Origin of the sequence: Arthrobacter cupressi, assembly GCF_900099975.1 — a bacterium.
In the GTDB taxonomy this organism is placed as follows: domain Bacteria; phylum Actinomycetota; class Actinomycetes; order Actinomycetales; family Micrococcaceae; genus Arthrobacter; species Arthrobacter cupressi.
The window spans coordinates 111,233-168,033 of record NZ_FNEI01000007.1 but is presented as its reverse complement, the minus strand read 5'-3'; the positions used below and the strand labels follow the sequence as shown (position 1 = coordinate 168,033).

The 56,801-nt window shown below is 66.6% G+C and carries 51 protein-coding genes and 3 pseudogenes (2 of these 54 running past the window's edge); 26 read left to right on the top strand and 28 right to left on the bottom strand.

Annotated elements, in window-relative coordinates; all coding sequences use genetic code 11:
- A protein-coding gene (locus tag BLP88_RS10465) for an SDR family NAD(P)-dependent oxidoreductase (protein WP_074588992.1) crosses the window boundary here: on the bottom strand, nt 1–515 show its 5' portion. The gene continues 292 nt to the left of window position 1, outside the view; 515 of the gene's 807 nt are visible here — the first part of the coding sequence; it begins with the start codon at nt 513–515; the stop codon falls past the left edge of the window.
- 289 nt (nt 516–804) lie between these two features.
- On the opposite strand from BLP88_RS10465, the gene BLP88_RS10460 reads away from it, so the two are divergent.
- The 3 genes and pseudogenes from BLP88_RS10460 to BLP88_RS19160 all read left to right on the top strand — a co-directional run.
- The gene (locus BLP88_RS10460) at nt 805–1,644 is read left to right on the top strand and encodes a MoaF C-terminal domain-containing protein (RefSeq protein WP_074588989.1); all 840 of its coding nucleotides are present in this window, start codon (nt 805–807) and stop codon (nt 1,642–1,644) included.
- Between the two features lie 102 nt (nt 1,645–1,746).
- Entirely contained in the window at nt 1,747–2,211 is a 465-nt protein-coding gene (locus BLP88_RS10455) for a phage tail protein (protein WP_074588987.1), read from the top strand.
- Between the two features lies 1 nt (nt 2,212).
- Nucleotides 2,213–2,333: pseudogene (locus BLP88_RS19160) on the top strand (phosphoribosyltransferase family protein); the annotation flags it as partial.
- Between the two features lie 80 nt (nt 2,334–2,413).
- On the opposite strand, the gene BLP88_RS10445 reads toward BLP88_RS19160, so the two are convergent.
- The 8 genes from BLP88_RS10445 to BLP88_RS10410 all read right to left on the bottom strand — a co-directional run bounded on the left by BLP88_RS10445 (nt 2,414) and on the right by BLP88_RS10410 (nt 14,701).
- Nucleotides 2,414–6,115: a glycoside hydrolase family 32 protein gene (locus BLP88_RS10445; protein ID WP_074588984.1), complete on the bottom strand. Its 3,702-nt coding sequence runs from the start codon at nt 6,113–6,115 to the stop codon at nt 2,414–2,416.
- A 94-nt stretch (nt 6,116–6,209) separates the two neighbouring features.
- The gene (locus tag BLP88_RS10440) at nt 6,210–7,766 is read right to left on the bottom strand and encodes a glycoside hydrolase family 32 protein (protein WP_074588983.1); all 1,557 of its coding nucleotides are present in this window, start codon (nt 7,764–7,766) and stop codon (nt 6,210–6,212) included.
- Nucleotides 7,767–8,819 carry an ATP-binding cassette domain-containing protein gene (locus BLP88_RS10435; protein ID WP_074588982.1) on the bottom strand — a complete coding sequence of 351 codons (1,053 nt, stop codon included), beginning with the start codon at nt 8,817–8,819 and terminating at the stop codon, nt 7,767–7,769.
- On the bottom strand, nt 8,816–9,796 hold the full coding sequence (locus tag BLP88_RS10430; RefSeq protein WP_074588980.1) for an ABC transporter ATP-binding protein: 981 nt from the start codon (nt 9,794–9,796) through the stop codon (nt 8,816–8,818). The genes BLP88_RS10435 and BLP88_RS10430 overlap by 4 nt, the downstream gene beginning before the upstream one ends.
- Nucleotides 9,793–10,827, bottom strand: coding sequence for an ABC transporter permease (locus tag BLP88_RS10425; RefSeq protein ID WP_245679836.1), 1,035 nt, complete (start codon nt 10,825–10,827; stop codon nt 9,793–9,795). Before BLP88_RS10425 ends, BLP88_RS10430 begins: the two co-directional genes overlap by 4 nt.
- A gap of 9 nt (nt 10,828–10,836) precedes the next feature.
- Nucleotides 10,837–11,814, bottom strand: a complete 978-nt coding sequence (locus BLP88_RS10420) for an ABC transporter permease (protein ID WP_074588979.1) — start codon at nt 11,812–11,814, stop codon at nt 10,837–10,839.
- 123 nt (nt 11,815–11,937) lie between these two features.
- Entirely contained in the window at nt 11,938–13,617 is a 1,680-nt protein-coding gene (locus BLP88_RS10415; RefSeq protein ID WP_074588977.1) for an ABC transporter substrate-binding protein, read from the bottom strand.
- A 67-nt stretch (nt 13,618–13,684) separates the two neighbouring features.
- Nucleotides 13,685–14,701, bottom strand: coding sequence for a LacI family DNA-binding transcriptional regulator (locus tag BLP88_RS10410; protein ID WP_074589039.1), 1,017 nt, complete (start codon nt 14,699–14,701; stop codon nt 13,685–13,687).
- A gap of 423 nt (nt 14,702–15,124) precedes the next feature.
- Here BLP88_RS10410 and BLP88_RS10405 point away from each other — a divergent pair, with 423 nt between their 5' ends.
- Entirely contained in the window at nt 15,125–15,547 is a 423-nt protein-coding gene (locus BLP88_RS10405) for a helix-turn-helix domain-containing protein (protein WP_074588976.1), read from the top strand.
- A gap of 95 nt (nt 15,548–15,642) precedes the next feature.
- Entirely contained in the window at nt 15,643–15,864 is a 222-nt protein-coding gene (locus tag BLP88_RS10400) for a hypothetical protein (RefSeq protein WP_074588974.1), read from the top strand.
- A 26-nt stretch (nt 15,865–15,890) separates the two neighbouring features.
- On the opposite strand, the gene BLP88_RS10395 is transcribed toward BLP88_RS10400, so the two are convergent.
- Both BLP88_RS10395 and BLP88_RS10390 read right to left on the bottom strand, forming a co-directional pair.
- Nucleotides 15,891–17,105, bottom strand: a complete 1,215-nt coding sequence (locus tag BLP88_RS10395) for a helix-turn-helix domain-containing protein (RefSeq protein WP_074588973.1) — start codon at nt 17,103–17,105, stop codon at nt 15,891–15,893.
- Nucleotides 17,106–17,114: 9 nt separating this feature from the next.
- Nucleotides 17,115–18,491 carry a cation:dicarboxylate symporter family transporter gene (locus BLP88_RS10390; RefSeq protein ID WP_084111072.1) on the bottom strand — a complete coding sequence of 459 codons (1,377 nt, stop codon included), beginning with the start codon at nt 18,489–18,491 and terminating at the stop codon, nt 17,115–17,117.
- Between the two features lie 159 nt (nt 18,492–18,650).
- Between BLP88_RS10390 and BLP88_RS19300 the strand changes: the two are divergent.
- A pseudogene (locus tag BLP88_RS19300) lies at nt 18,651–18,785 on the top strand (LysR family transcriptional regulator); the annotation flags it as partial.
- 475 nt (nt 18,786–19,260) lie between these two features.
- On the opposite strand, the gene BLP88_RS10380 reads toward BLP88_RS19300, so the two are convergent.
- Together BLP88_RS10380 and solA are read right to left on the bottom strand one after the other, a co-directional pair.
- The gene (locus tag BLP88_RS10380) at nt 19,261–19,932 is read right to left on the bottom strand and encodes a haloacid dehalogenase type II (protein ID WP_074588971.1); all 672 of its coding nucleotides are present in this window, start codon (nt 19,930–19,932) and stop codon (nt 19,261–19,263) included.
- Nucleotides 19,933–20,025: 93 nt separating this feature from the next.
- Nucleotides 20,026–21,210, bottom strand: coding sequence for an N-methyl-L-tryptophan oxidase (solA, locus tag BLP88_RS10375; RefSeq protein ID WP_074588969.1), 1,185 nt, complete (start codon nt 21,208–21,210; stop codon nt 20,026–20,028).
- A 173-nt stretch (nt 21,211–21,383) separates the two neighbouring features.
- Here solA and BLP88_RS10370 point away from each other — a divergent pair, with 173 nt between their 5' ends.
- Nucleotides 21,384–22,289, top strand: coding sequence for a LysR family transcriptional regulator (locus BLP88_RS10370; RefSeq protein ID WP_074588968.1), 906 nt, complete (start codon nt 21,384–21,386; stop codon nt 22,287–22,289).
- A gap of 62 nt (nt 22,290–22,351) precedes the next feature.
- Here the strand turns inward: BLP88_RS10370 and BLP88_RS10365 are convergent, their stop codons facing one another.
- A complete protein-coding gene (locus tag BLP88_RS10365) occupies nt 22,352–22,711 on the bottom strand; it encodes a cupin domain-containing protein (protein WP_074588967.1) in 360 nt (119 codons plus the stop codon).
- 339 nt (nt 22,712–23,050) lie between these two features.
- On the opposite strand from BLP88_RS10365, the gene BLP88_RS10360 reads away from it, so the two are divergent.
- From BLP88_RS10360 to BLP88_RS10330, 7 genes are all read left to right on the top strand, one after another.
- Nucleotides 23,051–23,782 carry an aspartate/glutamate racemase family protein gene (locus tag BLP88_RS10360; RefSeq protein WP_139163357.1) on the top strand — a complete coding sequence of 244 codons (732 nt, stop codon included), beginning with the start codon at nt 23,051–23,053 and terminating at the stop codon, nt 23,780–23,782.
- 31 nt (nt 23,783–23,813) lie between these two features.
- Entirely contained in the window at nt 23,814–25,100 is a 1,287-nt protein-coding gene (otnK, locus tag BLP88_RS10355) for a 3-oxo-tetronate kinase (RefSeq protein WP_074588964.1), read from the top strand.
- Nucleotides 25,082–25,726: a 3-oxo-tetronate 4-phosphate decarboxylase gene (gene otnC, locus BLP88_RS10350; RefSeq protein WP_074588963.1), complete on the top strand. Its 645-nt coding sequence runs from the start codon at nt 25,082–25,084 to the stop codon at nt 25,724–25,726. The genes otnK and otnC overlap by 19 nt, the downstream gene beginning before the upstream one ends.
- A 16-nt stretch (nt 25,727–25,742) precedes the next feature.
- The gene (locus tag BLP88_RS10345) at nt 25,743–27,059 is read left to right on the top strand and encodes an MFS transporter (protein WP_245679833.1); all 1,317 of its coding nucleotides are present in this window, start codon (nt 25,743–25,745) and stop codon (nt 27,057–27,059) included.
- A gap of 931 nt (nt 27,060–27,990) precedes the next feature.
- Complete coding sequence (gene ald / locus BLP88_RS10340) at nt 27,991–29,109, top strand: alanine dehydrogenase (protein ID WP_074588960.1); 1,119 nt, start codon at nt 27,991–27,993, stop codon at nt 29,107–29,109.
- Between the two features lie 114 nt (nt 29,110–29,223).
- A complete protein-coding gene (locus BLP88_RS10335) occupies nt 29,224–29,592 on the top strand; it encodes a MerR family transcriptional regulator (protein WP_074588959.1) in 369 nt (122 codons plus the stop codon).
- Nucleotides 29,593–29,631: 39 nt separating this feature from the next.
- The gene (locus BLP88_RS10330; RefSeq protein ID WP_217635146.1) at nt 29,632–30,621 is read left to right on the top strand and encodes an aldo/keto reductase; all 990 of its coding nucleotides are present in this window, start codon (nt 29,632–29,634) and stop codon (nt 30,619–30,621) included.
- A gap of 40 nt (nt 30,622–30,661) precedes the next feature.
- On the opposite strand, the gene BLP88_RS10325 is transcribed toward BLP88_RS10330, so the two are convergent.
- The 6 genes from BLP88_RS10325 to BLP88_RS10300 form a co-directional block, all read right to left on the bottom strand.
- A complete protein-coding gene (locus tag BLP88_RS10325; protein ID WP_074588956.1) occupies nt 30,662–31,726 on the bottom strand; it encodes a Gfo/Idh/MocA family protein in 1,065 nt (354 codons plus the stop codon).
- Nucleotides 31,727–31,831: 105 nt separating this feature from the next.
- Entirely contained in the window at nt 31,832–33,538 is a 1,707-nt protein-coding gene (locus BLP88_RS10320) for an ABC transporter family substrate-binding protein (protein WP_074588955.1), read from the bottom strand.
- Nucleotides 33,539–33,580: 42 nt separating this feature from the next.
- Nucleotides 33,581–35,761 (bottom strand): dipeptide ABC transporter ATP-binding protein, encoded by a 2,181-nt coding sequence (locus BLP88_RS10315; RefSeq protein ID WP_074588954.1) that lies wholly within the window; start codon nt 35,759–35,761, stop codon nt 33,581–33,583.
- A complete protein-coding gene (locus tag BLP88_RS10310) occupies nt 35,758–36,708 on the bottom strand; it encodes an ABC transporter permease (protein WP_074588952.1) in 951 nt (316 codons plus the stop codon). The genes BLP88_RS10315 and BLP88_RS10310 overlap by 4 nt, the downstream gene beginning before the upstream one ends.
- Nucleotides 36,708–37,691, bottom strand: a complete 984-nt coding sequence (locus BLP88_RS10305; protein ID WP_074589036.1) for an ABC transporter permease — start codon at nt 37,689–37,691, stop codon at nt 36,708–36,710. The genes BLP88_RS10310 and BLP88_RS10305 overlap by 1 nt, the downstream gene beginning before the upstream one ends.
- A gap of 306 nt (nt 37,692–37,997) precedes the next feature.
- Nucleotides 37,998–38,618, bottom strand: coding sequence for a TetR/AcrR family transcriptional regulator (locus tag BLP88_RS10300; RefSeq protein ID WP_074588951.1), 621 nt, complete (start codon nt 38,616–38,618; stop codon nt 37,998–38,000).
- Nucleotides 38,619–38,744: 126 nt separating this feature from the next.
- Between BLP88_RS10300 and BLP88_RS10295 the strand changes: the two are divergent.
- A pseudogene (locus BLP88_RS10295) lies at nt 38,745–39,307 on the top strand (NAD(P)H-dependent oxidoreductase).
- Between the two features lie 221 nt (nt 39,308–39,528).
- Nucleotides 39,529–40,485 carry a hypothetical protein gene (locus BLP88_RS19145; RefSeq protein ID WP_245679832.1) on the top strand — a complete coding sequence of 319 codons (957 nt, stop codon included), beginning with the start codon at nt 39,529–39,531 and terminating at the stop codon, nt 40,483–40,485.
- Nucleotides 40,486–40,584: 99 nt separating this feature from the next.
- Here the strand turns inward: BLP88_RS19145 and BLP88_RS10285 are convergent, their stop codons facing one another.
- Both BLP88_RS10285 and BLP88_RS10280 read right to left on the bottom strand, forming a co-directional pair.
- On the bottom strand, nt 40,585–41,121 hold the full coding sequence (locus BLP88_RS10285) for a hypothetical protein (RefSeq protein WP_074588949.1): 537 nt from the start codon (nt 41,119–41,121) through the stop codon (nt 40,585–40,587).
- Nucleotides 41,118–42,095: a hypothetical protein gene (locus tag BLP88_RS10280; protein WP_245679831.1), complete on the bottom strand. Its 978-nt coding sequence runs from the start codon at nt 42,093–42,095 to the stop codon at nt 41,118–41,120. The genes BLP88_RS10285 and BLP88_RS10280 overlap by 4 nt, the downstream gene beginning before the upstream one ends.
- 247 nt (nt 42,096–42,342) lie before the next feature.
- On the opposite strand from BLP88_RS10280, the gene BLP88_RS10275 reads away from it, so the two are divergent.
- From BLP88_RS10275 to BLP88_RS10265, 3 genes are all read left to right on the top strand, one after another.
- On the top strand, nt 42,343–43,653 hold the full coding sequence (locus BLP88_RS10275) for an aminotransferase-like domain-containing protein (RefSeq protein WP_074588945.1): 1,311 nt from the start codon (nt 42,343–42,345) through the stop codon (nt 43,651–43,653).
- On the top strand, nt 43,650–44,081 hold the full coding sequence (locus tag BLP88_RS10270) for a universal stress protein (protein ID WP_074588943.1): 432 nt from the start codon (nt 43,650–43,652) through the stop codon (nt 44,079–44,081). Before BLP88_RS10275 ends, BLP88_RS10270 begins: the two co-directional genes overlap by 4 nt.
- A 275-nt stretch (nt 44,082–44,356) precedes the next feature.
- Nucleotides 44,357–44,695: a hypothetical protein gene (locus BLP88_RS10265; protein ID WP_084111068.1), complete on the top strand. Its 339-nt coding sequence runs from the start codon at nt 44,357–44,359 to the stop codon at nt 44,693–44,695.
- A gap of 94 nt (nt 44,696–44,789) precedes the next feature.
- Here the strand turns inward: BLP88_RS10265 and BLP88_RS10260 are convergent, their stop codons facing one another.
- From BLP88_RS10260 to BLP88_RS10245, 4 genes are all read right to left on the bottom strand, one after another.
- Nucleotides 44,790–46,331 carry a dihydrolipoamide acetyltransferase family protein gene (locus BLP88_RS10260; RefSeq protein WP_074588941.1) on the bottom strand — a complete coding sequence of 514 codons (1,542 nt, stop codon included), beginning with the start codon at nt 46,329–46,331 and terminating at the stop codon, nt 44,790–44,792.
- Between the two features lie 56 nt (nt 46,332–46,387).
- On the bottom strand, nt 46,388–47,368 hold the full coding sequence (locus BLP88_RS10255) for an alpha-ketoacid dehydrogenase subunit beta (RefSeq protein ID WP_074588939.1): 981 nt from the start codon (nt 47,366–47,368) through the stop codon (nt 46,388–46,390).
- Nucleotides 47,368–48,564, bottom strand: coding sequence for a pyruvate dehydrogenase (acetyl-transferring) E1 component subunit alpha (pdhA, locus tag BLP88_RS10250; protein ID WP_074588938.1), 1,197 nt, complete (start codon nt 48,562–48,564; stop codon nt 47,368–47,370). The genes BLP88_RS10255 and pdhA overlap by 1 nt, the downstream gene beginning before the upstream one ends.
- Before the next feature lie 143 nt (nt 48,565–48,707).
- Nucleotides 48,708–49,826, bottom strand: a complete 1,119-nt coding sequence (locus BLP88_RS10245; RefSeq protein ID WP_084111065.1) for a histidinol-phosphate transaminase — start codon at nt 49,824–49,826, stop codon at nt 48,708–48,710.
- Between the two features lie 76 nt (nt 49,827–49,902).
- Here BLP88_RS10245 and BLP88_RS10240 point away from each other — a divergent pair, with 76 nt between their 5' ends.
- Complete coding sequence (locus BLP88_RS10240) at nt 49,903–50,331, top strand: phage holin family protein (RefSeq protein WP_074588934.1); 429 nt, start codon at nt 49,903–49,905, stop codon at nt 50,329–50,331.
- A gap of 38 nt (nt 50,332–50,369) precedes the next feature.
- Here BLP88_RS10240 and BLP88_RS10235 read toward each other — a convergent pair whose 3' ends face one another.
- Entirely contained in the window at nt 50,370–51,857 is a 1,488-nt protein-coding gene (locus tag BLP88_RS10235) for an alpha/beta hydrolase family protein (protein WP_074588933.1), read from the bottom strand.
- A complete protein-coding gene (locus BLP88_RS10230; protein WP_074588931.1) occupies nt 51,857–52,156 on the bottom strand; it encodes a hypothetical protein in 300 nt (99 codons plus the stop codon). Before BLP88_RS10230 ends, BLP88_RS10235 begins: the two co-directional genes overlap by 1 nt.
- 202 nt (nt 52,157–52,358) lie before the next feature.
- On the opposite strand from BLP88_RS10230, the gene purB reads away from it, so the two are divergent.
- From purB to BLP88_RS10200, 6 genes are all read left to right on the top strand, one after another.
- A complete protein-coding gene (gene purB / locus BLP88_RS10225; RefSeq protein WP_074588929.1) occupies nt 52,359–53,798 on the top strand; it encodes an adenylosuccinate lyase in 1,440 nt (479 codons plus the stop codon).
- Between the two features lie 187 nt (nt 53,799–53,985).
- A complete protein-coding gene (locus BLP88_RS10220) occupies nt 53,986–54,642 on the top strand; it encodes a histidine phosphatase family protein (protein WP_074588927.1) in 657 nt (218 codons plus the stop codon).
- A 128-nt stretch (nt 54,643–54,770) separates the two neighbouring features.
- On the top strand, nt 54,771–55,274 hold the full coding sequence (locus BLP88_RS10215; RefSeq protein ID WP_074588925.1) for a GNAT family N-acetyltransferase: 504 nt from the start codon (nt 54,771–54,773) through the stop codon (nt 55,272–55,274).
- Nucleotides 55,275–55,343: 69 nt separating this feature from the next.
- Complete coding sequence (locus BLP88_RS10210) at nt 55,344–55,778, top strand: acyl-CoA thioesterase (protein WP_074588923.1); 435 nt, start codon at nt 55,344–55,346, stop codon at nt 55,776–55,778.
- Nucleotides 55,779–55,828: 50 nt separating this feature from the next.
- Nucleotides 55,829–56,710, top strand: coding sequence for a hypothetical protein (locus BLP88_RS10205; RefSeq protein ID WP_074588921.1), 882 nt, complete (start codon nt 55,829–55,831; stop codon nt 56,708–56,710).
- A gap of 39 nt (nt 56,711–56,749) precedes the next feature.
- Nucleotides 56,750–56,801, top strand: the 5' end (the start) of a protein-coding gene (locus BLP88_RS10200; RefSeq protein ID WP_074588920.1) for a nuclear transport factor 2 family protein. It continues 362 nt past the right edge of the window; the window shows 52 of its 414 coding nt (coding positions 1–52); its start codon is at nt 56,750–56,752; its stop codon lies off the right edge, out of view.

Genomic DNA, 56,801 nt, shown 5'->3' with positions numbered 1-56,801 from the left:
CGGCCGTAGTCACGGGCCAGGGACCTGGTGAGGCCGATCAGCGCGTGCTTGCCCACGGTGTAACCCGCCACGTTCGGGCCCGCGAACAGCCCGGCCAGGGAGGACACCACCACGGCGCGGCCGCCGTTCTGCTTCAGCTGCGGCAGGGCCTCGCGCAGCGTAGTGAAGGCTGTGGTCAGGTTGGCGGTCAGGCTCGCCTGCCACGCGGCGTCGTCGGTGTCCTCCACTGAGGCGAACCCGTGCCCGCCGGCGTTGGCCACCACCATGTCCAGGCGGCCGAATTCCGTCATCACGGCGTCGACCGCGGCCCGCGCCTGCGCGGCATCGGCCACGTCCGCGACCACCGGGAAGGCCCCGTGCTTCTGCGCGACGGCGTCCAGCGGCTCGCGGCGCCGGCCGACGACGGCGACTGCCGCACCTTCCTGCAGCAGCCGGGCGGCGATGGCCTCGCCGATGCCCGTGCCGCCTCCAGTCACGAGGGCCACCTGTCCGTCGAGGGGTTTGGTATTGGTCACTGTTGCTCCTTGGCTAAGAGTCCGAGGCTTTCCCTCATGCTGCCAGCGGGCACCGCCTGCCATCTTGATCTGCGGCGATGGGAACTTGTCCGTGGGCGCACACGCGGGAGGGAGCGGCCTTGCCAGTTTCGACAAGCAGACTTCGCTGGCGGACAAGGAACCCTTCCGGATCCCTCCCTACGCTGGGAGCCAAGCCCGCCGCGCAACGTGACCCGGCACACAGCGGGCCAGATGCCGCCACCGCCGACGGCCGGTCCTTGAGGCCGCCGGCTGCACAGAAGGACGCACCATGAGCAACAACCTCCTCGACACCTCCACCTGGCTCCCCCTCGACGGCCTGGCTCCCGGCTTCGACGCCAACAAGGCCACCCCGGTCCAGGACCTGGCCGGCAGCAAGCTGACCGTGCAGCTCGACAGCGTGCCGGGCGGAAGCCTGCCGGGCGGCGGCGGAAAGCACGACGGCGGCAGCTTCGTTTTCGAGTTCGGCGGCAGCACCGTTGCATGGAACGCCGCGGGACGGTCCGGGGATGACCACTACGAGGCCTTCGCCGTGGCCGAGGGCCTGTACTACGCGCAGTGGCAGTCCGGTGCGGACCCGGAGTTCTCGGTGTCGCTGTTCCTGGACCTCGACTTCGGCCGGGCGTTGTTCATCGGCGCCGTCCTCGGGCACGCTGAACCGGGCCAAACCGCGGTCCGCCACGAGTTCCTGCCCGGCGTAATCGCCGGCTCCGAGGCCACCGGAAAGCCGATTGCGGAGACCACGGCGTTGCTCGGCCGCCGGGTGGAGTGGGTTTACAGCGACATCCACGCGTACGAGCACGTCTACCTGAGCCCGCAGTGGTACACATGGCAGTGCCTGGCCGGACCCGAGCGCGGCCTCGCCGACACCGATACGAACACCACCTTCCAGATCCGCCCCGGCATCTACGTCTTCACCTGGCGCGAAAAGGTGATCCCCTGCGGTTCCGTGACCATTGCCGACCACCGTGACGTCACGGCCATCCGTTCGCACGGCTATCTCTTTGGCTGGGACGAGGCGGGCACCGAGCCCGTGCATTTCACCTTCGGAGCACATGGCCGGCTGATCAGCATGACCACGCACACCCCGGGGCTTGACCCGGCCCGATAGGAACCGGCCCGGTAGGAACCGCGCAGCGCAGCCCGGCGCGGACAACACGGCAACGCCCCGCTCGTTATGGTTGTCCTGACAGGACGGATTTCGGGAGGGTGCATGCCGTACGTTGTTGATTTTGAGAAGGTCTCCACCACGGGCCTGGAATCGTCCCCGGTGGCGGAGGCCCTCGCCGGGCTGCGCGCCAACGAGGCCCGCTACTACAAGAACAAGTACGGCCATGTCTTCACGGTCACCCCCGCGGCGGAGGCCCCGGAGATCCTGGAGCGGATCCACCGCATCCTGGCCGAGGAACGCGGGATCACCATCGCCTCCACCCCGCTGGAGGTGTCCTCCTTCGAGGTCGACGGGCTGCGCATGGACTACGTCTTCTATGAATCCGGGCTGTCCATCAACGTGATGTACAGCCTGGCGGAGGGCGGCAAGCGGGCCGTTGGATTCAAGCTGTCGCAGGGCATGGAGGTGCCCGGGGAGCTTGCGGAAAAGTTCAAGTTCGCCCGCCAGAAGTCCAAGCTGGCCGGTGAGATCCGGGGCTCGTTCTTCGTGATCAAGGGCGAGTACTAGGCCGCCCATGCTGGACGAAGGCGCCCTGCATGGCAAGAAGGTCCTCTTGGTGGACGATGTCTCCGACTCCGGCCGCACCATGGCCAAAGGTGGTTGAACTGATCGCCGACTTGGGCGCAGACGCCCTCGTTTCCATCCGTTGCTCCGTAACTGTCGTCATGAGGGTCCATAACGACAGTTACGGAGCAGTCGATGCCGGACCTCAGAGCGCGGTGACCACCAGGTCCTGGTAGGCGGCGCGGCCGTCGAAGACGTTCACACCCACCTTCCCCGAACTGAACTGGGCATCCGTGAGGTCGATCAGCTGGGCGCCGTCCACGGAGACGGTGATCCGGTTCCCCTGGACCGCCGCGTCCAGCTGGTAGCTCACGCCCTGGGACAGCGCCAGCGGGACTTTCGCCAGGATGCCGGTGGAGGGGTTGAACACGCCGTTGACCAGCACAAACACCCGGACTTCGCGCAGGTTCGGGTCCAGGTTCACGTAGTACGCGCTGGATCCATCAGCGGACGAGCGCAGCAGCACCGAGCCGGCCCCGCCGTAGCCATGTTCCGGGGCGAGGTTCCGGTTGCGCATGGCGCCGGCAAAGGGCTCACCGCTGAAGCGCACCGTGGCCTGCACCCGCACATCCGTGAACGATCCCGGGCTCATGGCCGTGGAGTCCTTGTCGAAGGTTCCGGCCAGCCCGGCGCCCGTGCTCTCCCAGCGCCCGCCGGGCACCACGGAATACGCGCCGAGGTTGTGCCGGGCGGTACCGCTCGCCGTGGGCAGCGGGGCCGACGGCGGTGCGGACGTCAGGCGGGCCGTGTCCGAGAGCTGGTGGACCTTGACCGAGACCAGCCGGGCAGTGCCGCCCGTTGCGGTGAAGGAAAGCCCTGTGGAGGAGGGATCCGGGAACACGAGGGAGGAGATCGACGCCGTCCCGTCGCCGCCGAAGGCCTCCACCGACGACGCATCCACCAGCACCCGCAGCTTCACCCGTCGCTCGGAACCCACCACGGTGGAACTCCACGGCGCCGAGGAGTTATCAGCGGCGGTCCCGGCGAAGTAGCGCGTAAAGTCCTCCCGGCCGGAGATGCCGCGGTCCAGAGTAAGAGTGCCCGCGCCGGCGTCGAACCTCACGGAAGTCTCCTGCGCACCCGTGGAGCCGCTCCCCTTTCGCAGCCCGAAGGCGAAGGACGAGGCGCCGCCGGTGGAGGGCAGGCCCACCTCGGCCTCGAGCTCGAAGGACCTCCCGGAGGCCGCGGCGAGCGGATTGGCCGACAACGGCGTGACGGTGATGTCCGAGGCCTGCCAGGTGGAAGACCGCAATGACTCTTCCTCCACAACGGGAGCCTGCGTCAGCCGCAGCCCGCTCCCGGCAATGTCCACCAGTTTCAGTTCGCGCGGGATGCTGAGCTGGCCGTTCCAGCGGCCCGTGGGCGGGCTGAAGGCGTAGTCCCAGTTGCTCATCCAGCCGATCATGATCCGGCGGCCGTCCGGTGCGCCGAAGAAGCTCATGGCGGCGTAGTAGTCGCGGCCGTGGTCGGCCTCAAGCACCTGGGTTGCCGGAGTATCCGGGGTGAAGCTGCTGCCGTTCCAGGTTCCCGTGACGTACTGCGCCGCGGAGCCGTTGGTGGCGCGCACCGCACCGGTGCTCCAGTACAGCACCCAGCGCGAGGTCCCGGGCTGTCCCTCCACAGGCATGGAGAAGAAGTCAGGGCATTCGAAGACGCCGCCGCGCACCCAGTCGCCGTAGCCGAAGGAACTGGCGAAGGTCCAGGAGACCATGTTGGTGGAGGTGTAGAAGCGGATGTGGTCGCCGGCGGCCACCACCATCACCCACTTGCCCGCAACAGCGTCCCAGCTGACCTTGGGGTCGCGGAAGTCCCAGCCGCCGTTGGCGCCGCCCGGGTTCTGCACCACGGGCGCTTCCTGGACCAGTCGCCAGGAGCGGCCCTTGTCCGAGCTGTAGGCGGCCCGGACGGACTGGTTGCCGTTGGGGGCGTCGTGGTTGAAGGAGGTGAAGAAGGCCACGAGTCCGCCCCCGGGCAAGCCGTTGAAGAGACCGCTCGAGTTCGAAGCGTCCACCACGGCAGAACCGGACCAGGACTCCCCCGAGGCCAGGCGCGGCAGGGCTATGGGCAGTTGCTTCCAGTGGATGAGGTCGGTGCTGACGGCATGCGCCCAGCGCCCGCGGTCCTGGTGGAAGAGGTGGTACTCCCCGGCGAAGTACACCAGGCCGTTGGGGTCCGAACTGCTGCCCGAGTTCTGCGAATAGTGGTAGCCGGGCTGGTAGAGCCCGTTCATGTACTCCTCCACAGGGTCCACCCGGACATTCTGGAACGTCCCGGACCCTCCGGCCACCAACAGGGCCGCACCCGTCCCGGAGGCCGTGCCCGCGTTGCCATTTAGCACAGCTGTACCATTTACCAGAACCGTAGAGGTGCTGCCCTGCAGTGTGAGCTGGACCCGGTTGAACGGGGACAAGGACGTCTGCTGTGCCGCGGTGAAGCTTCCCCCGGGCAGCGTTCCGGAGAGCAGGAGCGCGCCGGTGGCGCGGTTGTACAGCTTCGCGGTCCCGGCCCCGGGATCGATCCGCAGTTCCGTGCCGCCGCTGCCATCGGCGTTGCTCCGGACCACCAGCGAGGCGGTCGCCGGGGAGGTGACGTTCAGGTCCAGGGAGGCGACGACGTCGGACGCCACCGCCGGGACAAAACGCACCGCAGCCCCGGACGAGGCAGTCCCCCGCAGCCCGCGCGCGTCCGGCTCCCATGAGCCCGATCCAACACGCCAGCCCTGCAGCGGGGTCTCGAACCCTCGCAGCGTCATGCCTTGGAACACCGCGGTGCCGTTGTAGGACAGCAGGCCCACATTTCCGGAGCCCACGCTGGAGTCGGTGGCCGTGATGGACGGCATGGCCCCGTTGGGGTCCAGGAAATCGGTCTGCCAGTACACGGCCAGCTGCGTTCCGGTGGCGGTGACGCGCAGTCGGTAGACCTTGTTCAGGGTAATCGCCGTGGCGAAGGTCCCCAGGGTGGCGTTGTCCGAAACGCGGTAAAGCCGCAGCCGCCCCGCGTTCGGGTCCACCTCGGCGGCGTAACCGGAGGTGCCGGCGGCGTTGCTGCGGAACAGGACCGCCCCCACCCCGTAGGTGGAGGTGAGCTGGATGTCGGTGGTGAAGTCGACGTCGGCGGGCGACTGCCCGGTGGCGACAGCGCGGACGTTGGTGTCCGCCGGAGCCGCGCCCCGGAATCCGTTGGCCGTGGCCTGCCAGGCGGAGGCGGAGGACACGGACCAGCCGTCCACGTTGGCGTCGATGTTCCGCACGCCCGGGGTGCCGAAAGCGACCGTGCCGTTGTAGGCGTGCAGGCCCACGTGGCCGGAGTTGTAACGGTGGTCCGTGGCGTCGATGCGTTCCACGCCGTCCACGGACACGTAGATCCGCGGCCCGTCCACGTGCACGTCCACGGTGTAATTCTGTCCGGTGTTCAAGGGCACCGAGGCCGGGGTTGTGATGTCCTGCCCAGTGGCCAGGTCGAAGAGCCGCACCCGGTCCAGGTTCGGGTCGATCGTGGCCGCGTACCCGGCCGCGGCGTCGGGGGTGGCGCGGAAGACGAGCGCTCCGACACCAAAGGGCGTTCCGGCGTCGACCTTTACTCCCGCGGTATAGCGCGCGGTGCCGGCCACGAGCTGCTCGCTGATGGCCGCCGCGTTCTGGCCGGACTGCGCGACGGCGGTGTACCCGCCCTGCGCGGTCCGGGTCCAACTGCCGCTGACGCCCACTGCGTCCGGCATGGCACTGGTGGTGCTGTTAAGGGTGACCGGGCCTGGGCCGAGGGCCACCGCGGGAACGGCGGCCCCCGTTCCCGCGAAACCCACACCAAGGACTGCGGCCGTGAGGCCGGCAACTATTCTCTTGTGCATTCAGATCGCCTTTGATCACGTTGTCATGGAATCGACTGCTGAGTAGTTGTCGTTCTGAGGGCTCAAAACGACAACTACTCAGCAATCGATGGAGTTAAGGGAAAAGGGTGCGCTCACCTCCGAAGATCTCCCCCATGGTCCAGGCATCGAAGGACAGCAGCCGCGCGGTTCCCGCCGCGGCCGTGAGGGTGACGGCCTCCCCGCCCAGCGTCGGGTAGGCGCGGGCGGTGAGCGGCTTGCCGTTCGCGAAGATCTCGACGGCGGAGCGGTCCACGAGGACGCGCAGGGACACCCGGCCACCGGGCATCGGCACGGGGCCTTCCCGCGGCTCGGCGTCCAGGCCTTCCTCCTCTGCGGAAAGGCTGCTGCGGCTGCGGTCCAGCCGCAGCGTTCCGGTGCTGCCGTCCGGGTCCAGGGCCAGTTCGACGGCGGTTTCCTCGCGTCCGTCGGCCGAGCCCAGGACACCGAGCCGCACCACGGAACCGGCGGACAGCTGGAGCTCGAGTTCCAGATCCAGCTGCTTGCCGGAGATCCCGGTCTCCACCGGTGTGCCCGCACCCACCAGCACCCGCCCCGGCAGTTGGACATGTCCGGTCCGAAAGCGTTCCAGCTCGGGCACCGGAGCGAAGGACAGCGTGCCGTCCGCGGCCAGGGTGGTGACGCGCGGCAGGCTCATCACGCCGGACCAGCCGGCCTCAACGGACGCCTCCTCGGGGCGGCCTTCCTGCAGCCAGCCGAACATGATCCGGCGGCCTGACTCATCGAGGAAGGACTGCGGGGCGTAGAAGAACCGGCCACCGTAGTCGAGCCGGTGCAGGGCGGCGGGTTCGAAGGTGTCGCCGGAGTACCGGCCGCTCCAGTACAGCGGGTGGCGGGTGTCGCCGTCGTTCCAGGCGGAGAAGACCAGCGCATCCGGCGCCGCATCCTCCGAGGCACCGCCCAAAACACCTGCACCCGCGCGGAACAGGTCCACGCATTCCCACATGGTGCCGGTCCAGTCAGTGGCTTCCTCGGCCTGAGCCGAGGCGTCGCCGATGAACAGCGGGCCCACGTAGTCCCAGGAGCGCAGGTCCGCCGACTCATAGAGGAACGCCGTGCCGCCGCGGCCGCGGATGCCCGAACCCACCAGCTGCCGCCACACGGAACCCTCGCGCCACACGCAGTGGTCCCGGTAGGCGGTGATGTCGACTCCGGCGGGCGGGGCCGCGATGACCGGGTTTTCGGGGGCCTTGGTCCAGGACAGCAGGTCCGGCGAACCAACCGCCACGCAGGGCAGTTCGCGCTCGCCGTGCCGGCCGGAGTACACCAGGGTGGGCACACCGCCGTCGTTGACGAGGACGCCGGACCAGCAGCCGTCCCGGTCCGGGTCAGCGGAACCGGGCCCCGGCTCCAGCGCCACCGGCGCGTCTTCCCAGTTCACCAGGTCCGTGGAGACCGCGTGGCCCCACAGGATCCGGTGGTGGAAGGCCCCTTCCGGGTTGTACTGGTAGAAGAGGTGGTACGTGCCGTTCCACTGGCTGACGCCGTTGGGGTCGTTGAGCCAGCCGGCCGGGGACACGAAATGGAAGCGGGGCCGGTGCGGGTCGGCTTCCGCGCGGGCCACGAGTTCGCCGCGGGGGACGGTGGCCAGCGGGTGGGTCAGTTCAGTCATTCAGGAGACCTTGGATTCTACGAGGGCGTGGCCGGCCGAGCCGGCGGCGGGACGGTACAGGTGGCAGCGCACCCAGTGGCGGTTGTCGGGGCTGCCCACCCGGTGGCGGACGGGCTGCTCGGCGGAGCAGGGCTGTTCCGGGTCGCCGTCGAACGCGCACGACGCCGGACTCATCACCGCGGCGCGCAGCTCCGCCCTGCGGACGGGGTCATAGGAGCCCGAACGCGCCGGATCCGGCACCGCGGAGACCAGCAGCTGGGTGTACGGATGGGCGGGGTTGGCCAGCAGGTCCAGGGACTCGCCTTCCTCCACTAGTTCCCCGGCGAACATCACGGCCGTGCGGTCCGCGAGGTAGCGGGCGGAGGCGAGGTCGTGGGTGATGTAGAGCATGGAGATGCCCTGCTCGTCGCGGAGCTTGCGCATCAGGTTCAGGATCCCGATCCGCACCGAAACGTCCAGCATGGACGTGGGCTCGTCGGCGAGGATCACCTGCGGTTCCACGGCGAGCGCCCGGGCGATGGCCACGCGCTGGCGCTGCCCGCCGGAAAGTTCGTGCGGGTAGGAGTTGAGCATGTCCGGCTGCAGGCCCACGGTGGCCATGAGTTCCTCGAGGCGGCGCTGCGTTGCGGCGGCGGAGCCTGCCTTGCCGTGGATGGCCAGGGAGCGGCGCAGGAAGTGCTCGATCCGGTGCGCCGGGTTGAGCGAGCCGAAGGGATCCTGGAAAACCATCTGGAGTTGCGAGCGGTACGCCCGCGAGGCCTGGAAGCGGTCGCGCTTGAGGACGTCGACGCCGTCCAGCAGGATCTCCCCTGAGCTCGGCTTTTCGAGGCGGGCCACGCAGCGGGCCAGGGTGCTCTTGCCGGAGCCGGATTCGCCCACCAGGGCCACGATTTCGCCGCGGCCCAGGCTCAGGTCCACCTGGTGCAGGGCGCGGACGGACTTGCGGGAGAGCAGCCCGCCGATAGGGAAGGTCTTGCTGAGGCCGCGGATTTCCAGGGCTGGTTGCCCGGTTCCGGCGGTGGGCGCCGCGGCGCCCAAAACGGTGCTGCTCATCGGGTGGCTCCTTCCAGGGTGCCGGCTTCCAGGGCGCCGGATCCGCCCGCCGCGACGGCGGTCGCACCGAACGGTGCCACGAAATGGCCGGGCGACGCCTCGGCGAGGTCGGGGATGTTGCGGAACTTCACGCCGTCGGCCAATCCGGTGAGCGGAACCCGCGGCCCGGTGAGCGGCGGGAAGGCGCCCATGAGGGCCTGCGTGTAGGGGTGCTGGGGGGCGGTGTGGATGTCCGCGGCCTTGGCGGTTTCCACGATCCGGCCGCCGTACATCACGGCCATGCGGTGCGAGAGTTCCACCATGAGGGACATGTCGTGCGTGATGAACAGGACGGAGAAGCCCAGTTCGTGCTGTAGTTCCTTGATCTGGGCCATGATTTCCTGCTGCACCACCACGTCCAGCGCAGTGGTGGGTTCGTCCAGGATCAGCAGGGACGGCTTGAGGGCCACCGCCATGGCGATCACGGCCCGCTGGCGCATGCCGCCGGAGAGCTGGTGCGGGTAGGACTTCAGCCGCACCGGATCGATCCGGACCAGTTCCAGCAACTCCGCGGCCCGGCGCAGGGATTCCTTGCGCGAATACCCGGCGTGGGTGGTGTAGATATCCGTGATCTGTTCGCCGACGGTCAGCACCGGGTTGAGCGAGTTCATGGCCGACTGGAACACCATGGCCACGTCCTGCCAGCGGAAGCGCCGCAGCTCCTCCGGGCCCATGCCCAGCACGTCCTTGCCGCCGAAGCGGATGCTGCCGCCGGCGATCTTGGCCGGGTCCTTGAGCAGTCGCATGATCGAGTTGGCGATGGTGGACTTGCCGCAGCCGGATTCGCCGGCCAGGCCGAAGATCTCGCCGGTGCCGATGCTGAAGGAAACCCGGTCGACGGCGGTGGTGGAGCGGGTGTCGCCCACGTACTTGACGGTGAGGTCCTTGACCTCCAGGACCGGCTCGTGCGAGCCGAAGGAGACTTGGGAGATGGTCATTTCGCTGTGTTCCCTTCCGAAGCAGTGCTCCTTCGGGCGGTTGTTCCGACGACGGCGGCCGGCTTGGCTGCCTTGATCTTGCGCAGGCGGGGGTTGGTGACCTCGTCCACGGCGTAGTTGATGAGGGCCAGCGCGAAGGCGACGAGCGCGATGCACAGGCCCGAGGGCACGAACACCCACCAACTGCCGGTGAGCAGGGCGCCTTCGTTGCCGGCCCAGAAGAGGTTGTTGCCCCAGGAGACGGTGCTGACGTCGCCCAGGCCCAGGAATTCCAGGCCCGCCTGCGCGCCGATGCCGTAGATGACGCAGGCCAGCAGGGTGCCCATCACGATCGAGGCCATGTTGGGCAGGATCTCGCGGAACATGATCCGCCCGGCCCGTTCGCCGGACACCACGGCCGCGGCCACGAAGTCCTTGGAGCGGATGGACAGGGCCTGAGAGCGCAGCACCCGGGCCGAGCCTGCCCAGCCGGTAACGATCAGCACCAGGATCACGGTGCCCAGGCCGGGGGGCAGGAAGGCGGCCAGGATGACCAGCAGGGGCAGGCCCGGCAGGAGCAGGAACACGTTGGTGACCAGGGACAAAGCCTCGTCAATGAACTTGCCGAAGTACGCGGAGGCCAGGCCCACCAGGATGCCGACCAAGGTGGAAGCGAAGCCCACCGTGAGGCCCACCAGCAGGGAGCTGCGGGCGCCGTGGATGGTCAGGGCCATGACGTCCTGGCCCTTGGCGGTGGTGCCCAGCCAGTGCTCGGCCGACGGTTCCAGGCTGGCCATGTCCGTGATGCGGGAGGGATCGCCCGGGAAGAGCACCGGCGCCAGGAGTGCCAGAGCGATGAACACGAGCAGGATCGCGGCGCCCACCATGGCCTTGGGGTTGGTCAGGAGTCCGTGGATGAGGCCCTGCCGCGGCCTGCGGGGCGCGGGTGCGGAAGCGGCGCCGGGTGCCGGAGCCCCGGTGGCGGGGGCCGCCGTCGGGCGCTCCACTGCGGCGTCCGCCGCGGAAGGTGACGGATGGATGTAGGTAGTCATCGGTTGCCCCTAGCTGGCGCGCACGCGCGGGTCGAGGCGGACGTAGAAGATGTCCACCAGGAAGTTGGCCAGCAGCACGGCGGCCGTGATGGTCAGGAAGAGGCCCTGCATGAGCGGGTAGTCCAGGCCCTGCACCGCGTTCAGCAGTTGGTAGCCGACGCCCGGGTAGGCGAACACCACCTCGGTCAGCAGCGCACCGCCCACCACGAAGCCCAGGCTCATGCCGAAGCTCGTCACCGAGGGCAGCATGGCGTTGCGGGCGGCGTAGCGGAACATGATCCGGCCCGGCTTGAGCCCTTTCGCCTCGGCCATGGTGATGTAGTCCTCGGCGTTGGTGGCGATCATCGTGTTGCGCATGCCCAGCATCCAGCCGCCGATCGAGACCAGCACGATCGTCAGGGCCGGTAGCACCAGGTGGGCGCCGGCGTCGGAGATGAACTCCCAGGTGAACGCAGGCTCCAAGCCGTCGCTGAACGCGTGGCGGAGCGGGGACCAGCCCAGGATCACGCCGAACAGGTACAGCGCCCCCATCGCGAGCCAGAAGTACGGGAAGGAGCCGACGAAGACCAGCAGCGGCGGCAGGGCCGAGTCGATCGCGCCGCCGCGCCGCCAGGCGGCCAGGATGCCCAGCAGGTTGCCCACGACGGCGGCAATCACCAAGGCGGTCCCGCCAAGCAGGAGGGTCCAGCCGATCTGGGAGGCGATGACCTCGGTGACGGGCGTGGGGAAGCGGGTGATGGACACGCCCATGTTGCCGGTGACGATGTTGTGCAGGTAGTCGGCGTACTGCTCCCAGATGGGGCGGCTGTCCACGCCGAGGAGCTTGCGCAGTGCCTCGATCTGTTCGGGCTGCATCTGGCCGGCGGAGCGGGCGAACATGCGGGAGACGGGGTCGCCGGGCATGAAGCGCGGGAGCAGGAAGTTCAGTGTGATGGATACCCAGAAGGCGATCAGGTAGAAACCTAAACGGCGCAGGATGAAGCGCACGGTTTCCCTCCATTCGGGAATTGCGGGTGGCCGGAACCGTGGAGGTCACGGCCGGAAAAGAGAAGTGGTGCCCTGGGCTGCGGACGGCTTGGGGAGCGCCCGCAGCCCAGGTATGGGAAGGCGTTACTTGCGCGGTTCCAGGGTGGTCAGGACCAGGACCGTGGTGGGTGCGCGCACCGAAAGGGTGGCGTAGGGGTTGTCCTGCGTGGGCCAGCCGGTGAAGCGGGTGTCGTTGTAGGCGCCCCATTCCGGCCCGGAGAACAGCGGCACCAGCGGCGCGGCGTCGTTGTACTCTTCCTGGAGCTTGTAGGCGATGTCCTTCTGCTTGGCTTCGTCGCCGGCGGCGACGAACTCCTTCAAGAGGGCGTCGGCCTTCGGGTCACCGAAGCGGTGGTAGTTGTCGAAGGTCTTGGTGCCCACCGGCTTGACCGTGGCGGAGCCCATGGAGGTGTTGAAGTACTTGTACGGGCTGGGGTCGTTGGCGCTCCAGACGATGCCGGAGTCGAAGGTGCCCTGCTCGTATCCGGCCACCACTGCGGCCCAGTCCGGGGAGTCCACCTTGGCGGTGACGCCCACGGCCTGCAGGTTCTGGGAGATCACGTTGGCCACGGACAGCCAGTCGGAGGAGGAGGCGCCCACGGAGATCTTGAACTCGAAGGGCTTGCCGTCCTTCAGGGTGCGCTTGCCGTCGGCGCCCTTGGCGTAGCCGGCCTCGTCCAGGAGCTTGTTGGCTTCCTCGACGTTGAGCTTGGTCCAGCTGCAGTTGTCCTTGACGGCGGGGTTCTTCCAGCTGTCGTAATTGCCCGAGAGGCCCGTGCAGTCGGCGGGCTGGGCGTAGCCGCTCATGCCGATCTTGGTGACCTGGTCACGGTCGACGGCCATGCTGAGGGCCTTGCGGACCGCGGGGTCGTGGAACGGGGCCTTGGTGGTGTTGAGCTGCCAGTTGATCATGGCGCCCGTGGGCGGGAACCAGTAGTTGCGGTGTTCCTTGTCCTTGGCGACGAACGTCTTCTCGATGTTCGGGATGAACTGCGGGGCCCAGTCCACGTCGCCGTTCGCGGCGGCGAGGTTGGCGCCGTCGTTGCCGGCGAAGGCGAGCATCTTGATGCCGGCGATCTTCTGCTTCTCCGGCTGCCAGTAGTTGGGGTTCTTCTTCAGCACGAAGGACTGGGCCTGGAAGCTCTCCACCTCGGTGTAGGGACCGGTGCCGACCGGCTTGGCGTTGGTGTCCTTTTCCGGGTCCTTGAGCGCGGACCAGATGTGCTTGGGCAGGATGGTGAGCTGACCGACGTCGTACAGGGCCGGCGACCAGGGCGTGTTGAAGGTGAAGGTGACCTTATTGGTGCCTTCGGGGGTGACCGCCTTGAGGTACTCGAAGCCGCCCTTGATCTTCTTCTGCAGCTGGAAGGTGTAGGCGACGTCCTCGGCAACGAGGGGCTTGCCGTCGGACCACTTCACGCCGTCGCGCAGGGTGAAGGTGATGGATTTGCCGTCCTTGGCAACGTCCCATTCGGTGGCGAGCCACGGGGTGGTGTCGCCCTTGGCCGGGTTGAAGATCAGCAGGGATTCGTAGATGGATTGCTGCACCATCGGGTTCACCGTGGGAGCGAACGGGTTGAAATTGCGGATGAACGTACCCATGTCTTCACGCGGAATAGTGAGCAGGGCGTTCTGGTTCGCGGAGGATGAGGAAGAATCAGCCGGCTTGTTTGCCGTGGCTGAACAACCGGTGAGGAGCAACGCCCCCACTGCCAGGCCGGCGGCGGTGATGCGCGCAGACCTCAGAAACCGGGACTGTGTCATGATGGTTATCTCATTCCTATCTTGCTGAAAGGTGGGTTGGGGCAGATCTTCAGTGGTGATTTCGCGGTCAGACTGAAGAACGTTCAAGCAGCGGACAGTCGACCAGCTGCTGGTCGGCAGCGATCGGCTGTCCTGCTGTGAGGGCTGCGAGCGTCCGGACTCCCAGGGCCCCCATTTCTTCGAAGGGCAGCGCAACCGTGGTGAGCTTGGGCCTGAGGTAGGCCGCAATCAATTCCTGGTTGTCGAAGCCGATCACGGCGATGTCTCCGGGGATGGTCAGTCCCCGTTCCTTGATGGCGTCGTAGGCGCCCATCGCCATCCGGTCGTTGAGGCAGAACAGGGCCGTCGGCCGGCCCTCCCCTTCCGGATACCGGTCAAGAATCGTGCAGGCGGCCGCATAGCCGCCGTCCGCCGTCGCGTGTCCCGAGACGACGAGTTCCGGGTCCAGTTCCAGCCCGGCCGCGGCGAGTGCTTCGCGTGCACCCTCCAAGCGGCCGATCGCGGCGGGAATGTCCGGGTCCAGGTTGATCACGCCGATCCGGGTGTGCCCCGCCTGGAGCAAGCGTTGGACGGCGACCCGTCCGCCGGCGCGTTCGTCCGGGACGATCGAGGGCAGTTTGCCGTCGGCGTCGAAGCAGTTGATCAGCACGGTGGGCACCTCGCCGGCGCTGGCCGGGACGTGCACGCCGCGGTGGTAGGTGGCCGCGTACAGCAGCCCTTCCACGCGCTGTTCGAGCAGCTTTTCGATGGCGGCGTCTTCCAGGCCCTGGTTGGGTCCGTGCGCATCGGCCTGATCGGAGGGCGCGATGAGTAGGAAGCGGCGGTCCAGCCAGGCCTGGTCCTGGGCGCCCTTGATGATGTCGACTGCGAACGGTGCCGTGACGATCTCCGTGACGATCCCGTACCAGTCGCTGCGCTGGGAGGCCAGGGCGCGGGCGCCGGCATTGGGCCGGTAGCCGAGTTCCTGGACAGCCTCGGCAATGCGGATCTTGGTTTCCTCGGAAATGCCCGCATCCGCACGGTTGCTCAGCACGAAGGAGACAGTGGTGCGGGAAACGCCGGCGCGCCGGGCGACGTCGGTCATGGTGACCCCGCGCTGCCTGGCCTTGGCGGCCTTTGCGGCGCCGGTGCCGCTCGCGTTCGCGGCCTCGCCTGCGGCTTTGGAGGCCGTGGCGGCCTTGCCCTCGGCGGTGCTTCTCGCCATTGAATGCTCCACTTGCTCTTCGTCGAACAATGCCTGCTGCTTGCTCTGGGTGCTTGGGCTTCCGGGCTGCGCTGGTAACGCGCGTTACCTGGAAGGTGTGATTCAGGTTACGCGCGTTAGTCAGACGTGTCAACGAAGAATTTCGGCCACGTTTCCCGTGGCCCGCGCCCGCATGACCGAACCAGCCCACTTTTCGCAAAGCCTCCGCGTCCGCCCGGCAGTCCCGCGGGCCGAAAAGCGCAAGACATGGGCTGGTTGAGTCGCCAACGCAACGCGGACCGGCCGTGGCGCTAGGCTTCTGCCATGGCATTGAGAGCCCCCCGCGTCACCCCCGGCTTGGCCGCCGGGGACGTCCAGAGCCTGGCCCGTTCCCTTGAGGACAGCAACGACATCACGGTGTTCGTGGACGGCACCGTCCACCGCCTGCCGGCGGAGGCGCGGGACGCCGTGGTCGACCTGCTGCAGAGGCTCAGCCGCGGCGAAGCGGTGAGCGTCAGCAGCGTCGAGGAAATGCTCACCACTTCCCAGGCCGCGGAGCTGGCGGGCATCTCGCACACGTACCTGCGGAATATGACCGACCGCGGCGAAATCCCGGTGGAGTACCGGGGCTCGCACCGGCGCATCCGGCTCAGCGACATCATGGCCTGGCTCGCAACCCAGAAAGCCCAGAAAAAGAGCGCCGATCCAGATAGCTCCGCAGCGGAGGAGCCTGCCGGGCAAGAATGACGCCGGCCCCGCCGCACATGACGGCGTGATAAGGATCAAGCAACAATCCCGCCGAAGCGGCCGTCGGATTACACCCCCGGCGATACCCTTAATCCGTGCGAAATTTCAAGGGATGGCATATCTTGGCGGGCCTGGCCGCGATGGCCGTTGCCGCACCCTTGGGCTCCCTCATGGGGCTGAATTTCGTCGCCACTTTCATGTTCGCGGGCGTGGCCTTCGTCGCGGTCGCCTTCTGGGTGGACAACAGGCTTGCCCGGCGCCGCACCGCCCGGCCCGACGCCGGCGACCTCCCACTCCGCGACCCTGCTGATAGCTGAACCCCGCGGACAGCTAGGCGCACCCTTCAGATCCGCGGCCTGACAGCCCATCTCCTGGCCTTGAGCGCCGCGTGCAGTTCCAGCCGGACGGCCCCGTTGAGCGGGTCGACGCCGATCAGCTGCCGGATCCGCGCCAGCCGGTTGTAGATGCTGCTGCGGTGCAGGTGCAGTTCCTTCGCCACTTCCTGCACCGAGCCGTCGCTGTCGTAGAGCAGCTCAAGCACCGGCAGGAGTTCCCCGTTGCGGTCCGCGGCCTCGAGGGCTGCGAAATGCACGGAACCGTGGTCGTCCCAACCGCCGGGCGCGGTCAGCCGGTCGAACAACTGGTAGAGGCCGGTGGAGCGGCTGTCCACCAGCTCGCCCAGCCGGGGGTCGACGGCGGCGGCCTGGGCTGCGAGCTTGGCCTGCCGGTAGGCGGGGCCGAGACGGCGGATCACGGGCAGCGGTTCGCTGATGCCCAGGATCACCCGCTCCACTTTCCGCCCCGCGCGCTTGGCGAGCTCCAGCTGGTAGTGCACCAGCACCTGGGCGTGGACCGCCCGGCCCCCGGTCTCCCGGAACAGCATCACGGCGTGGGTTTCGGTTCCGGCGCTGAACAGCACGGAGTCGACCCCGATGGTGGACTGCAGCGCGGCGGAGCGGTGGATGAGGGTCGCCGCGAGGGGATCGCCGACGCCGTCGCCCCCTCCAGCGTCGAGCACCACCACCAGCTGCCAGGGGGCTTTGCCCTGGATTTCCTTCCAGCCGGCCACCGCCGCGAGCGCGTTTGACTCGCCCTCGCAGGCTGCCAGGAACTCCCGTTCGCGGCGGCGCCGGAATTCGGACTCGGCGGTGTTGGATTCCAGCAGCAGCCCGGCCAACAGGTCCAGCTCGTTCCGCACGCCGGGCAGCTGGGCGAGGATCGCCGTCGCGCTTTGCTCTTCAACGTCCTGCTGCACCCAGAGGTACCCCACCCGGAATCCGCGCACCAACAGCGGAACGCATACGCGGCCCAGCATGCCGAGCTCGTCGTTGGCCGGGACCACCACGGGGCGTACCGCCGTCGCGATCCCGTGCGAGAGTTGCCAGGCGCTGACGTCCGCGGGGACTTTCTTGCTGAGCAGGAAGTTCACCCGGACGCGGTCGGCGTGGGACTGGTTGGAGCTGTAGGAGAGCAGCACGCCGTCGAGGTCTTCCAGGGACAGGCCGCGGCCGAGCTTGAGCGCCACTTCCTCCACAAGCTGTTCGACGTCCTGCTGCATGCTGCAAGACTACTGCCGGGAAAGCTCCGGTTCCTCTCCACGGAAAGCCCGCAGCATCGCCTCACGGTCGAAGCGGCCCTCCCACTTTGCCACCACGAAGGTGGCCACGCAGTTGCCCAGCAGGTTGACCACCACGCGCATGGAGTCCATTAGGCGGTCCGCCCCGAGCAGGAGCGCGACGCCGGCCACCGGGAAGATGCCGAGCGCACCGGCGGTGGCGGACAGGGCGAGGAAGGCGGACCCGGGGACGCCGGCCATGCCCTTGGAGGTGAGCATGAGGATTCCGAGGGCGACGAGTTGCTGGCCGAGGTCGAGGTGGTGGCCGAAGGCTTGGGCCAGGAACAGCAGCGAAATCGAGAGGTAGATCGCGGCGCCGTCCAGGTTGAAGGAATAGCCGGTGGGGATGACCAGGCCGGTGGTGCTGCGCGGGCAGCCGGCGTTGGCCAGCTTGCCCATGATGCGCGGCATGACGGATTCGGTGGAGGCGGTTCCCAGCGCGAGCAGGAACTCTTCGCGGGTGTATTTCATGAACTGCCACAGCGGTACGCGCGCCACGCCCCAGGCGACCAGGAACAGCAGCGCGATGAAGACGACGGCGGCCCCGTAGCAGGCGGCGATCAGCACGGCGTAGGTGCCCAGGGAGTCGAGCCCGTACTGGCCGATGATGAAGGCCATGGCGCCAAAGGCTCCCACCGGGGCCACCTTCATGACCCAGGCCATGATCTTGAAGAAGATCTCGAGCACGGTCTCCATCAAGGTGAGCACCGGGGCGCAGCGTTCCCTGCCGATCACCACGACGGCCGAACCAAAGAAGATCGCGAAGCACAGCACCTGGAGCAGGCTGTTGTTGGCGAACGCGCCGATCACGCTGGTGGGAATGATGCCGAGCAGGAACTGGCCGGCATCCTTGGGCGGGGCGGTGCCGGTCTTGGCGTTCAGCGCGTCCTGGCTGAGCGAGTTCGGATCGATGTTGAGCCCGGCGCCGGGCTGCACCAGGTTGCCCACCACCAGCCCGAAGGCCAGTGCGAACAGTGTGGCCGCGGTGAAGTAGATGAGCGCTTTGACGCCCACGCGTCCCACGGCTTTGACGTCGCCCACCGCGGCGATTCCGGTAACGATCACGAGGAAGATCAGCGGAGCGATGATCATCTTGATGAGCTGGATGAAGCCGTCGCCGAGGGGCCGCAGCGCCGCGCCGAGGTCCGGCCAGAAGTGGCCGATCAGCACGCCCGCCACGACGGCGATCAGGATCTGCAGGAAGAGCGACTTGTAGAACGGTTTCGACAGCGGGGCCTGGGGCCCGCGGGCTGGGCCGGTGGTTTGGGCTGCGGCTGGGCCGGCAGTGCGGCCTGCGGTTTGCGCGGTCAGGGAGGCATTGGGGTCCATGGAAGACGACGATAGGGATGCCTGGTTTCAGCAATGTGGCACAAACATCACATGACGAAGCATTCTTGAAACATTCGTTCCGCCGACTGATCGGCTGATTCGCTGCAGAATACGATAGTCAAGGACGTGAATTCACAGCTGATGGGATGTTTCTGCGCAATGCTGGATCTTCGCCGCCTCACCCTGCTGAGGGAAGTCAAGCTTCATGGCAGCATGAGCGCCGCAGCACGGGAACTCGCGTACAGCCACTCGGCCATCTCCCAACAACTGGCACTCCTCGAGAAGGAAACCGGGGAGCAGTGGGTGGACGGCGGTTGGGCGCCCCCGGCCATGCCGTCCGCGGTAACCGTGCAGACGCATTGCCATGAGTATTCAACCTTCGGAACCACAGTGCAGAGGAAGGCTCTGGCGGCCCTCGGAGTAGCCGATGTCACTGAAGCAACAGGCTGCTGCGGCGTAGCGGGAAACTTCGGATTCGAAGCCAACCACTACGGGATTTCCATGAAGGTGGCGCAACAGGCACTTGCTCCCGCCCTTGAAGGCACTGCGCCGGACACCCCGGTCCTTGCCGATGGCTTCAGCTGCGCAATGCAGGTCAAGCAGTTGGAACCGCAGCGCAAGAGCCTCCACCTTGCCGAACTCCTGGATCCGGGAAACACTGCCTCCTAGCCTCAGGGCGGGTTCGGACATGCAAGAAGCCTGCCAGCAATTTGCTGGCAGGCTTCTTGCACTGTGAATGGCTACTCCGCTCGCGGCCGGTACCTTGAAGTTAGAGGCCGAGGAGCTTGTTCAGCTCGTCCAGTGACTTAACGGTGTGGATGTTGTAGCCCGGAGTGAAGGGTTCAGCCCCACGCTCCAGCATGACGAGATCCCGGAAGCCCATGTTGTACATCGGGATGTGGTCGTACAGCGGGTGACAGGAGACGTGCAGGAAGTCCTCAGGCCTGGCGTTCAGGGTGTCCAGCATGTACTCGAATGCCTGGAGGCGTGGCTTGTAGGCTTGGGCCTGCTCAGCGGTAAAGACAGCGTGCCACTCTGCACCGAGCTTGGGGATGCTGATGTCCAGGAAGCTGTTGTCCGCGTTGGACAGGGCAACCAGCTTGTAGTTGTCGCCCTGCAGCTTCAGGGCAGCCGGCACGTCCTCGTGCGCCACGGCGTCGCGCACTGCCTGAGCGAGCTCTGCGCCGGCGCCGGGGGTCGGTCCAATGCCAAACCGCTTGCAGGCACGGTCAAAGGCGTTCTGAAGGATCTGCTCGTAGGGCTTGTAGTCACCCTGAACCTCGTCGAACCGGTAGGCGCGGAACAACCTCTTGAACTCCAGCCACTGCTCGTCAGGGATACGGCCATCGAGAAGGCGCTGGGTTGTGGGATAGATGGTGAAGTTGACCAGTGTGCCGTAGACATCGTAAGAGATGTACTTCGGCCGGAAGTTGGCTGGCATGTTTATTCCGTTCTAGTTGTTGGTATTTTTTGCGGTTCAAGATTTCAACAATCGCCGACGGGTGGTGGCTTTGTTGAAGGATCGGTGCTGCTCTTAGCTCAGAGCCAGCGACGTGAGTCGCGTGTCAGGTCCGAGGAACCGTGCTGGGTTCATGAAGCTGACGTCGGTGGCCGTTGTTCCCTCCAACAGGAGGTCGGCGGCAATTGCGCCCATGGCAGAGGCCATCTTGAAGCCGTGGCCGGAGAAGCCGGCCGCCACGATGACCCCTTCCATTCCGGGTACCCTACCGAACAGAGCGGTCTGGTCTGGCAGATGGCCGTCGGCGCACGTGGCAACCCGCACCGGGTCGGGGATCAGTCCCGGTATGAATTCCCGGACCCATGCCCGGATAGGTTCCAAGAACTCGGGGGCCCAGGTGGGAGGCTTTTCCATGGACTGAACGTCGTCCATATAGACGCTGCCAACGACTTTCATGGTCCAACCGTCAGCGCTCGGGAACCCGTAGAACTGAGCCTTGTCCGACCTTCCTTCTTCCTCCGCCCTCCTGACGAAGACCGGCATATCTTCCCTCAAGAAAGAGCTTGGATCCACAGCGGGGAACCAGGTGAGGACCTGGGGACGGATTGCAAGATGAACGCCGAGTTCCTTGCATACCGCGCCGGCACCGTTACCCTGCGATACGACCACCCGGGAAGCAATGATTTCTTCTTGATCTGTCCGGACGATGTACCGGTCACCGTACTTCTCCACGCTCTGCGCTTTACGGTTGCCCAGGAACGTCGCCCCCAGCCGTTTGGCTTCAGCAAGGGCAGCGGTCACGGCCTTCTCGGACTTCAGATAGCCGCCCTCAGGATCGAAGATCGTGACGTCGGTGTCCCTGATCGAGTGTTCGGGATACTTGGCCCTTGCCTCCTCGCCACGCAAGAGGTCGTAGTCGAGGCCATTGTCCCGCCCGGCTGCAAGGAGCGATGCCAATCGCGCATTGTGCTCGTCGTAAATCGTGACAGCGCCGGTCGCGTTGAGCAGTTGAGTTCCGCTGATCTTCTCCAGTTCACGCCAGAGATCCTGCGACCTCTGCAGGACAGGTGTGTAATGCCCGCCTTCGGCATACACCTTACGGAAAATACGTGATTCACCGGCGTAGGCGGAAAAGGGGCCCGGGATCGAAAACCGGTCTATTCCGATGACCCGCAGGCCACGGGACGCAAGCTGCCAACTCGCCAGGCTTCCTACAGAGCCGACTCCGACGATTACAACGTCCGCTTCAAGTGCAGTCATGCTTCCACCTTGTTTTCCCTCATTGAAAGCCTCTGTCTCGATTCCGCGTTCGCCTCTAAGGGCAATACCTTTGGCTGCGGTTGCTTTCAGTCAAACCAGCGTACGACACAAGAAGAATCGGATTAACGACTCATGAGACAATGCATTGTTGCCGAAAACGAAAGAAGCAAGAGATGGAACTCACATCGATCGACGATTTGGAGTTTTTTGAACAGATCTCCCGTTCCCAGAGCCTCACTGAAGCTGCCAGGAACTGGGGAAAGTCCGTATCCGCGGTAAGCAAACGCCTTGCTGCTCTTGAGTCTCGGCTGGGGGTACCGTTGGTCCGGCGAAGCACACGCCGGCTGACCCTCACCGAAGAGGGGCAGCGCTATGCGGCAGGGGCCGTGGCCATCCTGCAGCAGAAAACCGACCTCGAAGAAGCCCTGTCCGAGCAGCACGGTGAGCTAAAGGGGCGGATCAGGGTGCATTCGTCTCTGGGCATCGGCCGCAAGCACATTGCGCCACTTTTGGGCGAATTCGTCCGCGAGCACCCGCTGATCCAGATAGATCTGCAGCTTTCACCGCTGCCTCTGAACATCTCCGGTACGAATTTCGACATCGCCATCCGCGTCGGAGGGCTGTCGGACTCCAGGCTCAAGGCCAAGCTTCTGGCGCGGAACCGCAGGATTGTGTGTGCCGCCCCCGGCTACTTTGATGGCGCCCCGCCGGTGCGCACCATCAGGGACTTGGAACGGCACAACTGCATCGTGCTGCGTGAAAACAATGCCGACTACTCGTTATGGCGCTTTGGCGAGAATGAGCAGGAGTACATCGACGTCGGAGGCAGCATGATCAGCGACGACGGCGACGTGGTGACTGACTGGTGCGTCCAGGGCCTGGGACTAATCATGCGCTCCACTTGGCACGTCAACCCGATGATCCAGCAGGGACTGCTCCAGCAGGTCCTCCCGGACGTCCCGACGCCCGACGCCGACATTTACGCCCTCTACCCGGCCACGACCAGAACGCCCCGACGAATCACCGCGGCCATTGAGCATCTGAGGCAGGGCCTCGCGGCGAGGATAGGTCCCCGGTGAGAGAAGAGCCCCGGGACAGCAACAGCTGTCCCGGGGCTCTCTTACCGTCACCGTGATACCGGCTACTCGGTCGTCGCCGGGGCATCCTTGACAACCCACACCTTCCGGACGGTTTCGTGGATAGTCCACGTGCCCTCCCAGCCGACCGGCATCACGAACAGAGTACCCGGGCCAATGTCAAAGCTAGTGCCATCCACTTCAGTGATGGTGGCGGACCCACTCAGAATGTAGCAGATCTCGTCGTTCTGACGGACGGATTTGGATACTCCCGGAGTTGCCTCCCAAATACCCGTTTTGAAGTCGCCCCTGGCCCAAAGGCGGAAGTCCGCGTCCGTCTGGCCGGGCGAAACCGAATTCACTTTCGGAGTGTGCTCCCCCGGATCTGCGGTGGTTGCATCGCTCATAACGGTGGCCTTGACCATAGCTGGCTCCTTCTCAATCTTTCCCTTGTTGAACGCCGTTGTCCCGATTCCCGGGTCTGCCCCCTGACGGGCACTGCCATCGGCCTTGCTAGCGTATGTGAGAAGAAGATGCTGATTATGGGCGCATCAGGCAATGCATTGTTTCCTCGAGCGACAAAAGTTGCAGGGCCACTTCAAGCCTGACCGCTCCCACTCCTTTCGACTCAAGAAATAATGCTTTGTCTCATCCGGCCCTAATCAGCGGCTTCTCGTCTCGTACGCTGGACTGGCTGGAAGCAGAACGCATGCTATCCACGGCAGAAGTCACCAACCGCGTTTAACAAAGCGAAAGACTCAACCATGACTAACACTGCGCCCCAGCCCCGGGGCTGCGCTCCTTTGGAAGGCCTGAACGTGAACCAGACTCCGTTGCTTGCAATGCTGCACACAGTCCCGGGCCTGGTCCCGGACATGGAAGCCCGGGCTTCGGACGCCCTTCCTGGCATTCGCGTCCTGCATTACGTGGACGAGTCACTGCTCCGGGACACCATAGTCGAAGGATTGACGCCAGGGCATGTTCGTCGCCGGTTGATCAGCTATGCCCGCTATGCCGAGGAATCAGGTGCCGAAGCGCTGTTGGTGAGTTGCTCCTCCATCGGTGAAGCGGCCACCGCCGCCCAGGACTTTGTGTCCATCCCCGTCCTGCGCATCGACACCCCCATGGCGGACCTCGCTGTAGCATCCGGCCAGAGGATCGGCGTACTCGCGACCGTTTCTGCGACCCTTGGGCCCACTACCCGGCTTGTCCAAGCCGCAGCCACGAGGCAGAACAAGACGCCCGACATCACCGCCAGAAAGGTGGACGGCGCATTCGACGCCCTCCGCGCAGGTGACCGGGAAAAGCATGACACGCTGGTCCTCGCCGCATTCCTGAAACTGGCAGCCGAGTGCGACGTCGTCGTTCTCGCCCAAGCGTCCATGGCCCGGGTCGTCAAGCACACCCAAGAACAGCCCGGAGGACCGATCGTCCTTACTTCCCCTGACTCGGGCATGACCCAGCTCAGCGCGATCTTCCCCTCCAAAGACTCATAAGAATTACTTCTACCCGGGAAGGATTCCGGCCATGTCAAAATCACCAACAAAAGCGGTTGTCCCGTGGCTGGGAGTTATCGCCGATGACTACACGGGTGCCTCCGACGTGGCCGGCGCACTTGTGCGCGCCGGGATGCGCGTGGTCCAGACCTTCGGCATCCCTGAGCCGTCGTTGCACCTGCACGACGTCGACTGCATCGTCGTTTCCCTGAAGACACGGAGCGTGCCCGCCGCCGAGGCTGTGGAGCAGTCTCTCGCGGCTGCGCGCGCCCTCAAGTCGCGGGGAGTTCAGCAGCTCTACTTCAAATACTGCTCGACGTTCGACTCGACCCCCGAAGGCAACATCGGCCCCGTCGCAGACGCCCTGCGCAACGAGTTCGTCCCGGACGGCCATGTCACGGTGGTGGCTCCGGGTAATCCGGCTTTGCAGCGGACCGTGTACAACGGTGTGCTGTTCGCGGGCAAGGACCTCCTGCAGGAGTCTTCCATGCGGAACCACCCTCTGACCCCGATGTCCGACTCGAACGTTCCGCGGCTACTTCAGGCGCAGACCCGGACCCTCGTCGGCCACATTGGCTACAGCGCAATCGAAGCTGGTGCAGCTGCAGTCCAAGCGCAATTCGAGGCGCTGCGTGCCTCGGCTACCGGATACGCCGTCGTTGACACTCTCGATGACCGCCATCTGGCAGTGCTGGGTGCTGCACTACTCGGTCATCCCCTTGTTACGGGAGGATCAGGGCTGGTTGTCGGGCTTGCGCTGGCCCGCAAGTCCGGCGTCCAAGCAGAGTCAGAGCGGGTGATCCGGCCAACGGGTCCCGCCGCGATCGTCGCCGGCAGTTGCTCGGAGATGACGAGAGCGCAGATTGAGACGTTCCGCCAGTCACGCCCCTGCTTCCTCGTTGACCCTGTCGCCATCGCTGAAGGACAGGATGTGGTCGCCGAGGCGCTGGACTTCGCACGGCAGAACATTGTTGATGGCCCGGTCCTGATCCATTCCACCGCATCGCCGGAGGAAGTGGCGAGGGCGCAAAGGCAGCTTGGGAGGGCCCGGGCCGCCGAGATAACAGAGGAGAGCCTCTCCACGATCGCAGGAGGACTCATCGGCCTGGGGTGCCGGCAACTGATCGTCGCCGGCGGAGAAACGTCGGGCGCTGTCGTTCGGCGCCTTGGCATCACCACCGCCCGGGTCGGCAGGGAAGTCGCCCCCGGCGTGCCGTGGTTGACTACGGAAACCGGCGACGAGTTCGCCATCCTGCTCAAGTCCGGCAACTTTGGGAACCCGAGACTCTTCCTTGACGCATGGGACCACGACCGGTGACCGGCATGGACAGCCGCCATGAACTCGTGCGACTGGCCAGGTCCTTGCACCAAAGAGGCCTCACCAGGGGAACATCCGGAAACTTGAGTCTGCGCGTGGAGGGCGGGATGCTGGTCACCCCCACCAACGCCTCCCTCGGAGAACTCAGAACAGACGACCTCTCAATGGTTTCCGACGCCGGCGAACATCTGTTCGGGGCCCAGCCGTCCAAGGAAGCATTCCTGCACTTGGCGATGTACCGGGCACGGCCGCAGGACCATGCCGTCGCCCACTTGCACTCCACGTATGCGACAGCGCTTTCGTGCTTGGATGACGTGGACGACGATGACGTTCTGCCACCATTGACAGCCTATTTCGTGATGAGGGTTGGACGGCTGATCCGGTTGCCCTATTCTGCACCCGGAGACCAGGGGCTGGGCGAGACTGCCGAAAAGGCGGCAGCATCGAGCCGTGCCCTGCTGCTGGCGAACCACGGACCGATCGTATCCGCACCTTCCCTGGCGCAGGCCGTGGACGCTGTTGAGGAAGTGGAAGAGACGGCCCGCCTGTTCTTCCTCCTACAAGGCCGCCCGATTCGTCTCCTCCAAGCCGCACAGGTTGCACATCTCTGCGCAGGGCATGCTTAGGAGCAGGGCCACTCCCGTGGCACGTAAAGGTCTTGTCGGGACTGGACCCGCCCCACAGCTGCTGCTGGCCAGCCAGTTGATATTCAACATCGGCTTCTACTCCGTGGTGCCCTTTCTCGCAGGCGTCATGCGGGACGACTTTGGCATGGGAACGTTGGCGGTCGGGATCGTCCTTGGCGCGCGCACCTTTGCACAGCAGGGCTTGTTTCTTTTCGGCGGCGCGCTTGCCGACCGATGGGGAGCACGGCAGTCATTGATTGCGGGTTGCCTGGTACGGGTTGCGGGCTTTCTGCTTTTGGCGTTGGCAGCTGACTTCCCGCTATTCCTGTTCGGCGCCGTGGTGACGGGCATTGGCGGGGCGCTGTTCTCCCCTGCGATGCAAAGTCTCGTGGCCTCCGCCGCCGAGCACCGCATTGCCCGGAAAGGCACCGGACCGGAAGGCGACGAACACAGCGCCGTCTCACGGAAAAACCAGGGATCCACGCTCTTTTCCTTGCTCGTAGTCTGCAGCGAGGTAGGTACTGTTGTCGGTCCGCTTTTGGCCACACTTCTACTCAGAATGGGCTTTGATACCGGACTGCTGCTTGGGGCAGCGGTTTTTGCCGTGATGGCTGCCGTCTTCCTGTTCTTCCTGCCAAAACCAGAGCGTGCCGCCCCCAAAACAACAGGCGGCAAGACCGCCCGCGCGCCGGCGTCGGGCCTCTGGTCCTGCCTTAAGGAGAAAAGGTTCGTCAGGTTCACGGCCTTCTATAGCGTCAATCTCCTGGCGACCAACCAGCTGTATTTCGGGCTTCCGGTGGAACTGGAACGCAGCGGGGCCGGTGCAAGCGCGTTGGCTTTGGTCTTTGCCTACGCATCCATCCTGACTATTACACTTCAATGGCCTTTAGCCCGGCTCATGCGCAAAATCGGACCGGAAATCGCATTTCCTGCCGGCTTTGCCCTGCAGTCACTCGGCTTCGCTTCCATGGCAGCTCTGGCGGTCATTCCTCCGCCAAGCGGCATTCCCATATTTCCGGCACTCGTGCTCGTAACATGCCTTGCCCTGGGAAACATGTGCGTGATGCCCATGGCCATGGGACTGGTCATGGAGTTCGCAGCCGGGCGTCCCACAGGAGCCTTTTACGGATTGCTCGCAACCGCGGGAGGACTCGCCGTCGTCATCGGCAATACGGCACTGGCCCCGCTCTACGAACCCGCCTACAAGCCGTCAATCGCCGCACTGCCGCCGTGGCTCCTCCTGTCTCTCTTCGCAGCGATAGCAGCAACATTCATTGGCCGCTTCGTCCCCGATAGTGCCGGCAGAGACCGCCACCAATCGGACCCCGGCTAGCAGCCTCGTCGCCCTGTGGATCGCGGGCCGGGCCTGCTGCCGGCCACCCGCCCCAGGACCGCACGCAGCGGGCAACAGGCACTGGCTCCTGCCCTTGAAGGCACTGCAACAGAACTCATGGACCCGGATACTGCCTGGAAACTCACCGACCTGAGAGGCCGTCACTCGGGATTCCGGCTGGCCGGGCTGCCGTACGTCAGATCCCTCAGGGCTGGGCGTACACGTAGGGCGTGATGGCGGAGAAGTAGTTGTAGCCGATTACCCGTCGACTCAAGTCGTCACAGCCCGCGGATCTGTGACGGCTCCATCCGACGCCTTGCGGGCGCGCCAAGCACGGGTCCGGCAAGCCCCCGAACAATATCGACGGTCAGTCCTCGGAACCCTCCCTCCGTGATCAGGCCTGAGCGGCCGGCCACACCCGGGGCAGCGCGGCATGGCGGCTCCGCTCTCGAGCGCGAGCAGCCATTCCAGATCGGCCAGAATCGCCGAGGCCTCTTGGAGCCGGCGCCGATATACCCGGTCGCGGCAACCGGGGGAGCAGTAGACAGCATCCTTACGTTTCCGGCGGGCCATAAACCGACCGCAACACTTGCATCGCCGTCTGGGCATCAGGCCATAAGCCCCGGTATTCGCCGCTCCCACTACTCAAGAGTCCTCCCGCCAAAGAGAGTGCACAAGCACGGAGACCGCTCTTCCCGCCGCCCCTTGGGCTACATTGCTCCCGCTCCCAACTACCCAACATCAGGCGACATCTGCCGCTCAGCACCTCGACATCTGTCGAGTCGAAAATCGCAAAAACCGCGGAATCACGCGGAAGTCGCTCGCCGTCGTCGGGCGCTTTTCTGTCTGCTGGCTCACAGCGGACCTATTCTGGAATCACAGTCCCCCACCGCCCAAAGGCCGAATAAGCCTTTCGACAATGGAGCCCAAGATGATCATCGGTGTCCCCAAAGAGATCAAGAACAACGAATTCCGTGTAGCCATCACTGCGGCCGGAGTTCATGAGTTCCGCACCCACGGCCACACCGTGCTGGTGGAGCGCGGCGCGGGCCTGGGCTCGGGCATCACCGACGAGGAATACTCGATCGCCGGCGCAGAAATCGTGGCCGAAGCCGATGACGTGTGGGCCCGCGCCGACATGGTCATGAAGGTCAAGGAACCCATTGCCGCCGAATACCACCGCTTCCGCAAGGGCCTGGTCCTCTTCACCTACCTGCACCTGGCCGCCGAGCCCGAGCTGACCCAGGAGCTCATCAACTCCGGCGTCACCGCCATCGCCTACGAAACCGTGCAGGACGGCCGCGCGCTGCCGCTGCTGGCACCGATGTCCGAGGTTGCCGGCCGCCTGTCCGTGCAGGTGGGCGCCAACTCGCTCATGGCTCCGGCCGGCGGCAAGGGCGTGCTGCTGGGCGGCGTCCCGGGCGTGCGCCCGGCCAAGGTCGTGGTGCTGGGTGCGGGCGTGGCCGGCACCAACGCCGCCGCGATGGCCCTGGGCCTCGGCGCCGACGTGACCATCATGGACATCAACATCAACCGCCTGCGCGAACTGGACGCCCAGTACCAGGGCCGCCTGAAGACCGTGGCCTCCAACGCCTACGAGATCGAAAAGGCCGTGGTGGACGCCGACCTGGTGATCGGCTCCGTGCTGATCCCGGGCGCCAAGGCTCCGAAGCTGGTCTCCAACGAGCTGGTCTCCCGCATGAAGCCGGGCTCCGTGCTGGTGGACATCGCCGTGGACCAGGGCGGCTGCTTCGCCGACACCCACCCCACCACGCACCAGGAACCCACCTACAAGGTGCACAACTCCATCTTCTACTGCGTGGCCAACATGCCTGGCGCGGTGCCGAACACCTCCACGTATGCGCTGACCAACGTCACCCTGCGCTACGCGGTGGCCCTGGCCAACCTGGGCGTCAAGGCCGCGTTCGACCGCGACCCCGCCCTGGCCGCCGGCCTCAACATCGCCAACGGCCACGTGGCGCACCACTCGGTGTCCGAGGCCCACGGCCTGCCCCTCGTGGCCGACTGGCACGAACTGGTTTCCGCCTAGCCGCCACGCGGTAGCGATCACGACGGCGGGTTCCCGGCTTGCAGAAGCCGGGAACCCGCCGTCGTGGTTTCCAGGCCCAAGCCCACTTGGCGCACGAAGGTGCAGACTGGAGACATGAGCTTCACGATCGCGCAGGTGGCAGAACAGACCGGATTGAGCGCCCACACACTCCGGTACTACGAACGCGACGGGCTGCTGCCGGGTGAAGTGGGGCGGGCGTCGTCGGGCCGCCGGGCGTACAGCGAACGCGACGTGGGCGGCATCATCATGGTGGCTCGGTTGCGGGCCACGGGCATGCCCGTGGCCGAAATCCGCCGCTACGCGCAACTGGTGCGCGACGGCGACGCCTCCGTTCCGAAGCGGCTGAACCTCCTGCTGGAACACCGGGAGAAGGTGCGGGACCAGTTGCGCCAGGCCCAGGCGCACCTGGCCGCGATCGAAACGAAAATCGAGCTGTACCGAGGGTTCGTAGAGGGTTCTTGACTTAGAGCGCGCTCGAAGAGGTTGGCTGGTGCCATGATGATTTCCACGAGAACACTTGGCATTGCTTCCCCGCTCACCGTCTCCGCCCTGGGCCTCGGCTGCATGGGCATGTCCGAGTTCTACGGCACGCCGGATCCGGACGCGGGCCTCGCCACTATCCGCCGCGCCCTGGACCTGGGCGTGACGTTCCTCGACACTGCGGACATGTATGGGCCGTTCACCAATGAGGAATTGGTAGGACGCGCGATCGCCGGCCGCCGGGACGAAGTGCAGTTGGCCACGAAGTTCGGGATCATGCGCGGACAGAACGGTGAGCGCCTGGGCGTGAATGGACGGCCGGAGTACATTCAGGCCGCCTGCGATGCGTCACTGCAGCGGCTGGGCGTTGACCACATCGACCTGTACTACCAGCATCGGGTGGACCCGAACGTCCCCATCGAGGAGACGGTGGGTACGATGAAAGAGTTGGTGGCGGCAGGGAAGGTGCGGCACCTGGGTCTGTCCGAAGCGTCAGCCGAAACCATCCGCCGGGCGCACTCCGTCCACCCGATCACGGCCGTGGAAACGGAATATTCGCTGTTTACCCGCGACGTGGAGGATGAGGTGCTGCCGGCGCTGCGGGAACTGGGCATCGGGCTGGTGCCCTACTCGCCTTTGGGCCGGGGGATCCTGACGGGGACCATGACAGCGGAGTCGGTGTCCGGGACCGGCGATGCCCGGTCCACCAAGTACTTCCCGCGTTTCCAAGGCCAAGCGCTGGAGGCGAACCTGGCGCTGGCCGCGAAGGTGACGGAGCTCGCGACGGCGCGCGGCTGCACGCCCGGGCAGCTCGCGCTGGCATGGCTGCTGGCCCAGGGCGACGACATCGTGCCCATCCCCGGAACCCGGCGCGTGAAGTACCTGGAGGAGAACAGCGCCGCGGTGAGGCTGGAGCTCAGCGGGGATGAGGTGGAAGCCCTGGCCGCGGCGGTGCCGCGCGATGCCGTCGCCGGTTCCCGCTATGGCGACATGAGCTCAGTGAACGGATAGCGGCGCAGGCATGCGGGCCTGCGGGTAACGTCACGTCCGGTCACCGTGTGGAAGCGAGCTCCCGCGCCTGTTCGATCAGCTCCAGCACCGCGGCCGGGTCCTCCGGATCCACCGGCAGGGGCAGGGCGGAGGAGGCTCCGCCGTCGGCGATCTTGTCCGCGAGGATCCGGTAGAACTCCTGGTAGGCGCCGCGTTCGGTGGGGACCGGGGTTTGGACGCCGTCGCGCTCGAGGATGCCGTAATGTTCCTGGGCATCCAGACCGTAGGCCGGGTCCGTGGGCAGGCCGCCGGCCAGGATGAAAGGTTCCTGCGGGTCGACGCCGTATTTCACGAAGCCGCCGTCGCTGCCCAGGATCCGGAAACGCGGGCCGTGCAGGCGGCTGCTCAGGTTCAGGGCATGGTGGCTGATGACCCCGGACTCATGCCGGAGGACCAGGAAGACGTCGTCGTCGGCGCGTTCCTGCGGCCGCCGCGCGGTGATTTCCGCGTGGCTGACCGTCGCCGGTCCGAGCAGCTGCACGGCCAGGTCCAGCACGTGGGTGCCGAGGTCGAACAGGACGCCGCCGCCGTCGTCCACGCCCGCGCCGGCCTTCCACGCCTTGCTGATCTCCGGCGCCCAGCGCTCCATGGAGCTTTCGAACCGCAGCACCCGGCCCAGCACGCCGGCGTCGAGCAGCTTCTTCACGGTGAGCGCGTCCCCATCCCAGCGGCGGTTCTGGTACACGGTGAGCACCCTGCCGAGCCGCCCCGCCAGTTCGATCAGTTCCCGCGCCTGCGCGCTGTGCACGGCGAACGGTTTGTCCACGACGACGTCGAGCCCGGCTTCCAGCGCGGCTTTCGCGAGCGGGTAATGGCTGGCCGGCGGCGTGCCGAGGACTATCAGGTCCAGCTCGCCGGCGAGCGCGAGGATGTCCTCGGGGCGGTCCACGAGCTTCACACCTGGATAGCGCTCGGTTGCCGCCTTGCGGCGGCCGGCGTCGGAAGTGGCGATCACGTCCAGCGAGTACGCCGGGTCCGCCGCGAGGAACGGGGCGTGGAAGACGCTGCCGGAGAGGCCGTAACCGGCGACGGCGGCGCGGATGGTGGTGCTGGGAGCTGGCGTCATGCTGCCAAGGCTACTCGGGGGCTGGCCGGTAGGGGAGGAAACAGAAAAAGGCCGGTGCCCGCGGGATCTTCCGCGGGCACCGGCCCCTTCAGTCAGCGGTGGGTGTTACTTCTTTTCCCAGCCGATGGTGGTCCAGTCCGGAACGTTGGACAGGCTCTTGAACAGGGACGGGCCGTAGTTAGCCAGGCCCTTGCGGACGAACTGGATCTCCGGTCCGTTCATCACGACGCCCATGGAGTAGTACTTCGCCATGTGCTTCTTCTCGACCTCCATGGCGGCCTTGTTGCGCTCGGCGTTGTCCTCGATGCTGGACAGCTTGGCGATCTCGGCGTCCAGCTCGGCATCGCCCAGGCCGTTCTCGTTGGTCTTGGAGTCGTAGTACTGCTTCACGGCATCGGTGGCGTCGGAGCCCACCGTGTAGCCGGAGATGGTCATGTCGAACTCACGGGAGCCGATGATCTTGCCGAATTCGGCGTCGCCCTTCTGGTCGATTCCCACGTCCATGCCGGCGGCCTGGAGCTGCTTCTGCAGGGTCTGGGTGGTGGCCAGCGAGGTGGGGTCGTCACCGAAGTTGGTGATCTTGAAGGCCACCGGCTTGCCGTCCTTCTCCATTATGCCCGTGCTGTTCGGCGCGTAGCCGGCCTCGGTGAGGATCTTGCTGGCAGCTTCCGGACCGCTTTCCTTCACCGGGTAGTTGTCCTGGTAGTTCTTGGAGAACGGCATCAGCATCATCGATCCCGAGCTCTCCTCTTCCCAGTTCAGGCCGTTAAAGCGCACCTTGCGGATGGCTTCGCGGTCGACGGCTGCGAACACCGCCTTGCGGACGGCGACGTCGGTGAGGGAGGCCCGCTTGGCGTTCAGGTTCAGGCCGCCGGCGAAGAGCCGCTGGCCTCGGCGGATGTCGGTGTCCTTGGTACCTTCGAGCTGCTTGTAGCGGGTGAGGGTGCGGCCGCCCGTAGCATCGATTTCGCCGTTCTTAAAGGCCGCGATGGTGGCGCTGGGCTCCATCTGGCGGAAAACCACCTTGGAGAGGACCGGCTTGGCGCCCCACCACTTGTCGTTCGGGACCATGGTGACGGTCTTCGCGGCGGCGTCGTAGGCGTCCACCTTGAAGGGGCCGGCCATCCATTCGGGGTGCATGTTGCCGCTGAAGCCGGTGTTGAAGATCTCCGGGGTGTTCACCTTCGGGTGGATCAGGCCGGTGAACAGGGCGTCCAGCGGGTAGACGGGCTGGGTGGTAGTGACAATGACTTCCTTGTCATTGGCGCCGGCCTTGACCGAGTCCACGAATTCGTAGGCGCCGGAGGACACGATGTCGATGTCCTTGTTCTTGCCCTGGAGCATCTTCCAGGTGTTTTCGAAGGTTTTGACGTCGATCGGAGTGCCGTCGTTGAAGGCGGCTTTCTCGTTGACCTTGATAGTGACGGTCTGCTTGCCGTTCTTGATCTCGCTCTTGACGTCCTCGCAGAAGTCCTTGTTCGGCGTCGCGGTTCCGTCGTAGTCGAAGTTCCAGCAGCCCCAGGTGCCGGCGCCGTCGATCGGGCGGTGCAGGGCGGTGTTGTCCGAGCTGTTGCCGACGTTGGAGAAGCCGTTGAAGTCGGGGCCGATGTTGCCCAGGGCCAGGGTCAGCGTGCCGCCCTGTTCGAGATCCTTGGGGTCCTTCTCGTTGATGCTGATGAGCTTGCTGATGTCGCCGCCGGCCGACTGCGCCTTTTGGGCTTCCGGGCCGGACGACGGCGTACCGCCGCCGCATGCGGTCAGCATCAGCGCCGAGGCGATCGCCACGCCGCTGATGGTCAGGTACTTCTTCATAGTGTTCCCTTCAGTACTTGCTTGTTTGCAGAGGATGAAGCTTCAGGCGTGGACCACGAGCATGTCGGCGTCGATTTCGCCGTCCGGGAAGAAGCAGGCGAACTGCTGCGCTTCCTCCGAAACGAGCGGCGGTTCCAGCGTCAGGCACTTGTCCTTCTTCGCCTGCGGGAGGGCGGCGAAGACGGGGCAGCGGGTGGCAAAGTTGCAGCCCTGCGGGGCGTCCAGCGGGCTGGGCAGGTCCCCCTGCAGGATGATCCGTTCGCGGGTCCGCTCCAGTTCCGGGTCCGGGACCGGAATGGCGGAGAGCAGCGCCCGGGTGTACGGGTGGCGCGGGTTGTCGAAGACCTGGTCCACGTCGCCCATTTCCACGATCCTGCCCAGGTACATCACGGCCACGCGGTTGGAGATGTGCCGGACCACGGAGAGGTCGTGCGCCACCATGAGGTAGCTGAGGCCAAGTTCCGCGCGGAGCTGGTCCAGCAGGTTGATGACGCCGGCCTGCACGGAGACGTCCAAGGCGGACACCGGCTCGTCCAGGACCACCAGCTTGGGGTTCACCGCGAGCGCGCGGGCAATGCCGATGCGCTGGCGCTGGCCGCCGGAGAACTGGTTGGGGAAGCGGTTCACATGGTCAGGCTGCAGGCCCACCAGCTTCATCAGTTCCATGATGCGCTTGCGGATGGCGTCCTTGGGGTAGCCCAGGTTTTCCAGCGGCTCGGCCAGGACTTCGTAGACCGTGAAGCGCGGGTCCAGGGCGCCCGTGGGGTCCTGGAAGACCATCTGCATTTCCTTGCGCATGGCCTGCTTGGTCTTCCCGTCCGTGGCGGCCTTGTTGCTGACGCCGCCGATCACCACTTCGCCCACCTGGTCCGGGTGAAACTCCATGATTTCCAGCAGCGTGGTGGTCTTGCCGCAGCCGGATTCGCCCACGATGGAGAGGCATTCGCCCTCGCGGATGTCGAAGCTGAGCCCGTCCACTGCCTTGACCGTGCCGATGCGCCGCTTGAAAAGGGAACCCTTCAACAACGGGAAGTGCTTCTTCACGTCCTTGAGCTCAAGGACCGTTGCGCGCTCGTCCCGGGGGACGCCGTCGAACTTTGACACCGGAACCGGCGGCGCGTGGAAGATGCGGTGCGCGTCCACGTCCACCAGCGCACCGCTCTTGATGCAGGCGGCCCGGTGGGCGCCACCGCCCGCGGTGACGCCGTCGACGACGGGCAGCAGCGCGGGCTCAGCGGTGCGGCATTCGTCCGTCACCAGCGGGCAGCGGTCGGCGAAGGTGCAGCCGGTCACCGGCTTGATCAGGTTGGGCGGGGTGCCCTCGATCGGCACCAGCGAGCTTTTCTGGGAGGTGTCCACGCGGGGCACGGCGCCCAGCAGGCCCAGGGTGTACGGCATGCGCGGCCGGTAGTAGATGTCCTCCACGGTGCCGGTTTCCACCGGCTTGCCGGCGTACATGACCATGATGTCGTCCGCCATGCCCGCCACCACGCCGAGGTCGTGGGTGATCATCACGACGGCGGCCCCGGTCTCCTCCTGGGCGGCGTGCAGCACCTCCAGGACCTGGGCCTGGATGGTGACGTCCAGCGCCGTCGTGGGCTCGTCCGCGATAAGCACCCGCGGATCGTTGGCGATCGCGATGGCGATCATCACGCGCTGGCGCATGCCGCCGGAGAACTCGTGCGGGAAGGACTTCAGGCGGGCCTGCGGGCTGGGGATGCCCACCATGGCCAGGAGTTCGACGGCGCGGGCCTCTTTCGCGCGGCTGCTCATGCCCGGGTTGTGGACGGTGAGTGCCTCGATGATCTGGTGGCCCACGGTGTAGACCGGAGTGAGGGAAGACAGCGGGTCCTGGAAGACCATGGCGATGTCGCTGCCGCGGTGCTTGCACATGGCCTTGTCGCCCAGGCCCAGCAGTTCCTGGCCCTTGAAACGCACGGAGCCGCTGATGTCTGCGGTTTCCGGCAGCAGGCCCATGATCGCCATGGAGGTGACGGATTTGCCGGAGCCGGACTCGCCCACGATGCCCAGGGTCTTGCCGGCCATGAGGTCGAAATCGACGCTGCGGACCGCATGGACCACGCCGTTCTCGGAGTTGAAGCGCACGTTCAGGTCGCGGACGCTTAGGACCGCGTCGCCGGGGCCGTACAGGCCGGCGTCGCGGAGTCGTTCAACAGCCTGGCGCGCGACGGCGGACGGCTGGGTGGTGATGTCGCTGCTCATTTGCTCTTCTTCTTCGTTTTCGCGCGGCCGATCGAGGTGGAAGTGGGGTCGAACGCGTCCCGGAGGCCGTCGTTCATCATGGCCAGCGAGCCGGTCAGCAGGAACATGACAGTCAGGGGAACCCAGAACATCCAGGGGAAGGAGGACACCTGCCACGTGGCGCCACCGATCAGGACGCCGAGGCTGACGTCCGGCAGCTTGATGCCGATGCCGATGTAGGAGAACGCCACTTCGGCGAGGATGGCGCCGGTGATGCCACGGGTGAAGTCCAGCACCAGCAGTGAGCCGATGTTCGGGACGAGGTGGCGGCGCACGATCCGCATGGACGGCACGCCCATGTACTTGGCGGCCTTCACGTAGTCCCGCTGCATGAGGGACATGGCCAGCGAGCGGACCAGGCGTGCGGTTCCCATCCAGCTGAAGAACAGCAGGACCGCGATCAGCAGCAGCCAGCTGGGCAGTTCCTTCAGGCTCTGCCCGCCGCCGCTCGTGGCCACCGCGACCACCAGGATGGCGGGCATCATGATGAGCGCTTCGAGGATGAAGAGCATCACCGAGTCCACCTTGCCGCCGAAGAAGGCCATGCTGCAGCCGTAGACCGCGGAGATCAGCACGGACAGGCCGCCCACGATCAGGCCGATGAAGATGGAGACCCGGGTGCCTTCGACCACCAGGGCCAGCAGGTCGATGCCGGCCTGTGAAGTGCCCAGCAAGTGCTCGGGCGAGGGGCCCATGCCGATGTTGAGGGGGTCGATGGTTTCCTTGTCCCATGTGGTGAGGAAACCTCCGAACAGGGAGAAGGCGAACAGCCCCAGGAAGATTGCCAGGCCGGTGACGGCGGTCTTGTTCCGCATGAAGCGGCGGAAGATGATGCGGCCCTTGCCGATAACGACGTCGGCCGCCCTCGCCTCGTCCACCTCGGCAACAGTGTCAATCAGGTTTGTCATTACTGGACCCTCACTCGCGGATCGACCAGGGTGGTGGCGAAGTCGGCCAGGATGGCGCCGATGGCGAAGATCACCGAGCCGTAGGCCAGCATGGCGGTGGCCACGTTGACGTCCTGCTTGCCGATCGCGTCGATGCTCCACAGGCCCACGCCGGGCCAGGCGAAGATGGCCTCGGCGAAGAAGCCGCCGGTGAAGATCGCCGGGATGGTGAAGGCGATGCTCTGGGCCACCGGGATGAAGGAGACCCGCAGGGCGTGCCGCGTGATGGCCTGGTTCCGGGTGAGTCCCTTGGCGCGGGCGGTCCGGACGAAGTCGGCGTTGACGTTGTCCAGCAGGTACTGCCGCTGCGCGATCTGGTAGCCGGCCCAGCCGAACACAGTCATCGCGAAGGTGGGCACGGCGTAGTGGGCCACCAGGTCAACGAATGCTGGCCACCCGGGCTCGATTCCCGGCGTCGAAATGCCCGTGACGAAGAAGAGCCGCTCCCCCACGGCGTCGTTGATGCCGATGGCACCCAGCTGCACCAGGAAGTAGGCGATGGGGGCGGGCAGGATGTGCACCAGGTAGCTGTACGAGGTGATCGCGCGGTCCTGGAACTTGTACTGCCTTGCCGCCGAGTACACCCCCAGCGCCACGCCGATGATGAGCGTGAGGATGATCGAGGCGATGAAGAGCCGGGTGGAAATCATCACGCGGTCCGCAAATTCGGCGTTGACGTAGGCGCCGTTGGGGCTGCGGCCCCAGTCCCAGCGGGTGAGGATGCCGCCGAGCCACTGGATGTAGCGTTCCCAGGGATTCAGGTTGGGGTCGAGGCCCAGGAGGCGGAAAGAGTTGGCCACCTGCTCGGGGCTGGGCCGCGGGATCTTTTCCTGTTCCAGCAGCGCCGGTTTGAGCGAGCTCACGGCCAGGAAATACCCGGCCGAGGTGGTCAGGAAGATCATCACCAGGTAGGTGAGGGCACGTTTGCCCAGATAGCGGAGCACTTGCATTCCTTCCTTCATTGCCCGCCGCGTGCGGGGTGGTGCACGCGGCGGGAGAAAGTCGGCCGAGGGTTGCGGGCCGTCCCCCAGACTCCGCTGTGGCAGGTTGGGCCGCAGCAAAAACATGAAGGATCAACTTCGAAGGATGTGCTTCGAATCACATCCCAGAGGAAGCTATCACATGGAAGGGCACATTATTTGCCGTTGCGCCAAGTCAAGCGGCAGCTGGTGTCCGGATCGTTATCAACGGAGCACTGCCGACGGCGAAGTTGTGCGGCAGCCTGGGCAGTCGCGTGGGGAGCCGTGTAGTCAGCCGGCGTGGGGCGGGCAGCCCAGCAGGCGGCCGGCGAACTCGCGCCAACCGGCCTCGATGCGGGCCACCTCGATGCCCTGGGTGCGCAGCGCATAGAGCACCCGTTCGGGGTCCAGGGCGGCCAGGAGGAAGGACGCCATGACCCAGGGATCGCCTTCCACGCCGGCCTCACGCAGCAGCAGTTCGACGTGCCGGTGCCAGAGCAGGGCAGGCGGGGCCGCGTGCCGGTTGTGCGGCGAATGCTCGGCCGCCCGGGCGAGTTCGCCGTTTTCGTCGATGTATCTGATCCGCGCCTCACCGAAGGCAATCAGCCGCTCCTCCGGCGGCGCGCCGGGGCCCAGCGGCGGGGGTCCGAAAATGAAGCGCTGCTGGAACTCCGCCTCCGCATCGCTCAGGAGGGTCATCATCAGCCCGGCGCGGTTGCCGAAGCGCCGGAAGACGGTGCCTTTGCCCACCTGCGCACGGCAGGCGAGCATGTCCATGGTGAGCGCGTCCACACCGTGTTCCGCCACGAGTTCCCTGGCAGCCTGCAGGAGGCGCTCCCGGTTGCGGGCGGCGTCGCTGCGTTCGGACGGCGGCCCCGAGGGACCCTCCGGCCGGAGTGGGATGAGGCTCACAAGAAATATTCTAGTCACGGGAATACAAAGCGGACCGTAGTCCGTTTAGCTTGGTGAAGGCAGGAATCCCGCCTCAGAAGAATGAGCCCTGCGGCGCCGGCCGCGGACAAAAGCAAGGAGTTTCCCATGACCACGAACACCGTCCTGACCCTGGTCGGCAGCCTTCGCGCCGATTCCCACAACCGCAAGCTCGCCGAGGCCATTGCGCTGAACGCTCCGGAGAATGTGGACGTGCAGATCCACGGTTCGCTGGGCAGCATCCCGTTCTACAACGAAGACATCGACGTCGAGGGCCAGGTTCCGGCGGAAGCCGCGGCCCTTCGCGCCGCAGCCGCCGAGGCCGACACCCTCCTTCTCGTCACCCCTGAGCACAACGGCACCATGCCCGCTTCCCTGAAGAACGCCATCGACTGGCTGTCCCGCCCCTTCGGCGCCGGTGCGCTGGCCGGCAAGCCGACCGCCGTCGTCGGAACTGCCTTTGGCCAGTACGGCGGCGTGTGGGCCCAAGACGAGGTCCGCAAGGCCGTCGGCATCGCCGGCGCCAAGGTGCTGGACGAGGTCAAGCTGGCCGTTCCGGTTCCATGGTCCGCTTCGCGGAGCTGCACCCGAAGGACGACGCCGAGGTCGTCGAGCAGATCAAGGGCATCTTCGAGCCGCTGACCGCCGCCGAAGAGGAAGCAGCAGCCTGACGCCACTTTAGGCCTGGCCGAGGCCCCGTTCCGCCCCGGAGGATTCCGGGTGGAACGGGGCCTTTTGCGGCTCTGCGGCGCGCTACCAATCCGTGACGGAGCTGATGCCGAACCGTCACCGCCGCGGCATTCCGCCGCGATTTGGCCGGACTTACGGTTGAAGCAAGAGGCGGCAAACACGGGCAGCGCCCGCAGTCCCGCCCGGAGGCTCGGGAGCTGTCATGGTGGGCAGGCGCGGATACGGACGCTCGACGTCGGCGGCTCCGCTGCGCGCCCTGTCCCTGCGAAAGTTGTCCCTGCGAAGGTTGTGGCTGCGAAGGTTGTCCCTGTGCACTGTGGCTCTGGGCGGCGCGGTCTTGTGCCTGGGCAGCTGCGCGTACCCGGCGGGCATTGCCCCGGAATCAGCACCCGAGGCAACCGCACCGACTGCAGGTTCCGCCGCCGCCTACCCGGGCCGTGCCTCCCAGCTTCCGGAGACAGTTCCCGTTCCGGCGGCCACTCCCGCCGCCCCGCCGACGCCGGAACCCGCCGCGCCGGGTGCCACCTCGCCCGGCGCGGTCGGCAAAGCGGGCCCCGACGCGCCGATACCCGTAGCCGAGCCCGGCACGGCGCCTCCGATAGCCCCGTCACGGCCCGCAGAAGCGCCGGTCCGGGCCCCCGGGGAGGATCCGGACGCCGCCCAAGACCACGCCGCGTTGTACGGCCCGGCCATCTACCTCGTGGCGATCGACGACGGCGGCAGCCGCGGGGCCCGCTTCGGCTGCAATGACAGCCTCGTCGCCGTACGCTCCGACTCCCAGAGAGGTACCGGCGGGGATGCGCACGGCTCCGCCGCCGGGCAGGGCGACAGCGGGCAGGCATCCGCGGGCCCGGCCGCGAACACCCCTTCTGACCCGCTGCAGGCGGCGATGTCCCGGCTGCTCGGCCCGGACAGTGTTCCGGCAGGCTCGGGCCTGTACAACGCCCTCGCCGCGTCGGCGCTGACCTTTGTTTCCGGGCAGCTGGAAGGAACCACGGCCGTGATCAGCCTCAGCGGCGAACTGCGCCAGGGCGGCGTGTGCGACGGACCCCGGATCGAAGCCCAGCTCACCCAGACCGCCATTGCGGCCACCGGCGCATCCCGAGCGGAAATCCGGATCGGCGGCCGGCCCCTGGCGGAGCTCCTGAGCCTGCGCTAAGCAGGACGCGCTGACGCGGCTGCGGACCCAAGCTGCATTGACGACCGGGCTGCGGGGGGTTCAGACGCCCCCAGCCCGGGCCGCACAGCCCAGGCCCGCTCATGACGTGGCGATCGCGATCAACCGCCGCAGCGCCCACGCCATCCGCAGCAGCCCGAGGACTGCCGCGAATCCGAGACCGAACACCGCCGCCTCAATGGGCCAGACGCCCATGGCGCCATCGCCCTCCACGAGGATCGCGGTCAGCGCCGCCACGAGGAGTGCGGCCAGCACCGGAATGACAGCGAGGAACGCGTCGCCGATCTCCCGGCGGTGGTCCGGAGTCAGCCGCTCGAGCGGAAGCGCACGCTGCCCCGGCGGCGCCTTTTTGCCGAGTACGTTCACCAACATGGAGACGCTGCTGAGGATGAGTCCGGCCACCGCACCGGACAGCGTGGCCAGGGTCTGGAACAGGGTGCGGCGGGAATCCTCGGCAACGCCTTCGACCATGAAGGGCTGCCGCAGCAGGCCCGACAGCGCCAGCCAGGCGGCCACCGCCAGGGCCGCCCACAACAGATCCATCCGTGGATGCAGCAGGAACCACCGCCACATGGCGCGCCGGCGCGGTTGGCTGATCTCGACGTCGTACAGGCTCATCGGACGGAACCTCCTGTCACTGATGGTTCCGCCAGGGGGTCGGCGGCGAGCGCGGGAACCACGGACTGGTCCGGTGTCCCCGTCACCTCCGGCAGGGTCCTGGCGAAGAAGTCCTCGTGGTCGCGGGCCTGTTTGCGCAGGATCTCCACGGCTTCGGCGGCGGCACGGGCGGGGTCGTTGAAGATACCGGCGTCGACGTCCACGTAGGAAATGAACCGTTCCTTGAGCAGGTCCACCACTTCCCGATCCCCGCTGACGGAGTCCCGGCCCTCGGCCACCACATGGTCGAATTGCTCGATGGATCCGGAACGTCGGAAGACCTCGATCAGGTGCTGGATGCGCCCCCTGATCCGCTGCTTTTCCTGGGCGTTGCCGCTGCGGCCGACGCTGAGGGAGACCCGGAAAGTACCTTCGCTCATGAGGCGCGAGGCGCTGTCCAGCACATCCGCCCATTCGCCCTCCATGAACTTTCCGGAGAGGCGCCCGGCCGGCAGGGAGAACTCGAAGCGGCTCACGTCCAGCCGGTCCAGGATGTCCTCAACGTCTTCCCGAACCACCGGAACCAGCCCCGGTTCCAGGCCGAGCATGCCGCCCATGTACTCTCCCAGACGAGGGGCCCGTGGGCCGTTCCCGCTGCTCAGTACCGCCAGCACGTTCCGTTTCAGGAAGGCAAAGTACGTGGTCTCCAGAAGACGGTCTCCGGCATCCAAGGGGAGGGGTTTCCGGCGCCCGGCGCTGTCCCCCACGGACGGCAGGTTCCCGCCGCGCACGCGGTCCAGGAGCATCACCGGGACTGGCGCGACGGCGGCCGCCTGGGCGAGCAGCACCGTTCCGTCCGCGCAGCGGAAGTGGCGGTCCACGCCGTGGTTTTCCGCGTCACGGAGCACCTCCGCCACGCGGCGCGCCGGAAACGGCGCCGACAGTTCATCGCCGTTCAACTGGCCTATCCGCCAGAACTGCACGCTCCGTTTCACCTAGCCCACCACCCTGCTCCCCATCTGCCTCACGCCCTCTCCAAACCCCGCTGCTGCCAAAGGTACGCCGGGGCACCGACAATCACACCGCCGTCGGGCATTCCGAATCCCCGCCCGCGCGAACTGGCAGCAGATGCCCTTTGAGGACCCTGCAGAGGGCATCTACTGCCAGTTCGTGAGCGGCCGCGGAGCGTTTTCGAAAACAACTGTTGCCCAATTGGCAACTCTGGGGAGTATCCTTTTCACTGTGACCCACGAAACACTGGACGCCGGGCCGGAGCTGCCCGCCGAAGCGATCGATGCCATCGAGAGGGCTGCAACCGCCGCCCACCGCCACGAGGAACTCTTCTCGGAGCGCGCCGCCAACATCAAGCAGTCAGCCGTGCGGGATGTCTTCGACATCTCCATGCGGCCGGGCCTCGTGTCCCTTGCCGGCGGAAACCCCTACCTGCAGTCCCTCCCGCTGGAAAAGCTGGGCCAGACCGCGGCGCGGATCATCGCCGAAGAAGGCATGGCCGCCCTGCAGTACGGCGGCGGCCAGGGCACGGCGGAACTGCGCGCCCAGGTCTGCGAGATCATGGCAGCCGAAGGCATCACCGACGCCCGGCCGGAAAATGTCGTTATCACGGCGGGCTCCCAGTCCGCGCAGGACGTCGCCACCAAGGTCTTCTGCGATCCCGGGGATGTGGTCCTGGTGGAAAACCCCACGTACGTTGGCGCCTTGAACACCTTCGAGGCCTACCAGGTCCAGGTGGAGACCGTGTCCATGGACGGCGACGGCCTGGTGCCGGAGATCCTTGAGGCCCGAATTCAGGAGCTTCAGGCGCAGGGCAAGAACATCAAGTTCCTCTACACCATCCCCAACTTCAACAACCCTTCGGGCATCACCCTGGCGCAGGAGCGCCGCCAGCGCATCGTCGATATATGCCGCAAATCGAATATTCTGGTGCTCGAGGACAACCCCTACGGCCTGCTGCGATTCGACGGCCGGCCGCTGGCCCCGATGCGGGCCGCCAACGCCCACGACGTGATCTACATGGGTTCCTTCTCCAAGATCTTCGCCCCGGGGCTCCGGATCGGCTGGGCCCTCGTTCCGGAACACCTGCAGCGGCGCTTCTACCTGGCGTCCGAAGCCGTGACCCTGTGCCCGCCAACGCTCAACCAGATGCTCATCTCGGCCTACCTGCGTGACTACGACTGGCGGGGCCAGATCGATACGTACCGGGCGCTGTACCAGGAACGCTGCGAGGCCCTGCTCGCCGCCTTGGACGAGCACATGCCCGCGGGCCTGAGCTGGACACGGCCCGACGGCGGCTTCTTCGTCTGGGTGACGCTGCCCGAGGGCGTGGACACCTACCCGCTGCTCCAGAAGGCGATCGACGCCGGCGTTGTGTTCATCCCGGGAGCGGCCTTCACGCCGTCGGACGGTCCGTCCAACAAGCTGCGTTTGGCGTTCAGCGCCGTCCCTCCGGATACTATTGCCGAAGGCGTCCGGAGACTCGCGAAAGTACTCGCGGACGCAGTTGAAAACAGATCCAGCAAAGGAGCAGGTGTATGAGCGGTGTAGTCCTCGTCGGTGTCGACGGCAGCCAGACGGCCCGCCGGGCGGCTGAATCGGCCAAACGGCTGGCGACGGCCCTGGCGGCCGAACTGCGCGTCGTCACGGCTTTTGAGAGCGACCGCGTTGAAATCGTGGAGAGCGGCGCCGACAAGTGGGTTCTCTCCGACGCGGATGCCGCGGAGAAGGTTGCGCGCACCATCGCGGGCGAACTCGCATCGGAGCAACTGCAGACCAGTTACGGCGCCGTCCGCGGCAAGGCCGGCGAAGCCCTGGTCAAGGAAGCAGAGCGCGTGGATGCGCAGCTGATCGTGGTGGGCAACCGCCGCATGCAGGGCCTCGGCCGCATCCTGGGCAGCGTGGCGAACACCGTGGCGCACAACGCGCCCTGCGATGTCTACATCGCCAAGACGGACGAACCCGCCTAAGGCAGGCCCCCGCGCACGGAGCCGGCCGGTTCCCTGGTGAAAATCCAGGAACCGGCCGGCTTTTTCGTTGCCGGCCGGCTTATTTCGTCACGCAGGGATCCTCCGTCAGCACGCCGGGTATGACGCGCCGCACTGCCGCCCTTGACGGGAATCACGCGGCCTGGTGGGCGGTCTCACCCTCTTTCCGGCGGGTCCGCGCGGACCCCGCCGATAAAATTGAGGAAGGCACCCGAAGGCGCGAGCCGCCCACCACAAACGACCTCCAGGACCCTAACTTGCTTACTCTGCAGCCGCGCCAGCGCGTCGGGCACGACATCCTCCTCGCCCGCCACGGAAACCACATCAGCTCCATGCGCCTCGACCGCAGCAACGACCGCGTCGTAGCCATCCTCGCCGACGGAACCACCGACAGCGCCCCGAACCTGATCTCGCCGCTGCTCGAGATGCCGGAAACCCTCCGCAGCGTGCTGCGCTCCGACTGGCGCGCCCTGGTCATGGGGTCCGCGATGATGCTGGCCATTGGCCTGCTGGCCGGAGCGGTGGCCATCGGCCTGCTCGGCAACATGAGCGAAGAGCAGCTGGCCCAGCTCGCCTACACCAGCTCGGTGTACTGAGCCGAGATACGCACAACGGAAAGAGCCCGACCGCGCCGGATGGCGCCGTCGGGCTCTTTGCCGTTTGAGGCCCCTCCGGGGCCCGGGGACCCCGCTAGTCCAGCAGCAGCGCGGGCTCCTCGAGGATGGCGGCGACGTCGGCCATGAAGCGGGCGGACAGGTCGCCGTCCACCACGCGGTGGTCGAAGGACCCGCCCAGGGTGGTGATCCAGCGCGGAATGACCTCGCCATCGAGCACCCAGGGCTTCTGCTTGATGGTGCCGAAGGCGACGATCGCCACCTCGCCGGGGTTGATGATAGGCGTACCGGTGTCGATGCCCAGGGCGCCGATGTTGGTGATGGTCAGGGTGCCGCCCTGCATCTGCGCGGGCTGGGTCTTGCCGGCGCGAGCCGTTGTGGCGAGCTCGTTCAGGGCCAGGGCAAGTTCCTTGAGGGAGAGGTCCTGGGCGTCTTTGATGTTCGGCACCATGAGCCCCCGCGGGGTGGCGGCCGCGATGCCGAGGTTCATGAAGTGCTTGACCTGGATTTCGGCACCGCCCTTGCCGTCCGCGTCCTCCACCCAGCTGGCGTTGACACTGGGGTTGCGGGCAGCGGCCCAGATGACGGCCTTGGCCAGGATCAGCAGCGGGGACACCTTGATGCCCTCGAAGTCGCGGGAAGCCTTCAGCCGCTTGACGAATTCCATGGTGCGGCTGGCGTCCACGTCCACGAAGATGCTCACGTGCGGGGCGGTGAAGGCGGAGTCCACCATGGCCTTGGCGGTGGCCTTGCGGACACCCTTGACGGGGATCCGCTCCACGCGTTGCTCCTGCGGCTTGCGGGAAGCGCCCCAGAAGGAGTCCGCCTGGTCCAGTTCGGCGTCGCGCTGCGCCTGGTAGCTGACGAGGTCCTCGCGGGTCACCTCGCCGCGGGCGCCGGTTGCGGTGACGTCGGCAAGGTCGATGCCGAGGTCGCGGGCGATCTTGCGCACCGGTGGCTTCGCCAGCACGCGGCTGACAATGCCACTGACCGTTGCACCCAGGGTGCCGCCGAGGCCGGCGGCGGCCTGCGCACCGTTTTCGGCCGCTGCCGCGGGGGCTGGTTGGGCGGAAGCCGCTGCCGAGGGGGTTGGCCTCACCGGGGCAGGGGCTGCTGCCGGGGCCGGTGCTGCCTGGACGGGCGCCGGAGCAGGGGCTGACGGAGCCGCAGCGGAGGGCGCGGTCCGGCGCGGGCGGCGCCTGACGGCGTCGGCCTTCGGACCGGAACCGACCAGCGGACCGCCGGCCGGGCCGGAGTCGGAGGTACCGGCGTCGGTGGTGTCCTGGGACAGCTTGCCGTACATCGGGGTTTCTGGTGCTGAGGGCTCGACGGCGGCGGGAGCCGCCGGGGCGGGCGCCCCGCCGGCGGCTTCGGCGGCTCCGTCGGATATGCCGATGATTGGCGTGCCGACCTCCACCGTGATGCCCTCGGCCACGAGGAGCTCGGACACCGTGCCGGCATAAGGCGACGGCAGTTCCACGAGGGACTTGGCCGTTTCGATCTCGCAGATGACATCGTTGATGGCCACGGAATCGCCAGGCTTGACCTTCCACGAGACGATCTCGGCCTCGGTCAGGCCCTCGCCGACATCCGGGAGGTTGAATTTCTTAACAGTCACTTCGGTCCTTACGTTTCAGCAGGCGGCCCGCAGGGGCTCGGCGCAGGCAGGAGCGGCTAGTAGGCCAGCGAACGGTCCAGGGCTTCGAGGATCTTGTCGATGTCCGGCAAGTAGTCCTCCTCCACCTTGGCCACGGGATAGGGCATGTGGAAGCCGCCCACGCGGATGACCGGCGCCTCGAGGTGCAGGAACGCGCGTTCGCTGATCCGGGCCGCGATTTCGCCGCCGATGCCGCCGAACGTCGGTGCCTCGTGGGCCACGATCAGGCGCCCGGTCTTCCGCACCGATGCCTCGACGGTGTCGAAGTCGATCGGTGAGATCGAGCGCAGGTCGATGACCTCGATGCTGTGCCCGTCCTCCGCGGCCGCGGAGGCGGCGGCGAGCGCGACGGGTACGAGGGGGCCGTACGCCACGATCGTGGCGTCGCTGCCTTCGCGCAGGACGTGCGCCTTGAACGGGTCCGACGCCGGGCCCGGGTTCTCGGTGTCGACCTCGCCCTTGAGCCAGTAGCGGCGCTTGGGTTCGAAAAAGATCACGGGGTCAGTGCATTCCACGGCCTGCTGGATCATCCAGTAGGCGTCGTGGGCGTTGGACGGGGTGATGATCCGCAGGCCGGCGGTGTGGGCGAAGAGCGCCTCCGGGGATTCGGAGTGGTGCTCGATCGAACCGATGCCGCCGCCGTAGGGAATGCGGATGACCACCGGCACCGTGAGCCTGCCGCTGCTGCGGAAGTGCATCTTAGCCAGCTGGGTGGTGATCTGGTTGAAGGCCGGGAAGACGAAACCGTCGAACTGGATCTCGCAGATGGGGCGGTAGCCTCGCAGGGCCAGTCCGATCGCGGTGCCGACGATACCGGATTCGGCGAGCGGGCTGTCCACCACCCGGTCCGGGCCGAAGTCCTTAAGGAGCCCGTCCGTGACGCGGTAGACGCCGCCCAGGGCGCCGATGTCCTCGCCCATGAGCAGGGACTTGGCGTTGTTGCTGAGGGTTGCGCGGAGGCCTTCGTTGATGGCCTTGGCTACGGTCATGGTGGCCATCAGTGACCGGCCTCCTCTTCGCTTTCGAAACCTGACTCGTACTCCCGGAACCACGCCTGCTCCTCGGCCACCAAGGGGTGCGCCTCGGCGTAGACGCCGGCGAAGGCATCGTGGATGTCGGGGGCCTGCAGGGCCAGTGCGGTGCTGCGGACGTAGGCGGCCAGTTCGTCGCCGTCCTGCTTGACCTGCTCGAAGAAGGCGTCGTCGGCCAAGCCCTCCGCACGGAGGTACTTTTCCAGCCGGTCCAGGGGATCCTTGCTCCGCCACTCGTTCTCTTCGGCCGACAGGCGGTACTTGGTGGGGTCATCGGCGGTGGTGTGCGCACCGACGCGGTAGGTGTGGGCTTCGATCAGCACCGGGCCGCGACCTTCGCGCGCGTGCTCCAGGGCCCATTCGGTGACGGCGTGGACCGCAATGACGTCGTTGCCGTCCACCCGGATGCCTGGGAAACCGTAGCCCTTGGCCCGGTTGAAGAGCGGAATCTTGGTCTGCACTTCGGTGGGGACCGAAATGGCCCAGTGGTTGTTCTGGCAGAAGAACACCACGGGAGCGTTGTAGGAGGCGGCGAACACCATGGATTCGTGGACGTCGCCTTCGGAGCTGGCGCCGTCGCCGAAATAGGAGATCACGGCGGCCTTGGGCTCATTGGATTCGGCGGAGTCCGCGAGCTTCTGGTCACGCTGGATGCCCATGGCGTAGCCCACCGAATGCAGCGTCTGCGCGGCGAGCACCAGGGTGTAGAGGTGGAAGTTGTTCTCCTTGGGGTCCCAGCCGCCGTTGGAGATGCCGCGGAAGAGCTTCAGCAGTTCGGAGAGGTCCACATTCCGGGTCAGGGCCACACCGTGCTCCCGGTAGGTGGGAAAGATGTAGTCCTGCGGCTGGCTGGCCCGGCCGGAGCCGATCTGCGCGGCTTCCTGACCGGTGAGGGGAACCCAGAGGGCCAATTCGCCTTGCCGCTGCAGGGCGGTGGCTTCCTGGTCGAAGCGGCGGATCTTGGCCATGTCCGCGTAGAAACCGCGGAGCTGCTCCGGTTCCAGCCGCTTGGCGTAATCCGAAAACACCGGATCAGTGCCGAGCGTGCCGTCCGGCCCGAGCAATTGGACCATCCCCGTTGCGGGGTCGCCGGACTCCATCCCTTCCGGGATGTGCTGTCCGGTCCCGTTGATACGGGGGGTGGGCAATTGGGTTGAGCCCATTCCGTCTCCTTTGCCTGCCGCAGCCGACGCTGAGCATTTTTCGCTGATATATTCCTTTTGGGGAATGTATTCCTCAAATGGAATATTTGGCTTTCGCCCCTTACTTTATCCTCAGTAAGGGACCCAAAGACATTTGTGAATCCCTACAAAGGCCGTGGCGGGTTTGTATAACCCGCACAGAGTTCGAGGAACCGGGTGTTCGCCTCGACCTCTCCGATGCTGACCCGGACACCCTCATTGGCGAAGGCGCGGACCGACAGTGCGCGCTCCCCGGCCAGTTCCGCGAACCCCGCACTGTGCTCACCCAGGTTGAGCCAGACGAAGTTCCCCTGGGCTTCCGGAACAAACCAGCCCAGTTCCCGCAGGCCTGCCACGACGCGTTCGCGTTCGTCCACCAAGCCCTGCACCCTCTCGATCACCTCGTCGAAGTGCCCCAGGGACGTCACGGCGGCACGTTCGGCGATCTGCGACACCGCGAATGGTGTGGCCGCAACCCGTAGGTACTGCGTGATGTCGTGGCCGGCGACGCTGTAACCCACGCGGAGCCCGGCGAGGCCGTGAGCCTTGGAGAAGGTGCGCAGAACCACGACGTTCGGGTATTTGCGGTACAACTGGAGGCCGTCCACCGCCTCCGGGTCGCGGACGAATTCCTGGTACGCCTCGTCGATGACCACCACGACGCCGGACGGGACGGACTGGATGAAGCGTTCCGTTTCCTCCGCGGTGAGGATGGGGCCGGTGGGGTTGTTCGGGGTGCAGAGCAGGATGACTTTGGTACGCACGGTGACGGCGGCGGCCATGGCCTCGAGGTCGTGGCGCCCATCCGGCATCAGCGGAATCCGTACGCTTTCGGCCCCGGCAAGACCGACGCAGATGGGGTAGGCCTCGAAAGACCGCCATGCGTAAATCACTTCGTCAGCCTTGCCGTCGGCGTTCTGCCCGGCGAAGGCGGCGAGGATCTGGTTCAGGGCTCCCAGGCTTCCGGCGCCGGTGACAACATCGTCGGCGGGGACCCCGAGGAAATCCGCAAGCGCGTTCCGCAGCTTGGTGGCAAGCGGGTCAGGGTAGCGGTTGATGTCGCTCTGATCGGCGATGGCCTCCAGGACCGCGGGAAGGGGAGGCAACGGATTCTCGTTCGAAGACAGCTTGTAGCTGGTCAGGCCCTCAATCACAGCAGGCGGTTTTCCAGCCGCGTACTTGGGGAGGTTGTCGACGACCGGCCGGGGCCGGACGCCCTCCGGTGCGATGTCGGAAGAAGTCATGGTTCCAAGCGTACTGGTCCCGGTTTTTGGCCCCGCTGCGGACACTCCTTGCTGTCCTGTGTGAAAGCATGGGCGCATGGGTGCATTCATCGTCCGTGTCCTGATCAACGGCCTGGCTCTTTGGGTGGCCGGCTGGATTCTTCCCGGCTTGGACATCTCCACCGCGGCCACAAGCAACGCCGTCAACAATGCCGGCATCACGCAGGGCGGTGAAACTTTGGGCATTGTGCTTGCCTATTTGTTCATCGGCCTGATTTTCGGAATCGTCAATGCCTTTGTGCGGCCGCTCGTGAAGCTGCTGTCCCTGCCGATCACCATCTTGACGCTGGGCCTGTTCACGATCATCATCAACGCCGCGATGCTCTACCTCACTGCGTGGCTCAGCAGCTACACGCCGGTGCATCTGACCATCGATTCCTTCTTCTGGACCGCGGTCCTCGCCGCGATCATCATCAGCGTCATTTCCCTGGTGGCCAGCTGGATCCCGGGAGCCCGCCGCCGCTGACTGCGGCCGGGAGTCGGCGTCCGCGCCGCTGTTCATTCTCAGCGCCACCCCGCTTCGGAGCGGTTCTCCGGGGCACGGGGACGCACACGTTCCGCTGGCGCTGGAGTGGGCATCGATTCGCGGGTGAGCTTGAACCTGGTCACCGTCATCCTGGGCGCGTTGGACCCGGCCACCGCCGCTCCGCCCGCCCCGAGGGCGCCCGCCAGCGCGGCGGTGGACGCCGTAAGCGACGGCTCACTGCTCGCGGCAACGAGTTCCGCTCCTTCCGCATAATTCTTCAGCTTGTGCCCCGGCCCCAGGCCCGGGTCTTCCCCTTCGACGGTCCGGACCGGGTTGTTGAGCGTCACCGTCACCCGGTCCTTGGTGTCGGCATTGGGCGCGCCGTCGCAGCCCGGAACCCAGTCCTGGCTGTGCTCCAGGTGCAGGCTGCTGATCCCCGGCTCGGGCTTGATGCCGCCGACCGGGGAACCCGCCGTGAAGACGTATTTGAGGTCGAACTCGGCGAGGAACGCCTTGTTGGCCGCCAGGTTCATCGCGTGAACCCCGCCCTGGCTGTGTCCCACTGCCACGACATTTTCGCCGGCTTCCGCCCCCGCCTCCCTGAGGGCCTTCCGGATGGCCGGTGTGAGGTAGGCGGAGTCGTAGGCAAGGGCATCGACGATCCCGCCCTCGTCGATCGGATTGCTTCCGCCCGGCGGATCCCCCTTCTGCGTTCCGGGAATTACCACCACCCATGCGCTTTTCGTGCCCCCGCCCTCGTCCTGCGGCACCTTGATGACGGCGATTTCCCCCTCTCCCCCGCTGTGCAACGGTTCGGCCCGGCGAATCAGGCCCGGCAGAGAAGTATCGATGGGTTCTTCGGTGGTCGACACCTTCTGCACGGTGACGGGGCGCGGTTTCAGGTGCGCCATCCCTGGCACCTCCACCATGGCCCGGAGGATCGCGCGAACGTCGGTCTGGCCGGCCAGCACACCGGTCAGTGTCCCGAGCAGGGAGCCCGGGACTGCGGCCCCGAGGAGGGAACCGACCATCAGCGGGAGCTGGGCCACCAGCTGCTCGGCACGGTCCCGGTCGCCCGGCTGTGTCCCGGCAAGACCTCCTTGGCCCAGCCGCACACCCATCTCCAGCAGGGGCGGATGCAGGAGCCCCGCCCGGAGCGTGATCGCGTTCAAGGCCTCGGTGTACTCGTATTCGCGGTAGCTCGCCCGGACCTGCTCGCCGGTTGCACGGATCGCGTCACGGACCTGTCCGGCCCCCTGAGCGCCATCGTTGATGGCGGCCAGTGCCGGGCCGCCGCTGGTGAAGGTCCGTAGTTCCGTGAGGAAGAGTTCGCGGCGGACAGCATCGATTTCCGTGACGGTGGCATCCAACTCCCGGACGACACCGTCCAAGGCGTTGGCCCCTGCCAGGAGTTCTTCGAACTGGAAGCTGATCCCGCCCACACCACCGCGGACCCCCATGACGCCGTCCGGCGCCGGCTCCACAGGCAGAATCGCGCCGTCGCCGTGGGTGCGCGCCCCCGGCATCAGAAGCCGTTTCCCGCGGCCAGCGCCGCCTGGTGCATGAGCAACGCCGAAGCCTCCCGCAAGGCATCACGTGCCCTCCGCAGCTCGGCCACGCGGCGGACGAGGGCGTTGCGGTAGGCCCGGCCCGCCGGGGATTGCCACTGCCCCATCTGCACCTGCGCAAGCCGGGCCAGGGCAGCGTCCGCTTCGTCCGCGCAGCGCGCCACCCGTGTGGCCAGCTGTTGGACTCCGGCGCCGCCGGAAGAGCCCTGCCACAGCTCGTAACGGGTTTCCGCTGACGCCAAACCAGGATTCCCCATCTTTGTCTCCTTCACGTTTTCGGAAGCGGGCAGCCCGCCCTGGTGCACCGAAGCTACGGCCACGCACCCTGGGTGCGGAACCGCCGTCGGGCGCTATGTGGACAAACCGCCGGCAGGACGGCTGTGGAGGACAGGCCGCAGCGGTATTCACATAGCGGGGTCGGCTTAAGGCGCCGGCTGGAGTTCATGAAAGAATTGGCCCATGCCTGAAACCGCCGCCGCTGTTACCCGTACGCCCTCCGGACGCCTGGCCCTCGCCGCGTCGCCGGAGCAGATCGCCCTCGGCCCCCTGGACGGCCGTTACCAGTCCGCCATCGCACCGCTGGTCGATTACCTGTCCGAGGCCGCCCTTAACCGCGACCGCGTGGCCGTCGAGGTCGAATGGCTCATCCACCTGACCAGCAACAGCGTGCTGCCGGGCGCCGGCCCCCTGACCGCCGAACAGCAGGACAAGCTGCGCGGCATCGTCACCGAATTCGACGCCGCCGCCGTGGCCGAGTTGGCCGAGATCGAGGCCGTCACGGTGCACGACGTCAAAGCCGTGGAGTACTACATCAGCCGCCGCCTTCCGGCCATCGGCATCGAGAACCTGACCGCGATGGTGCACTTCGGCTGCACCTCCGAAGACATCAACAACCTGTCCTACGCCCTGGGCATCAAGGGCGCCGTGGAGGACGTCTGGCTGCCGGCCGCCCGTGCGCTGGTGCAGCAGATCGAAGGCATGGCCGAAGAAAACCGCGCCGTGCCGATGCTCTCCCGCACCCACGGACAGCCCGCCACCCCCACCACGCTGGGCAAGGAACTGGCCGTGATCGCGCACCGCCTGGGCCGCCAGCTGGACCGCATCGCCAAGACCGAATACCTGGGCAAGATCAACGGTGCCACCGGCACCTACGCCGCGCACGTCGCCTCCGTTCCCGGCGCCGACTGGCAGGCCGTCTCCAAGTCCTTCGTCGAGGGCCTGGGCCTGACCTGGAACCCGCTCACCACGCAGATCGAAAGCCACGACTGGCAGGCCGAGCTGTACTCCGACATGGCACGCTTCAACCGGATCCTGCACAACGTCTGCACGGACATCTGGAGCTACATCTCCATCGGCTACTTCCGCCAGATTCCGGTCGCCGGTGCCACGGGTTCGTCCACCATGCCGCACAAGGTCAACCCCATCCGCTTCGAAAACGCCGAGGCGAACCTGGAAATCTCCAACGGCCTGCTGGACACCCTCGCCGCCACGCTGGTCACCTCCCGCTGGCAGCGCGACCTCACGGACTCCTCCTCGCAGCGCAACATCGGCGTGGCGTTCGGTCACTCCCTGCTGGCCATTTCAAACGTCGCCAAGGGCCTGAAGGCACTCGACGTCGCGGGAGACGTCCTCGCCGGCGACCTCGACACCAACTGGGAAGTCCTGGGCGAGGCCATCCAGATGGTGATGCGCGCCGAGGCGATCGCCGGCGTCGCAGGCATGGAAAACCCCTACGAACGCCTCAAGGACCTCACCCGCGGCCACCGCGTGGACGCCGATCGCATGCAGGAATTCGTCTCCGGCCTGGGCCTGTCGGCAGACGCCGAAGCACGCCTGCTGGCGCTCACCCCCGGCAGCTACACCGGTATCGCGGACGAACTGGTGGACCACCTCAAGTAGGACGCAGCCGCGGAAGCGGCAGCCGCTCACGGGCGGCATCACGACGGCGGCGGGCCGGGACACAGCCTCACCAACAGGGGCGTCCCGGCCCGCCGCCGTCGTTCCCGCCTGGGTCGTCGCTCCCGTCTGGGCTGTTCCCGCGATCGTTTTCTGCCGGGATGTCCGGCCCGGCGAGTAAGGTGCCAGCATGAGGCTTTTGCTTATCCGTCACGGCCAGACTCCCGGCAACGTCCTGGGCCAGCTGGACACCGCGTTTCCCGGCCCCGGGCTGACCGGGCTCGGCGAGCGCCAGGCCGCCGCCCTCCCGGAAGCCCTGGCGGACGAAGCCATCGAGGCCATCTACACCTCAACCCTCCTCCGCACCCAGGTCACTGCCGCACCGCTGGCCAAGGCGCTCGGCCTGGAACCGGACGTCCTGGACGGCGTCCACGAGATCGAAGCCGGGGCCCTGGAGAAGAAGACGGACCACGAATCGCACATGCGGTACATGGGCACGGTGTTCGCCTGGTGCGACGGGAACCTGGATGTGCGCATGCCGGGCGCGTTCACCGGCCATGACTTCTTCGACCGCTTCGACGCCTCCGTAAACAAGGTGGCCGCGGCAGGCCATTCGACGGCGGTGATCGTCAGCCACGGTGCCGCCATCCGCTGCTGGGCCGGTCGGCGGGCCGAGGACATCGACACCCTCTTCGCTGAAACCCACCAACTGCCCAACACCGGGATCGTGGTGCTGGAAGGCGATCCCGACGCCGGCTGGAGCGTACTGCACTGGGACCGGATCCCCGTGGGCGGCCTCGCCCTGGCCGATCCGACGGCGGAAGACCCCACCGGCGAAGCGCTCTAACCCTCGGAAACCCGCGGCCCGGACGCGGTCCACCGCCAGTTCTCCGGACCCTTACGCACAGGAAACACGGCGGTAACCGCTGCTTTCTAGGCTTGATCTGCATAACCCCTCCGGCGAAAGAGGTAGCGATGCAGACCAACCCGCGGCTCAACATCCGTCAGGTCAGCTGGGCAAACCCCGTGGGCGCAGATCTGCGCGCGGCCCAGCAGTCCGAACTGGATTCCCGTTTCGGCACGTCCGATCACGAACCCGGCCCGGCGCCGTCGGAGGCCGATACAGCGGTCTTCGTGGTGGCGTACGAGAAGTGTTCCGGACAGCCGCTGGGCTGCGGCGGGCTGCGGATCGTGGACGACCGCACCGTGGAGATCAAGCGGCTGTACGTGGTCCCTTACGCGCGGGGGTCCAGGGTGGCCAGTTCCATCCTGGCCAGCCTGGAAGGCCTGGCGCATTCGAGGGGGTACCAGGTGATCACGGCAGAGGCGGGCTCGGCGCAGACAGACGGCCGCAGCTTCTATGAAAGCTCGGGCTTCGAACCGGTCGCCAACTTCGGGCCGTACATCGGCCTCAGCGGATCCCAGTGCTACTCCAAGGCCCTCGATTCCCACAGCGCAGCGCATACCGCCATGGCCTGATGGCTTAATGTTCGGCGCAATGCACGCCGCCGCGGGTGCTGCGGGCAGCGGCTCGGATAATCTCGCCCTATGGAAAAAGCAGACATCACGTTCCGGACCCGCAAATGGGTGCGCCCGGAGGACCTGAACGCCAACGGCACACTGTTCGGTGGAAGCCTGCTGAAGTGGATCGACGAGGAAGCGGCGATCTACGCGATCATCCAGCTGGGCAACGGCCGTGCCGTCACCAAGTACATCTCCGAGATCAACTTCGTGAGCTCGGCGGTGCAGGGGGACCTGATCGAACTGGGCATCACCGCCACCCGGTTCGGCCGGACCTCGCTGACCATGCGCGCCGAAGTGCGGAACATGATCACGCGCCGCAGCATCCTGACCATCGAGGAACTCGTCTTCGTGAACCTGGGCGAGGACGGCACCCCCCAGCCGCACGGCTACACGGAAATCACCTACGATCGTGACCGCATCCCGGCCCACCACCTGACCCAGACCCTCCAGCAGGACTGAACCCGCCGGCGTCGTTCCGGCCGTCAGTCCGTGCGGCTAAGATGCAGCGCATGGAGCTGAGTGCAGTGGCCGCGGAACTTTACGCGCTGCTGCCCGCCGAATTCATTGCTGCCCGCGGGGCGCGTGCGAAGGAGGCGAAGGCTTCCGGGGACGCGGAGCTGGCTGCCCGGATCGGCCGGTTGCCGAAACCCACGGCCACAGCCTGGGCCATCAACCTGCTCGCGCGCAGCGGCGCCCCGGAACTGGAGGAACTGCTGGGGCTGGGCGCAGCGCTGCGGGAGGCCCAGGCCGGGCTCGATCCGGCGCGGCTGCGGGAACTCGGGCAGCAGCGCTCCCGCCTGCTGGCTGCCGCGGCCGGGAAGGCTGACGAACTTGCCACCGGGCTCGGGGTCCGGCTGAGCGGCGCCGCGGCGGGTGATGTCACCGTGACGCTGCGCGCGGCGCTCGGTGATTCCGACGCCGCCGCCGCCATCCGGAGCGGCGTGCTGGTGCGGGGGCTGTCCGGTGACGGCGTGGACGCGGTGGACTTGTCAGGTGCGCTGGCGGTTGCGGGTAGTACGGTTCCCGCCGCGCCTGCCGCGCCGCGCGGGAAACCGCAGAAAAAGGACGACGGCGACAAAGCGGCCCGCGAGAGCCTGCAGGCGAAGGCCGAGGACGCCGAGCGCGCGGCCGGGCAGGCGGAAGCGGAATTCGCGGAAGCCGAACAAGCGCTGGCAGAGGCCACGCTCCGGCGTCGGAAGCTCCAGGCGGCGCTGAAGGAAACCCGCGAGCGGCTTTCGTCCCTCGAGGAGGAACTGGCGACAGCCGAGCAGGACGCGCGCCGGGCCGGCCGCACCGCCGAAGCGGCGGAAAGGCTGGCGGCGCAGAAACGCCGCATCGCCGGACAGGCCCGCCGCTGGCTGGAACGCTACTCGGGCCGCGACGGGGGCTGAGCACTTGATGGCGGCACAGGCGGGGCGTAGAACGTAAGCATGAACGACGTCAACGCGTGGATGGACAAGTACATCGCCGCCTGGACCTCGA

Coding starts and splice junctions, on each gene's coding strand:
- BLP88_RS10460 (WP_074588989.1), top strand. CDS start 805: ATGAGCAACAACCTCCTCGACACCTCCACCTGGCTCCCCCTCGACGGC.
- BLP88_RS10455 (WP_074588987.1), top strand. CDS start 1,747: ATGCCGTACGTTGTTGATTTTGAGAAGGTCTCCACCACGGGCCTGGAA.
- BLP88_RS10445 (WP_074588984.1), bottom strand. CDS start 6,115: ATGCACAAGAGAATAGTTGCCGGCCTCACGGCCGCAGTCCTTGGTGTG.
- BLP88_RS10440 (WP_074588983.1), bottom strand. CDS start 7,766: ATGACTGAACTGACCCACCCGCTGGCCACCGTCCCCCGCGGCGAACTC.
- BLP88_RS10435 (WP_074588982.1), bottom strand. CDS start 8,819: ATGAGCAGCACCGTTTTGGGCGCCGCGGCGCCCACCGCCGGAACCGGG.
- BLP88_RS10430 (WP_074588980.1), bottom strand. CDS start 9,796: ATGACCATCTCCCAAGTCTCCTTCGGCTCGCACGAGCCGGTCCTGGAG.
- BLP88_RS10425 (WP_245679836.1), bottom strand. CDS start 10,827: ATGACTACCTACATCCATCCGTCACCTTCCGCGGCGGACGCCGCAGTG.
- BLP88_RS10415 (WP_074588977.1), bottom strand. CDS start 13,617: ATGACACAGTCCCGGTTTCTGAGGTCTGCGCGCATCACCGCCGCCGGC.
- BLP88_RS10410 (WP_074589039.1), bottom strand. CDS start 14,701: ATGACCGACGTCGCCCGGCGCGCCGGCGTTTCCCGCACCACTGTCTCC.
- BLP88_RS10405 (WP_074588976.1), top strand. CDS start 15,125: ATGGCATTGAGAGCCCCCCGCGTCACCCCCGGCTTGGCCGCCGGGGAC.
- BLP88_RS10395 (WP_074588973.1), bottom strand. CDS start 17,105: ATGCAGCAGGACGTCGAACAGCTTGTGGAGGAAGTGGCGCTCAAGCTC.
- BLP88_RS10390 (WP_084111072.1), bottom strand. CDS start 18,491: ATGGACCCCAATGCCTCCCTGACCGCGCAAACCGCAGGCCGCACTGCC.
- BLP88_RS10380 (WP_074588971.1), bottom strand. CDS start 19,932: ATGCCAGCCAACTTCCGGCCGAAGTACATCTCTTACGATGTCTACGGC.
- solA (WP_074588969.1), bottom strand. CDS start 21,210: ATGACTGCACTTGAAGCGGACGTTGTAATCGTCGGAGTCGGCTCTGTA.
- BLP88_RS10370 (WP_074588968.1), top strand. CDS start 21,384: ATGGAACTCACATCGATCGACGATTTGGAGTTTTTTGAACAGATCTCC.
- BLP88_RS10365 (WP_074588967.1), bottom strand. CDS start 22,711: ATGGTCAAGGCCACCGTTATGAGCGATGCAACCACCGCAGATCCGGGG.
- BLP88_RS10360 (WP_139163357.1), top strand. CDS start 23,051: ATGACTAACACTGCGCCCCAGCCCCGGGGCTGCGCTCCTTTGGAAGGC.
- otnK (WP_074588964.1), top strand. CDS start 23,814: ATGTCAAAATCACCAACAAAAGCGGTTGTCCCGTGGCTGGGAGTTATC.
- otnC (WP_074588963.1), top strand. CDS start 25,082: ATGGGACCACGACCGGTGACCGGCATGGACAGCCGCCATGAACTCGTG.
- ald (WP_074588960.1), top strand. CDS start 27,991: ATGATCATCGGTGTCCCCAAAGAGATCAAGAACAACGAATTCCGTGTA.
- BLP88_RS10335 (WP_074588959.1), top strand. CDS start 29,224: ATGAGCTTCACGATCGCGCAGGTGGCAGAACAGACCGGATTGAGCGCC.
- BLP88_RS10325 (WP_074588956.1), bottom strand. CDS start 31,726: ATGACGCCAGCTCCCAGCACCACCATCCGCGCCGCCGTCGCCGGTTAC.
- BLP88_RS10320 (WP_074588955.1), bottom strand. CDS start 33,538: ATGAAGAAGTACCTGACCATCAGCGGCGTGGCGATCGCCTCGGCGCTG.
- BLP88_RS10315 (WP_074588954.1), bottom strand. CDS start 35,761: ATGAGCAGCGACATCACCACCCAGCCGTCCGCCGTCGCGCGCCAGGCT.
- BLP88_RS10310 (WP_074588952.1), bottom strand. CDS start 36,708: ATGACAAACCTGATTGACACTGTTGCCGAGGTGGACGAGGCGAGGGCG.
- BLP88_RS19145 (WP_245679832.1), top strand. CDS start 39,529: ATGGTGGGCAGGCGCGGATACGGACGCTCGACGTCGGCGGCTCCGCTG.
- BLP88_RS10285 (WP_074588949.1), bottom strand. CDS start 41,121: ATGAGCCTGTACGACGTCGAGATCAGCCAACCGCGCCGGCGCGCCATG.
- BLP88_RS10270 (WP_074588943.1), top strand. CDS start 43,650: ATGAGCGGTGTAGTCCTCGTCGGTGTCGACGGCAGCCAGACGGCCCGC.
- BLP88_RS10255 (WP_074588939.1), bottom strand. CDS start 47,368: ATGGCCACCATGACCGTAGCCAAGGCCATCAACGAAGGCCTCCGCGCA.
- pdhA (WP_074588938.1), bottom strand. CDS start 48,564: ATGGGCTCAACCCAATTGCCCACCCCCCGTATCAACGGGACCGGACAG.
- BLP88_RS10245 (WP_084111065.1), bottom strand. CDS start 49,826: ATGACTTCTTCCGACATCGCACCGGAGGGCGTCCGGCCCCGGCCGGTC.
- BLP88_RS10240 (WP_074588934.1), top strand. CDS start 49,903: ATGGGTGCATTCATCGTCCGTGTCCTGATCAACGGCCTGGCTCTTTGG.
- BLP88_RS10235 (WP_074588933.1), bottom strand. CDS start 51,857: ATGCCGGGGGCGCGCACCCACGGCGACGGCGCGATTCTGCCTGTGGAG.
- BLP88_RS10230 (WP_074588931.1), bottom strand. CDS start 52,156: ATGGGGAATCCTGGTTTGGCGTCAGCGGAAACCCGTTACGAGCTGTGG.
- purB (WP_074588929.1), top strand. CDS start 52,359: ATGCCTGAAACCGCCGCCGCTGTTACCCGTACGCCCTCCGGACGCCTG.
- BLP88_RS10220 (WP_074588927.1), top strand. CDS start 53,986: ATGAGGCTTTTGCTTATCCGTCACGGCCAGACTCCCGGCAACGTCCTG.
- BLP88_RS10215 (WP_074588925.1), top strand. CDS start 54,771: ATGCAGACCAACCCGCGGCTCAACATCCGTCAGGTCAGCTGGGCAAAC.
- BLP88_RS10210 (WP_074588923.1), top strand. CDS start 55,344: ATGGAAAAAGCAGACATCACGTTCCGGACCCGCAAATGGGTGCGCCCG.
- BLP88_RS10205 (WP_074588921.1), top strand. CDS start 55,829: ATGGAGCTGAGTGCAGTGGCCGCGGAACTTTACGCGCTGCTGCCCGCC.